Genomic DNA, 56,370 nt, shown 5'->3' with positions numbered 1-56,370 from the left:
GGTCAGGATGTGCACCGGCTTGTTCACGCCCATCAGGATCGGGCCGATCGCCACGCCATCGGTGAACACGCGCACCAGGTTGTAGGCGATGTTGGCCGCTTCCAGGTTCGGCAGCACGAACAGGTTGGCGCGGCCCTGCAGGGTCGAGCCCGGCAGCAGCTTCTGGCGCAGCGCTTCATCCCATGCGGTGTCGCCCTGCATTTCGCCGTCCACGTTCAGGCGCGGGTTGCGCTTGAGCAGCAGCTCGCGCACCTGGCGCATCTTCAGCGCGTCCTTCGAATCGTGGCTGCCGAAGTTGGAGTGCGACAGCAGCGCGACCTTCGGCTCGATGCCGAACAACTTCATGCGGTAGGCCGCCTGCAGGGTCGCTTCGCACAGCTGCTCGGCGGTCGGGTCTTCCTGCACGTGGGTATCGACGAAGAAGAACACGCCCTGCTGGTTGATCACGCCGGTCATCGCCGAGGTCGAGGTGACCTTCGGCTCCAGCGGCAGCACGCTGCGCACGTAGCCCAGCTTCTTGTGGAAGCGGCCGACGATGCCGGTCAGCATCGCATCGGCTTCGCCGCGCGCCACCATCACTGCTGCGATCAGGGTCGGGCGCGAACGCATCAGGTTCTTCGCCGCGGCCACGGTCACGCCACGACGGCCGGTCAGGCCATGGTAGTACTGCCAGTATTCGTTGAAGCGCGGGTCATCGTTGATGTTGGTGACTTCAACGTTCTCGCCGATCTTCAGGCGCAGGCCGAGGCGTTCGATGCGCGACTCGATCACTTCCGGGCGGCCGATCAGGATCGGGTGCGCCAGGCCGTCATCGACCACGTTCTGCACCGCCTGCAGCACCACTTCCTCTTCGCCTTCGGCGTACACCACGCGCTGCTTGTCGCTGCGCGCGCGGTCGTAGACCGGCTTCATCATCAGGCTGGTGCGGTAGACGAACTGGGCCAGCTTGTCGCGGTAGGCGCCCATGTCGTCGATCGGGCGCGAGGCCACGCCCGAATCCATTGCGGCCTGGGCCACGGCGGCCGACAGCTCCACCAGCAGGCGACGGTCGAACGGACGCGGGATCAGGTATTCACGGCCGAAGCTCGGGGTGTCACCGCCATAGGCCGAGCCCATGTCGGTGGCGGCGCGGCGGGCCAGTGCAGCGATGGCACGCACGCAGGCGATCTTCATTTCCTCGTTGATCGCGGTGGCGCCCACGTCCAGCGCACCACGGAACAGGTACGGGAAGCACAGCACATTGTTGACCTGGTTCGGGTAGTCCGAACGGCCGGTGCCGATGATCGCGTCCGGACGGGCGGCGCGCGCCAGTTCCGGCATGATTTCCGGGGTCGGGTTGGCCAGTGCGAAGATCACCGGATCCGGCGCCATGGTCTTGACCATGTCGGCGGTCAGGATGCCCGGCGCCGACAGGCCCAGGAAGATGTCCGCGCCGTCGACGATCTCGGCCAGGGTGCGCTTGTCGGTGTCGCGCGCATAGCGCTGCTTTTCCGGATCCAGGTCGGTACGACCCGTGTGGATCACGCCCTCGCGGTCGAAGGCCAGGATGTTTTCCGGCTTCAGGCCCAGCTGCACCAGCATGTTCACGCAGGAAATGCCGGCCGCGCCCATGCCCGTGGTCGCCAGCTTCACGTCCTCGATCTTCTTGCCGGTGATCGCCATGGCGTTGAGCACCGCTGCGCCGACGATGATCGCCGTGCCGTGCTGGTCGTCATGGAACACCGGGATCTTCATGCGCTCGCGCAGCTTGCGCTCGACCACGAAGCATTCCGGCGCCTTGATGTCTTCCAGGTTGATGCCGCCGAAGGTCGGTTCCAGCGAGGCGATGATGTCGACCAGCTTGTCCGGGTCGGTCTCGTCGACTTCGATGTCGAACACATCGATGCCGGCGAACTTCTGGAACAGCACGCCCTTGCCTTCCATCACCGGCTTGCCGGCCAGCGCGCCGATGTTGCCCAGGCCCAGCACCGCGGTGCCGTTGGAGATCACCGCCACCAGGTTGCCGCGGGCAGTCAGCTCGCTGGCCTGCTGCGGGTCGGCCTTGATCGCTTCACAGGCGTACGCCACGCCCGGCGAATACGCCAGCGACAGGTCGCGCTGGGTCAGCATGGGCTTGGTAGCGGAAACCTTGATCTTTCCCGGCGGGGACATCCGGTGGTAATCGAGGGCGGCCTGTTTGAAATCTTCGTTGGACATCGATGTGGGTTACATGAATGGGCAGAAGGGACAGGGGATGATACCCCCGTTGGAGCGTCTGGACCTGTCGCTATCCTGTCGCAAGCATGCTGCGACCGCACAATTCCGTGCCGTATGCGACGGTACCGCGATGTCAGCTTCGGCGTTGCCCATGACAGCCATGGGACGCCCTGAAACGCCGCGGGGCCGTACCACTGTCGTGACCGGCCCCGCGGTACCACACACCTGGATCAGCCCTTGGCCGGCAGTGCCTCGGGCAGCGCATCGACCGGCGGCGGCAGTTCGCTTTCGCGGCCATCCAGCGCCAGCTTCAGGCGGTTGCGGTCCAGCGCGCCTTCCCAGCGCGAGACCACCACGGTGGCCACGGCATTGCCGATGAAGTTGGTCAGCGAGCGGCATTCGCTCATGAAGCGGTCCACGCCCAGGATCAGCGCCATGCCGGCCACCGGCACTTCCGGCACGACGGCCAGGGTGGCGGCCAGGGTGATGAAGCCCGCGCCGGTGACGCCGGCCGCGCCCTTGGAGCTGAGCATGGCGACCAGCAGCAGGGCGATCTGGTGGCCCAGGGTCAGTTCGGTGTTGGTGGCCTGGGCGATGAACAGCGCCGCCAGGGTCATGTAGATGTTGGTGCCGTCCAGGTTGAACGAGTAGCCGGTCGGGACCACCAGGCCCACCACCGACTTGCTGCAGCCGGCGCGTTCCATCTTCTCCATCAGCGACGGCAGCGCCGACTCCGACGACGAGGTGCCGAGCACCAGCAGCAGTTCGGCCTTCAGGTAGCGCGCCAGCTTGAACACCGAGAAGCCGCACAGGCGGCAGACCACGCCGAGGATCACCGCCACGAACAGGAAGGCGGTGAGGTAGAACGAGCCCACCAGCCAGGCCAGGTTGATCAGCGAGCCGACGCCGTACTTGCCGATGGTGAAGGCGATCGCACCGAAGGCGCCGATCGGGGCGGCCTTCATCAGGATGTGCACCAGCTTGAACACCGGAGCGACCAGCGCCTCCAGGAAGTTCAGCACCGGCTTGCCCTTCTCGCCCACCATCGCCAGCGCGATGCCGAACAGCACGGCCACGAACAGCACCTGCAGGATGTTGCCGTCGACGAAGGCGCTGAGCAGCGTCTTCGGGATGATGTCCATCAGGAAGCCGACCAGGGTCAGGTCGTGCGACTTCTCGACGTAGCTGTGCACTGCGGTCTGGTCCAGCTCGGCCGGGTTGATGTTCATGCCGGCGCCGGGCTGCACCACGTGCGCCACGATCATGCCGACGATCAGCGCCAGCGTGGAGAAGAACAGGAAGTACGCCATCGCCTTGGCAAAGACCCGGCCCACCGTACGCAGGTGGGTCATGCTGGCGATGCCGGTGACGATGGTGAGGAAGATCACCGGCGCGATGATCATCTTCACCAGGTTGATGAAGGCATCACCGAGCGGCTTCATCTTCTCGCCGATCAACGGCTCGTAATGGCCGAGGATGGCGCCCAGGACGATCGCCACGATCACCTGGAAGTACAGCTGGCGATAGATCGGCAACGGCTTTGCAGGCACCGGTGCTGCGGTCGGGATGTGCATGGCGGACTCCGGAAGGGGCGTTTTCAGGCACGTACGGCCCCGGAGCTGCACGGGAACCGTTACCGTGGAAACTGATCGCAGGCCCTGTGCAGCACGCACAGGAGGTGCGACCAATGGACGCCTTTGTACGCGCCAGGCACGCCAGCGCAGATAACCTATTGGTACTAGCCTCCCGGTTCAGGTGGCACAGGTGCCTACACTGGCGCCGCACCGCCCGATCCTGGGGAGGCTGGTGGCCCGGGCTGAACGGCTGGGTGAGTCTTTGCGAAAGTTCCGGCCCTTCCGGCCGTTGATGTCCTGTCCACACGCAATCTGAGAGAGCCGCACCCAACATGCGCCCGAATCCCACCTTGCTGGCCCTGTCGCTGGCCGCCCTTCCCGCCTTCGCCTCGGCCGCCGATTTCGACAACTGGCCGACCAAGTACACCTTCGGTGATGGCACCGAGCTGGCGGCCACCGCCAACATCGCCTACGACTACAACGACTTCTCCTCGGCCAGTGGCCTCGAGGACGACGATGCCGTGCGCCGCAAGGAATTCGGCGCGACGCTGAAAAAGAAGGGCGTCTACGATGCGATGGTCTACTACGACTTCCAGGCCGATACCTGGCTGGACGTGTTCGTGCGCTTCGAGAGCAAGGCCTTCTTCGGCCGTGACGTCGGCCGCTTCCGCTTCGGCTACATGAAGACCCCGGTCGGCCTGGATGCGAACACCTCTTCGCGTGCCGGCAGCTTCCTGGAAACCTCGCTGCCGGTGCAGGCCTTCTACGAAGGCCGCCGCACCGGCGTGGAGTGGGTGCTGGAGCGCCCGCAGTACCTGCTGCAGGCCGGGGCCTATGGCGGCAAGGACCTGCAGGGCGACAACCCCGGCACCACCCAGGCGGTGCGTGCGGTGTGGACGCCGGTGAAGGCACCGGGCGATGTGATCCACCTGGGCCTGGCCTACTCGCAGGAAAACCCGCGTGGCTACAGCGATGGCCGCGACGTGCATCACGAGGCCAGCGCCCGCCTGCGCGCGCGCCCGGAAGCCGGCCTGACCGACATCCGCTACGTCGATTCCGGTGCGCTGGTCACCGCCGACCAGATCCGCCGCACCGGCCTGGAAGGCATCTGGATCCGGGGCCCGTTCTCGCTGCAGGCCGAAGCGCTGCGCGCTACGGTCACCCGTCGTGACGGCAAGCCCGACTACACCGGCAGTGGCCAGTACGCGATGGCCAGCTGGGTGCTGACCGGCGAATCGCGCCCGTACAACGCCGGCGCGGTGGCCAACATCAAGCCGGCGCACAATTACGGCGCGGTCGAACTGCTGGCCCGATACAGCCGTCTCGACCTGGACGATGGCAGCATCCTCGGCGGCCGCCAGCACGACCTGACGCTGGGTGCGAACTGGTACCTGACCAGCCACTTCAAGTTCCAGGCCAACTACGTGAAGGTCGACGCCAGCCGTCGTGGCGTGCACAGCACGCCGGAGATCTTCGAACTGCGCGCGCAGATGCACTTCTGACCCCTTCCACGTCAGACCCCGGCGGGCGTGCACGCCACGCCCGCCGGCCCTGCGTAGACTGCCGCCATGTACTGGCTCAGCCGCCACCGGATGCTGTTGCTGACCCTGCTGGTGATGGTCGGCGGCACCGTGCTGTGCGCGGTCGCCGCCGGTCATTACGCCTGGCGGCGCGCGCTCGGCGAGGAAAGCAGCCAGGTGCAACGCCAGCTGCAGCTGTATGGCCAGGGCCTGCAACAGCGCATCGACCGCTTCGGCACCTTGCCGCAGGTGCTGGCACTTGACCCGGATCTGCTGCATGCACTGCGCGTGCCGCCCTCGCCCAGCGAACGGCAGCGGCTGAACCTCAAGCTGCAACGCGCCAACGAAGTCACCCGTGCCTCGACCCTGACCCTGGTCGGCCACGACGGTGTGGCGGTGGCGGCCAGCAACTGGGACCAGCCGACCACCAATGTCGGCGAGAACTACAGCTACCGCCCCTACTACCGCCAGGCGCTGGCGCAGGGCCGTGGCCGCTTCTACGGCATCGGCATGACCACCGGCGTGCCCGGCTATTACCTTTCGCAGGCCATCGAAGAAGACGGCAAGCGGCTGGGCGTGGTGGTGATCAAGGTCGAGTTGTCCGCGCTGGAGCAGGAATGGCTGAGCAGCCCGGACGTGGTGCTGGCCAGCGACGACCACGACGTGGTGTTCCTGGCCAACCGGGACAGCTGGCGCTACCGGCTGCTGCGCCCGCTGGGAGCCGATGAGCGCCGCGAGATGCTGGACGCCCGCCAGTACGCCGACCGCGCATTGCAGCCCCTGCGCGCACGCACCGAAGACGTGCTGGCCGATGGCGGCCGCATGGTGCGCCTGCTGGATCCGGCGCTGCCGCAGCCGATGCTGTGGCAGAGCCTGCCGCTGCCCGCCGAAGGCTGGAACCTGCACCTGCTGCACGATGCCAGTGCCGCCACCGGCGCCGGCCGCGCCGCAGCACTCACCGGTGGCGCTGCATGGCTGGCGCTAGGCTTCCTGGTGCTGTTCGTGCAGCAGCGCCGGCGACTGGCCAAGCATCGCCTGCGAAGCCGCCGCGAGCTGGAAACCCTGCTCAAGCAGCATGCACAGGAACTGCGTACCGCGCAGGATGGCCTGCTGCAGGCCGCCACCGATGCCGACAGCGGCCTCAGCCGCAGCCTCGAACACCTGCCGCAGGGCGTGGTGGTGATCGACCGCGAACTGCGCCTGGTCGCGTGGAATTCGCGCTATCTGGAACTGTTCCGCTTCCCGCAGGACCTGGTTCGCGTCGGCCGGCCGATCGAGGAACTGTTCCGCTTCAACGCACGCCGTGGCCTGCTTGGTCCGGGCCCGGTCGATGAAGCCATCGAGCGCCGCCTGAATCACCTGCGCAGCGGCCGCCCGCACATGCGCGAAAGCGAAAAAGACGATGGCACCGTGCTGGAAATCCGCGGCAACCCGCTGCCCGACGGCGGCTTCGTCACCAGCTATGCCGACATCACCAGCTACAAGAACGCCGCGCGCGAACTGCGCTCGCTGGCCGATGCGCTGGAACACCGCATCGCCGAGCGCACCCATGACCTGGAAGAAGCACGCCGCGAAGCCGAGCAGGCCAACCGCTACAAGACGCGATTCGTCGCCTCGGCCGTGCACGACCTGCTGCAGCCGCTCAACGCGGCGCGCATGTTCGTCTCGGTGCTGCGCGGCAAGCTGGGCGACCCGGCGCAGCAGCAGACTGCGGACCACATCGATGCTGCACTGGCCGCGCAGGATGCGATCCTCAATAGTCTGCTGGATATCGCGCGCCTGGAATCCGGCAGCCTGCCGACCCGAGTGCAGGCGTTCCGGCTCGGGCCTTTGCTGCAGACGCTGGCGCGCGAATTCGGCATCGCCGCACAGTCGCGTGGCCTGGTGGTCGACTGGGTCGATACCGATGCGGTAGTGGTCAGCGATGAAGCCCTGCTGCGCCGAATCCTGCAGAACTTCCTGTCCAACGCGCTGCGCTACAGCGAACGCGGCCGCGTGCTGCTCGGCTGCCGTCGCCGTGAAGGCATGCTGTGGATCGAGGTGCACGACCAGGGCCCCGGCATTCCCGACGCGTTGCAGGGCGAGATCTTCGAGGAGTTCCGCCGCCTGCACGACGGCCAGCAGCGCGGCGCCGGCCTTGGCCTGGCCATCGTCGATCGCATCGGCCGCCTGCTTGGGCATCCGATCCGGCTGCGCTCGCAGCTGGGCCAGGGCAGCGTGTTCGCGGTGGGCGTGCCGTTCGGCGAAGCCAGCGCGATTCCCGCTACTGCTCCCGTGCCGGTGCTGGTGCAGGAACCGGCGGCGGACAACCCGCTTCGCGGTCGCCGGGTGTGGGTGATCGACGACGATCCGCACGTGTGCGCGGCCAGCCGCGCGCTGCTGGAGCGCTGGGGCTGCGAGGTGGCGCTGGCCGATGGCCCACAGGCGGCGCTGCAGCTGGCAGCAACAGGCGCAGTACCGGAGCTGGTGCTGCTGGATGTGCGCATGGGCGATCACCATGGGCCGGTGCTGTACGAGACATTGGCCGAATTGTGGCAGGCCCGCCCGCCGGTAGTGCTGGTTACTGCCGAGCGCGATGCGGGGTTGCGTGAGATGGCCGCCGAACGCGGCTGGGGGATGATGGCCAAGCCGGTGAAGCCGCCGGCGCTGCGGGCACTGATGAGTCAGTTGCTGATCCGCCATCGCGGGTAGTTTCCAGCCAACGGCGCAGCCCCTCGTGGGTGGTGTCTGGGTGGTCGCGGAAAGCAGAAGCCGCGGGTGGGCCGGTCGGGTTGGGTACGCGGGGGACGCCGTGAATCCGTCCCTGGAGGCTTGGCAGCCGCATCCATGCGGCTGACACCCCCGCGCACCCAACCCGACCGGCCTCCGACAGATTTCGGTGGCCTGCACCCACGGAGAAGAAAATAAGATCAAAAGCGGGTCGCGCGCTGCGCTTGCTCGTGTAGAGCCGAGCCCATGCTCGGCTTCACGGACTGGCCAGAAAGCAGCCGAGCGTGGGCTCGGCTCTACAAAAAGCGGCCTGTCAGGCTGCCTTTGCTTTTGATCTTCTTTTCTCTTCCGTGGGTGGATGCGCACGGAACCTGTCCGTGGCCGGGCAGGTGGGCTGCGCAGGGGCGTGAGCCGCATGGATGCGGCGACCGAGCTTACATGGATGTACTTGCAGCGGCCCCTGTGCAGTCCACCTGCCCGGCCTCACCCATGAACTGCTCTACGTGTCCACCCACGAGGGGCTGCGCCGTTTGCTGGAAACTACAGCCCGATGCCGGCGTCGCCCTCGGGCTCCAGCGCCTTCACCAGCACCGCCGCCTGTGTGCGGCTGTGGCACTCGAGCTTCTTCAGGATGGCGGTGACGTGCACCTTCACCGTGTTCTCGGCCAGCCCCAGGGTGTAGGCGATCTGCTTGTTGAGCAGGCCATCGGCCAGGCAGAGCAGCACGCGGAACTGCTGCGGGGTCAGCTGGGCCAGGCGGCTGGCCAGTAGTGCATCGGCCTCGGAACGCTCGGCGGCCATCGCCGGGAACCACAGGCCGCCATCGAGTACTGCCTGCACGGCCTCGCCGATGGTCTCGGCCGGCGCGGACTTCGGGATGAAACCGGCGGCGCCGAACTGCTGGGCACGGCGGATCACCCGCGGATGGTCGTTGGAGGAAAGGATCACCACCGGGATGTCCGGATGCGAGCCGCGCACGTGCAGCAGCGCGGAAAAACCGTGCGCGCCGGGCATGGTCAGGTCGAGCAGCACCAGGTCCACGTCCGGCTGTGCGTCGAGCGCCTCGGCCAGCGCATCGGCACTGGCCACCTCGCGCACCTGCGCCAGCGGCAGGCTCTGCCGCAAGGACTGCACCACCGCCGAACGCAGCAGCGGGTGGTCGTCGGCGATCAGGATGGTGTATTCGCTCATGCCGCCATTGTACGGGCAGGCCGGAGCCTCAGCGCCCCGCCGGCTCGACGCTGCTGCGCCAGGCATCGAGGAACTGGCGGCGCTTGAGCGCATCCAGGTACACCAGCAGGCCCGGGCCGAGCTGGATCGGACGCCGGCTGCGGCCGGGCGCATCGTCGCCACGTGCGTTGCCGGTCACGATCGGCATCAGCCGCGCCTCGCGCGACAGCACCTGCTGGCCACGGGGCGACAGCAGGTAGTCGAGGAAGCGCCGCGCTTCTTCCGGGTGTGGGCCGGTACGCGGAATCACCGCGGTGCGCAGCACCACCAGCGTGTAGTCCTCAGGCTCGACGATGGCCAGTGGCGCGCCGGCATCGACCCGTGCCTGCGCGTAGGAACCAAGCACGTTGTAGACCAGCGACAGCTCGCCGCTGGCCACCTTGTCCAGCAGCACGCCGGTGCGCTCTTCGCGCACCACGTCGTTGTCGCCGAGCGCCCCCAGCAGCGCGCCGGCGATGCTGCCGCGCTGCGCATCCTGGGTTGCCAGCAGGTAGCCGACACTGCTGCGCTCGATGTCATAGGTGCCGACCCTGCCGCGCAACGGTGCACCTTCGGCACGCAGCCGGTCCAGCAGCTGGCGGCGCGTGTGCGGCACCTTTGCCGAAGGCATTGCGCGGGTGTTGTAGACCATCACCACCGGCTCGTAGCTGATGCCGAAGGCCTCGTTGCGCCACTGCGCCCAGGCTGGCAGCGCAGCGGTCAGCGCCGAGCGATGTGGCAGCGCGTGGCCATCGTTGACCAGCTTGGTCTGCAGGTCCATGCCGCTGGAGATCAGCAGGTCCGGCGATGCCGGTCCACCGCGGTCGTGCAGGTAACGCGCGTACAGGTCCTGGGTGATGATGTCCTCGTACACCACCTCGGTGCCCGGGTGCAGCCGCTGGTAATCGGCAATCACCACCGCGAACACTTCGATGTCGGTAGTGCCGTGAATGCGCAGCTGCGCGGTGGCCGCCCCCTGTGCGGGAAAACGACGCACATCGCCGGGCGCGGCCAGCACCGGCAGGGCCAGCAGCAGGGCAACGGCCGTGGCAAACAGGCGGATCATGGACTGCTCCGTGGCAGGCGGATGGTGGCGATCAGCCCGCCCTGCGGGCGGTTGCTGAGGTCGATGCGGCCGCCGTGGCTGTCGACCACCCGCTTGACGATGGCCAGGCCCAGCCCGGCACCGCCGGATGGCGCGCCTTCGCCACGCGCGAAGCGCTCGAATACGCGTTCGGCATCGGCAGCCGCGATGCCGGCGCCATGGTCGGCGATGGTCAGCACGGCCTGCCCGCTTTCCACGGTCAGCGCGATCTGCAACGGGCCGTCGCCGCCGTACTTCAACGCGTTGTCGACCAGGTTCTTGATTGCCTCGCGCAGCAGCAGCGCGTCGCCATGCACCTGCACCGGCTCGGCAGTCATCGCCAGTTGCACGCGCGGTGCCGGGCTTGCCTGCGGCAGTGCTTCATGCAACGCCTGGTGCACGGTCTCGGCCAGATCCACCGCCGCAAAGCGCTGCAGGTGCGAACGATGGATCACGCTGGCATCGCTGAGCAGCTGGTTGAGCAGCCGGCTCATATGCGTGGCGTTGCGCTCGATCGCCTGCAGGCTGCGTCGCATGTCCTCCGGATCGTCATCATCCAGCGCCAACTGCGCCTGAGCTCGCAATGCCGCCAGTGGCGTGCGCATCTGGTGTGCGGCCTCGGCCATGAACGCGCGCAGTGTCTCGTTGCTGCTGGACAGGCGCTCCATGAAGCGGTTCAACGCGGCCACCATCTGGTCCATCTCGCGTGGCACGCGGGCATCGAGCGGCTTCAGGTCGGACGGCTCGCGGCGCGACAGCTCGCGCTCCACCCGCACCAGCGGCCGGAACGCACGATGCACGCCGAACGCCACCAGCGCCAGCAGCAGCCCGGACAACACACCGATCGCCAGCAATGCACGATTGACCATGTCCTGCGCAACGGCTTCGCGCGCGCGCCGGGTCTGGCCCACCTGCACCTGCACCTCGCCCTGCGCGGAGGCCGCGGCGAAACTGCGGCCGACCACCACGAAGCGCACGGTTTCGCCGCTGTAGGGGGCGTCGAACAGCTGCGGCTGGGTACCGGGCCTGCGCGGCGGTGTCGGCAGATCACCGTAGCCGGTGATCAGCGTGCCGCGGCTGTCGGCCACCCGGTAGAACACGCGGTCCTCCGGCGCCATCGCCAGCAGGTCCAGCGCCGCATAGGGCAGATCGACCTGCCACTGGCCGTCGACCAGGGCCACCGAATCGGCGATGGACAGCGCCGAGGACACCAGCAGGTGATCGTAGGATCGGTTGGCGGCGCGCTGGCCGTAATCGCGTGCGGCGAACAGCAGGGCCACCGCGAACACCGCCAGCAGCACGCCGAGGTAGAGCAGCAGCGTGCGCCGCAGCGAACCCGGCGCCGCAGTCGCAGCACGCGTGTCAGCCATCGGCGTCGGCATGGGTATCGCTGGCTTCCAGCAGGTAACCGACGCCACGCACCGTGGTGATGCGCAGCGGCGCGCCCGCCAGCTTCTTTCTCAGGCGACCAACGTACAACTCGATGGCATTCGGGCCCGCTTCGTCATCGAAACCAAACAGGCCGTTGCCGATCTCGTCCTTGCCGACCACCTGGCCAAGACGGCCGACCAGGATCTCCAGCAGGCGGTACTCGCGATTGGGCAGTTCGATCGGCTCCCCGTCGAGGCTGACCCGGTGCGCCGCGTTGTCGAACTGGAAGCCGCCAATCTGCACCACTTCGCTGGCCTGGCCGCGCGCACGCCGCAGCAGCACGCGGCAGCGCGCTTCGAACTCGCGGAAATCAAACGGCTTGCCCAGGTAGTCGTCGGCCCCCACATCCAGCGCCTGCACGCGATCTTCGATGCCGTCACGCGCGGTCAGCATCAGCACCGGCGTGCTGTCACCGCGCTCGCGCATGCCGGCCAGCACGCGCAGGCCATCGAGCTTGGGCAGGCCGATGTCCAGCACCACCAGGTCGAAGCTCTGGTAGCGCAGCACGCTGGCAGCGGCCAGGCCATCGGCCTGCCAGTCCACGGCGTGCCCGCTGCGGCGCATCCGGCGGATGATCGCATCGGCCAGATCCGGATTGTCTTCGACCAGCAGCAGGCGCATGGGCACACGGGTGGGAGGGGAACCGAATGCTACCGCATGCCGCCGCTGGGCTCGCCGGGCGCGGCACGGCGAGCCCAGCGGCCTGTGCTTTTCGCTGCACCGCACAATCCGTTGACAGGACGATGACAGCTTGCCCGACCCAGACTGCGGCCGCGCACCGTCCGGTGCCCACGATTGCCGCGCGCCTGGCGCGCACCTGGGAGGGTTTGTGGAATTCACGTTTGCCTGGCGGCGTCCTGCCGCCATGATGGCGCTGGCTGTCCTGTCGGTGCCGGCCTTCGCCGCCGAAGACGACCGTCCGGTCACCGCCACCCTGGGGGGCCGCCTGCACCTGGACTTCGCCACCTTCGACAACGACAACCGCGGTACGCCGAACAAGGATGACACCGAGATCCGCCGCGCCTGGGTCGATGTGTCCGGCAAGTTCTTCGTGGTCGACTACAAGCTGGAAGCCGACTTCTCCGGCGACCGCGTCGAGGCCAAGGATGTCTACCTGGCCCGCAGCTTCGGCAAGGCGGGCAAGCTGACCGTGGGCCAGTTCAAGCAGTATTTCTCGCTGGATGACCGTACCAGCTCCAACTACGGCAGCTTCCTGGAGCGCGGCAACGCCGGCACCACGCTGGCGCCGCTGTACCGCCTGGGTGCGTCCTGGCAGGCCAACCCGGGCGACTTCACCTGGGCGGCCAGCCTCTACAGCCTGGAGAGCATCGACGCCTGGCAGGTGAAGGGCCGCGCGGCGGGTGGTCGCGTCACCTGGGCGCCCTCGCCCAGCGACGGCGACGTGCTGCACCTGGGCCTGTCGCTGGCCCGCGAGGCGTATGACAACCCCGGCGCCAATGGCGTGCCCGGCCTGCGCATCCGTCCGCGCCCGGCCGGCCACCTGTCCGACGAGAGCCGCCTGACCCTGGTCGACTTCTCCGCCGGCCGCGATACCGACGTCAACAAGTGGTCGCTGGAATACGCGCAGGTGCGCGGCCCGCTGTCGTGGCAGGGCGAGTTCAGTGGCGCCACCTTCGATGACGGCGCCCAGCGCGGCGACGTGATGGCCGCCTACGGCATGCTCAGCTGGTTCGTCACCGGCGAAAGCCGCGCCTATGACCGCAAGACCGGGCGCTTCGCGCGGGTGAAGGACATCCGCCACAAGGCCGGTGCATTCGAAGTGGCGCTGCGCTACGACCAGATGTGGGGCGCACAGCACCTCGACGGCGCGCCGGACCTGCGCCGTGGCAGCACTGAGGCGTGGACGCTGGGTGGCAACTGGTACCTGCGCGACAACCTGCGCTTCATGCTCAACGTGATCGAAAGCCGCAACCGCGACCGCCTGGCCGGGGTCACGGTGGACCGCACCCGCGCGGTCACCGGCCGCCTGCAGTACGACTTCTAGGCCTGACATTCCGGGCGCGCGGCGCCCGGCCCCTTCCACTCCCCACGTCCTGTTTTCGCAAGGAGTCCGCAGATGATGCTGAGCATCCTCGGCTTTGGCATGGTCATTACGTTCATGTACTTGATCATGAGCAAGCGCCTGTCGCCGCTCGTCGCCCTGATCACCATCCCCATCCTGTTCGCGCTGATCGGTGGCTTCGGTGCCGGCATCGACGAGATGATGCTGGAGGGCATCAAGAAGATCGCGCCGACCGGCGTGATGCTGATGTTCGCCATCCTCTACTTCGGGGTGATGATCGACGCAGGCCTGTTCGATCCGCTGGTGCGGGTGATTCTGCGCTTCGTCAAGGGCGATCCGATGAAGATCGTGCTTGGCACCGCCGTGCTGGCGATGCTGATCTCGCTCGATGGCGACGGTTCGACCACCTACATGATCACCGTCTCGGCGATGCTGCCGCTGTACCAGCGGCTGGGCATGAACGCGCTGAACATGACCTGCGTGACCATCCTCGCCGGCGGCGTGATGAACCTGACCCCGTGGGGCGGCCCGACCGCACGCGCGGCCACTGCGCTGCACGTGGACCCGGCCGATGTGTTCGTGCCGCTGATCCCGTCGATGGTGATCGCCTGTGCCGGCGTGCTGCTGCTGGCCTGGTACCTGGGCTTGAAGGAACGCCGTCGCCTCGGCGTGGTGACCCTGCCCAAGGGCGGCAGCTGGATGGACAACAGCGTATCGGACGACAGCAATCCGCTGCCGACCGTGGAAGACGCCGAGGACATCAAGCGGCCGAAGCTGCTGTGGGTGAACCTGGCCCTGACCGTGGCGCTGATGACCGCGCTGATCATCGGCGTGCTGCCGATGCCGGTGCTGTTCATGGTCGGCTTCGCCATCGCCCTGGTGATCAACTACCCGAACCTGGCCGAGCAGCGCCGCCGCGTGGTCAACCACGCCGGCAACGTGCTGTCGGTGGTGTCGCTGATCTTCGCCGCAGGCATCTTCACCGGCATCCTCAACAACACCGGCATGGTCGAAGCGATGTCGCACAGCTTCCTGGCGGTGATTCCGGAGTCGTGGGGCCCGTACCTGGCGGTGATCACCGCGGTGGCGTCGATGCCGTTCACCTTCTTCATGTCCAACGACGCGTTCTACTTCGGCGTGCTGCCGATCCTGTCCGAGGCCGCCGGCAACTACGGCATCACTCCGGTGGAAATGGCGCGCGCCTCGCTGGCTGGCCAGCCGGTGCACCTGCTCAGCCCGCTGGTGCCGTCCACCTACCTGCTGGTGGGCCTGGCCAAGGTCGAATTCGCCGACCACCAGAAGTTCACCCTGAAGTGGGCCATCGCCATCTCGATGCTGCTGATGATCGGTAGCCTGCTGTTCGGCCTGTATCCCCTCGCCGCCTGACCCTTTGCCAAGGAGCCTTCTGCAATGACGCTTCGAATCGCTTACGTCACCAGTGGAATGGGCAGTGTCGGCACTGCCATCTGCCAGAGCCTGGCCCGCAGCGGCCACACCGTGGTTGCCGGCTGCGCGCCGAACTCGCCGCGCAAGGCCAACTGGCTGCGCGAGCAGCGCGAACAGGGCTTCGACTTCATCGCCTCCGAAGGCAACGCGACCGACTGGGCCTCGACCAGCGCCGCGTTCGCCAAGGTCCGCGCCGAAGTGGGTGAGGTCGATGTACTGGTCAACAACTCCGGCGGCAGCCGCGACCTGCTGTTCCGGCAGATGACGGTGGAGGACTGGAACGCGGTGATCGCCTCCAACCTCAATGCGCTGTTCAACCTGACCAAGCAGGTGGTCGACGGCATGGCCACGCGGGGCTGGGGCCGCATCATCAACATCGGCTCGGTCAGCGCCCACAAGGGCCAGATCGGCCAGGTGAACTACGCCACCGCCAAGGCCGCGATGCATGGCTTCAGCCGTGCGCTGGCCGCCGAAGTGGCTTCGCGCGGCGTCACCGTCAACACGCTTTCGCCGGGCTACATCGCCAGCCAGGCGATCAGCAGCTTCCCGCCGGATGTACTGGACCGGCTGGCGGCCTCGGTGCCGGTGCGCCGCCTGGGTCGCCCCGAGGAAGTGGCCGGCCTGTGCGCCTGGCTGGCCTCGGATGAAGCCTCGTACGTGACCGGCGCCGACTATCCGGTCAACGGTGGCCTGTACATGGGGTAAGCCAGTCTCCACGCTGCGCGTGGACCGCCTCCCCCACGGAGTGCGCGGGGCCGGTGAACCTTTGCTTGCGAAGGGAATCCGGCCCCTTTTTCATCCGGCTGCGGGACCTGCGCGGGTGCCCTGCACCATTCGTTGGTTTTCCGTAAAGAAGGTTTCATGTTCCGTTCGCATAGTGGCCCTGCACCGCGCACGCGTGCCGGTGATCACCCCCCATGCAACGGACCACCATGCAGACCCGACACCTGACGATCGCCGTAGCGATCGTGCTCTCCGCCGCTGCCAGCGCCCATGCCGCCGCCACCACCGCCGATACCGGCGCCAGCACCGATGCCGCGCTGAGCGCGCAGACGCTGGATACCGTCTCTGTGATCGGTCAGGGCGAGACCCGCCAGGTGCAGCGCATCACTGCCGTGGACAAGCAGGTGCTGCCGCCGGGCACCAGTGGCCAGAAGATCCTCGATCGCCTTCCGGGCGTGTCGGTGCAGTCCAACGATGCCTTTGGCGCCAACGAGGAATCGCAGACCATCAGCCTGCGTGGCTTCGACAAGAGCCGCCTGGGCTACACGCTGGACGGCATCCCGCTGGGCGACAACAGCTACGGCAATTACAACGGCCTGAGCATCGCCCGCGCGATCATCGCCGAGAACCTGGCCGGCGCCGAACTGTCGCAGGGCATTGGTTCGCTGGGCGTGGCCTCGACCAGCAACCTGGGCGGCACCATCCAGTATTTCTCGATGGATCCGTCCACCGAATTCGGTGGCCGCGCCAGCGTCACCGTCGGCGACAACCACCAGCGCCGCGGCTACCTGCGCGTGGACACCGGCGACCTCAACGGCTTCTCGGCCTATGTGTCCGGCGTGCACCAGGACCAGGACATGTGGGCCGCGCCGTACCAGAACCAGACCACCCGCCAGTTCAATGCCAAGGCAGTGTGGAACGTTGGCGACCACCGTTTCGGTGCGTTCGTAGCGACCTCGCGCGCCAGCCAGGCCAACTATGCCTACCTGTCCAAGGACATGCTGGCACGCGGACTGGGGTATGACTGGAACATCTACGCGCCGGACTGGGATCGCGCCGTCGCCGCCGCGTACTGCGCGCCTGGCACCTACAACAAGGCGCGCTGCAAGTTCAGCGGCGGCGTCAACAGCATCGACGATGCGTACTATCAGAGCCGTGCGCTGCGCGACGACAACCTGTACTCGGTCGATGCCGACCTGCGCCTGGGCGAGCAGGGCCGCCTGAAGCTGCTGGCCTACCACCACGACAACCGTGGCCAGGGCCACTGGTGGGCACCGGGCCAGCCGTCCTACCCGGGTACCGACAGGATGCTGCCGATCTCGATCCGCAGCACCAACTACACGATCAACCGCGATGGCCTGACCGCCGCGCTGTCGTGGACGGTGGGCATCCACGAGCTGGAAGCCGGCCTGTGGTACGAGCAGAACGACCATAACGTGTCGCGCAACTTCTACTACATCAGCGGCCCGTTCCTGGACGACCTGTACCTGAAGAACCCCGACCGCTTGCTGTTCAACCAGGACTTCGACATCCGCACGCGCCAGTTCTACGTGCAGGACCGCATGCGCTTCCTGGACCAGCGCCTGACCGTGGACGTGGGCATCAAGAGCCCCAACACCCGCATGCGCGCCACCGCGCAGCCCGGCGTTGAAACCCGCATTGCGTCGGGCACACTGACCGCCAAGGAATCGGTGCTGCCGCAGGTAGGCCTGGGCTTCAAGCTCAACGCCAACAACGAGCTGTTCGCCTCCTACGCCGAGAACATCGCCGCCTTCGTCGGCGGTGGCAGCGGCGGCCCGCTGCAGGTGTCGCCGGAATCGTTCGCGGCCAGCGCCGGGCTGGAGCCGGAGAAGTCCAAGAGCCTGGAAGCCGGCTTCCGCACTTTCGGTGAGAAGTACCAGGCCTCGATCGCTGCATACAACGTCAAGTTCGACAACCGCCTGCTGTCGCTGAACCCGTGTTCGAGCATCGAAGTCGGCACGCGCCCGGAGTGCGTGACGCGCTTCATCAACGTCGGTTCGGTGAAGAGCCATGGCGCGGAACTGACCTTCATCCTCAAGCCGATTGATGGCCTGCAGTGGTACAACGCGCTGTCCTGGAACAAGACCACCTACGAGGATGACTACACCTCGGGCGGTGCGATCGTTCCGGTGGCCGGCAAGATCACGGTGGATACGCCGCAGCGCATGGCCTCCAGCGAGATCAGCTGGAACCGCGACGGCTTCTTCGCCAGCCTGCGTGCGAAGTACACCGGCAAGCGCTACTACACCTACACCAACGACCAGTCGGTGCCGGGCGTGACCACCTTCGACGCCGGTGCGGGCTACGATTTCGGCCCGGGCCTGGGCCTGCGCAACGTGCGGGTGTCGTTGAATGCGACCAACCTGACCAACAAGCGCTACGCCGGCCAGCTGAGTTCGTTCGCACCGACTGATCCGAAGGGCACGCGCTATGCGATCCATGCGAGTGCGCCGCGGCAGCTGTTCATGACGGTGGCGGCGGAGTTCTAGGTCAGAAGCGGGCGCTGCGGCGCATTGACTGTTCCTGCATGGCGCAGGTAGGCAGGCCCATGCAGGACACGCCGTAAACCCGTCCTTGGGGGCTCGATGGCGCCATCCATGGCGCCAACGGTCCTGCATGGGCCTGCCTACCCGCGCTCGACAATTCCCAGCGCCGGCGCGGAGGCAATGGAAAGCAAGAGCAAAAGCAAAGAGCCGGGCATTGCCCGGCGCTTTGCTTTTCAAACTTCTCAAACGCAATCCCTCTGGTGGACCTGCTGCCGCGCCCGCAGGAAATTGTCTGGAGGAGGCGGGGCACCCTGGTCAGGACCGTTGGCGCCATGGATGGCGCCATCGAGCACCATGGAGGGGCTTTTGCGTGTCCTGACCAGGGTGCCCCGCCTCCTCCCAGCCGATAGCAGGCAGGCGCAGGAGGATCCGCCAACGCATTTCATTCCGGCGCCAGCTGGTCCATCCGTATCCGGTTGGCGAACAGCGAGAACGCCAGCATGCCGGCCAGGCCGTTCGCCCGGCTCACCCAATGCGGCAGCCAGCGCGGCGGCTTCAGCACCCCCGCCTCGAACAGCGGCGCGAACGCGATCGCATCGGCCAGGCTCATCTTGCCGGCGAACAACCAGCGGCAGACCTGCAGGCGGTCCTCGGCCAGCATGTGCCGGAAGAAGGTATGCACCGATACCAGGCCGCGCAGGTACACCGTGTCCTTGGTGAACGCCAGGCCGCCACTCGGCGGCACGCCACGGAACACGCGCTGGGCCGAGGCGAAACTCTCTTCCGCGTTCTGCCCGGCATCGCAGAAATAGCGGAACACTTCGATGAAATCAGCGCCTTCGCGTGCCATCGCAATCGCTTCGGTACGCAGGCTGATGCGTTTCAGGCGCTCGATGTCGATGCTGCCGGTGATCTGCTCGGCGAAGGTCGCCAACCCTTCCTGGGTCGCCGTTACCCGTGGCGAGGACAACGCCAGGCTCGGCAGTACCGGCTGGCCGCGGCCATTCAATGCGGTCAGCGAATGCACCAGCGCTTCGTGGTGGAACAACTGCGCGCGGTCGTAGGCGCTGAAGCGCGCGCTGGTGCGCAGGCGGATGCGGGTCGGGCCGGCGGCGGCCTTGGACACCAGCTCCGGATCCAGCTGCACCTGGATGATGCGCGATTCGAAGAACGCATCCAGATCATTCTGCAGCTGCAGCTGCAGGGCGATGGCCGAGACCGGCACCTGCTCTTCCGGCGCCAGCAGTTCGTGGTCCAGTTCGGCGGCAATCTGTATGAAGTGGCGCGCCGCGTCGCGCGTGCTCGGGCCATTGCCCGGCAGCGGCTGCTCGGGGGCGCCGAACAGCTGCACCGAACAGGTATCAACGGCGGCGGTGCCCAGTCCTTCCAGCAGCTGCGCGGCCAGGTCCCAGCTCTGCGCTGACTGCCGCACGTAGTGGCCCAGCGGATGAGTGTCGTCGCAGTCGGCGGCGATCGCGGCCAGCGCGCGACGTTCTTCGCTGAAGTCCAGCCGTGGGTAATCCACCTTCGGCAGCACCGGCTGGCCGCGCGCCACGCTGTCCAGGAACGGTGCCTGCAGCGTGGCCGGCCAGCTGGTCAGGCCCAGCAGGCGGATGCCTCCCACGGCCTCGACCAGGCGCGCATCGAGCGCTGCATGGTGGGCCACATCACGGTCCAGCGTCGCAGTCGGTTCCATGCGCGGACTATAACGCCCTGCCGTGCCCGGCGCGGTGCGCCGCCGCCCGAGCATTGGCTCGGGCGCTACATGAAATGACTCCACCGCGGACCAGCTGTAGAGCCGAGCCCATGCTCGGCTGCCTTGTTACCGCCTACGCGGCTTGCCTGCCGGGCGGAACTGCTGGCCCTTGCCTTTCCTGCCGCCGCGCTCCTGCGCGGTCTCGGCCTGGCGTATCGCCAGCTTGGCGGCAGCGGCAGCCACTTCTTCCTTCAGCTTGAAGTAGTTCAGCAACCGGCTCTCTTCGATCTCGCCCGCCTCGATCGCCGCCCGCACCGCACAGCCTGGTTCCTGCTGGTGCTTGCAGTCGTTGAAACGGCACTGTGCGGCCAGCGCCTCGATGTCGGCGAAGCCACCTTCGGACAGCGTCTCTTCGCCGGTCGGCTTCAGCTCGCGCATGCCCGGGGTGTCGATCAGGCAGGCGCCCGTCGGCAACGGCATCAGCGCGCGGTGGGTGGTGGTATGGCGGCCACGCGAATCGTTGGCGCGCACCGCGTTGGTCTTCATCCGCTGCTCGCCAAGCAGGGTGTTGGTCAACGTGGATTTGCCGGCACCGGAGGAACCGACCAGCACCACCGTGCGGCCCGGGCCCAGCCACGGTTGCAGCACCGCCACACTGTCGGCATCCAGGCCGTTGATCGCATGCAGCGCGATGCCCTGCATCTCCAGCTCTTCCAGCACCGCCAGCGCATCCTCGCTGTACTCGGTCTGGTCGGCCTTGGTCAGCACCACCACCGGTTCTGCACCACCACCGCCGACCAGCAGCAGGTAGCGCTCGATGCGGCGCGGATTGAAGTCGGCATCCAGGCCGCAGACGATGAACACCGTGTCGATGTTGGCCGCGATCACCTGCTGGTGGTAGTGCTCGCCGGCGGCGCCACGCTTGATCGCGGTGCGGCGTGGCAGCAGCGCGACAATGCGGATGCCGTCCAGCAGCACCCAGTCGCCCACTGCAGGCCGCTCGTGGCTGGGGAAGCGCGGGCGCTGCCATTCCGGCAGCGATTCGGCCTTGATCGACGCATCCGGGCCATCGGCCACCACGTAGTGGGTGCGGTGCTGTTCGATCACCCGCGCCGGGCGGGCCTGCGGATGTGCGGCCATCGCGGCCTGCCAGTCGGCCTGCTGCGCCGGGCCCGGCCAGGGCCAGCCAATGGTCTGCAGGGCGATGAAATCGGGGGTCTGGGTCATCGCCGCCATTCTACCTGCGCCGGCGCCCTGCCAGCCCAGCAATGACAAGCCCGGCACCCTTGCCATGCACTGCAGCAATTCCGGTAGGATGGAATCCCCATGCCTTTTGACGGCCCAGCCCCCATGTCCACCAACTCGCCCAAGCCCCTGGCCATCCGCGAGCGCCTTTCCGAAGTGCGCTACGAAATCCGCGGAGAACTGGCGCGGCGAGCCCGGGAGCTGGAGGCGCAGGGCCGCAAGCTGATCAAGCTCAACATCGGCAACCCGGGCAACTTCGGTTTCCGCGCGCCCGAGCACCTGCAGCGCGCGATCGCCGATGACATGGGCCGCACCGATCCATACACCCACCAGCAGGGCCTGCCGGTCGCACGCGAAGCCATCGCGGCGTACTACGCCCGCCGTGGCGCACCGGATGCGCACCCCGACCGTGTGTTCGTCGGCAACGGCGTCAGCGAACTGATCGACCTGTCGCTGCGCGCATTGCTCAACCCGGGCGACGAAGTGCTGGTGCCCTCACCCGACTACCCGCTGTGGTCGGCCTCGACCATCCTCAACGATGGCCGCCCGGTGTACTACCGCTGCGCCGCCGAGAACGGCTTCCAGCCGGACCCGAGCGAGATCGAGACGCTGGTGTCCTCGCGCACCCGCGCCATCGTGCTGATCAACCCGAACAACCCCAGCGGCGCCAGCTACCCGCGTGAACTGCTCGAGCGCGTGGTCGAGATCGCGCGCCGCCACAACCTGCTGCTGCTGGTCGATGAGATCTACGACCAGATCCTGTACGACGATGCGGTATTCGAGCCGGTCGCGCCGCTGGCCGGCGACCACCCGTGCCTGACCTTCAGTGGCCTGAGCAAGGTGCACCGTGCCTGCGGCTGGCGCGTGGGCTGGGCCCACCTCAGCGGCGACGACGCGCGCCTGGGCGACTTCCGCGCTGCGCTGGACCTGCTCGGCGCGCTGCGCCTGTGCGCCAACGTGCCGGGCCAGTACGCCATCGAGGCCGCAGTGAACGGCCCGGACACCATCTCCGAACTGTGCACCCCGGGCGGCCGCCTGTATGAAACCCGCCGCGCGGTGATCGAAGCCTGCGAAGCCAGTGAGCACCTGTCGCTGGTCGCGCCGGCCGGTGCGCTGTACGCGTTCCCGGCCGTGGTCGGTGCCGCCGCCAAGGGCTTCGACGACCACAACTTCGCGCTGGATCTGATGAACAATGAAGGCGTGCTGGTGGTACCGGGTTCCAGCTTCAACGTGCCCTACCGCCATCATTTCCGCGTGACCCTGCTGCCGGAAGCCTCGGTGATGCGCGATGTGTTCGCCCGCATCGACCGCGTGCTGGCCCGCCGTGCCGAGGACGCGACCAAGGTCGTACCGCTGAAGCCACGCCGTTCGGTGGCCTGAGCCGTGGCGCTGTCCTACCTGGCGCTGGGCGATTCGTACACCATCGGTGAAGCGGTTGCGGTCGAAGGCCGCTGGCCGTACCAGCTCGCCGCCGCCCTGCGTGCGCAGGATGTGGCGCTGGCCGACCCGCAGACCATCGCCACCACCGGCTGGACCACCGACGAGCTGGACGCCGGCATCGATGCGGCCGCGCCGCAGGGCCCGTTCGATTTCGTCAGCCTGCTGATCGGCGTCAACAACCAGTACCGCGGCCGGCCGCTGGACGAGTACCGCGTACAGTTCCACGCCCTGCTGCAGCGGGCGATCGGCTTTGCCGGTGGCCGCCCCGGGCGTGTGCTGGTGCTGTCCTTCCCCGACTGGGGTGCAACCCCGTTCGGTATCGGCAGCGGCCGTGACCTGGCCGCGATCGAGATCGAGACCGACGAATTCAACGCGGCCGCTGAAGTGATCTGCACCCAGCAGGGCGTGGCCTTCGTCGACATCACCGACATCAGCCGTGACCACGGTGGCGACCCGGCGATGATCGCCGACGACGGCCTGCACCCTTCAGCACGGATGTACGCGCTGTGGAGCGCGCGCGCGCTGCCGGTCGCCGCCCACCTGCTCGGCGGAACGGACTGACCCGATGGATGGCACGCCACGGAACGGCCAGCCCCTGCCCTGCACACCCTTGAGCGCCGCGCAGGCCCGCGCGATCGCCGAGGCATTCCGCCCCGCACACGCCTGGGCCAGCCGCCGCGACTACTACTACACCCGCAGCAAGCTGGGCAGCGACCCGCTGTATGACGGCGTGCTGCAGCACCTGCCTGGCGACGGGCAACCCGTGCTGGACCTGGGCTGCGGGCTGGGCCTGTTCGCCCACGTGCTGCGCCAGCGCGGTGGCTGCCAGCCCTACCTGGGCGTGGACGTGGATGCCGGCAAGATCGCCCGCGCCCAGCGTGCCGCCACCGGCCTGCCCGCTGTGCGCTTCGACTGTCTGGACGTGCAGGCGCCGCTGCCGGCGCAGGCCGGGCATGTGCTGCTGCTGGATGTGCTGCAGTACCTGGACGCGGGCCCACAGCAGGCACTGCTGCGTGAGGCCAGTATGCGGGTCGCTCCCGGCGGCCGCCTGCTGCTGCGCACGCCACTGGCCACCGGCGATGGCCGCGACCGCACCACGCGGGTGGCGGACCGGCTGGCCTGGCTGGTCGGCTGGATGGGCACGCGGCCGCGCCACTACCCCGACCCGCAGGTGCTGCAGGCGACACTGGCCGAGGCCGGATTGAAAGTGACGGCCCCGCGCCCCCTGCACGGGCGCACGCCGTTCAACAGCTGGTTGCTGGTGGCCGAACGCCCCGCGTTGTAGCGCCGAGTGCAGCATGTGCCGGCGCTACGCTACAGGATGATCGCCAACCCTTGTAGCGCCGAGCCCATGCTCGGCTGCTCCACACCACCAGGGCCCGGCGTTACGGAACCGGCAGCCGCGCCTTCAGCCCCCGCTCGTCCAGCGCCTGCAGCACGCGTTCGATGATCGCCAGGTTGTGGCCGTGGGCGGCCCCCTCATGCAGCAGCACGATGGCGCCCGGGCGCAGGTCCGGCAGCAGCCGCGACAGCACGCCCTCCGGCGTGCAGCCGACACCGTCGTAGCCACGGGCGCTCCAGCCCACGCGCACCAGTCCCAGCGCCTTCAGCACCGGCGCCACGAACGGATTGGTCATGCCCACCACCGAACGGTACCAGCGCACCGGGCGGCCGCTTACCGCCTGCAGCGCATGCTGGCAGCCCTCGATCTCGGCACGCATCGCTGCCGGGCCCAGCCGCCAGAAGCGCGCCTGCGGATGGCTGTGGCTGTGGTTGCCCAGGTCGTGGCCGCGGCGCAGGATCTCCTGCACCAGCTCCGGCTGTGCCAGCGCACGCTCGCCCACCAAGAAGAAGGTGGCGCGGGCCTGGTAGCGGTCCAGCAGGTCGAGCACCGCACGGGTCTCCGGGCCGGGACCGTCATCGATGGTCAACCAGACGCTGTTTCCGGCCTCTCCGATCCGGCTCAGCACCGGCGCGTAGAAGCGGCTGTTGGGCAGGAATACCGGCACCAGGAACAGTGCGTGGCTGGCCACCATCACGGGCAGCCCCCAGTGCCAGCCGGCCAGGGCCCAGACCAGGATCACGGCCAGCTGCGACGCCACCAGCCAGGGCAGCCAGCGCCAGGGCCGGGTCGGGATGCGATGCAATGTTCCTGCGTTGCTCATCCCCCATGATGCCATGAGGGGTAGAATTGATGATTCGAATTCCCGGAACCCCGACGTCCATGTCCCTCGATCCCGCCCTGCGTTCGCGCATCGAATCCATCCTCAACGCCAACCGCGTCGTGCTGTTCATGAAGGGCCAGCCGTCGATGCCGCAGTGCGGTTTCTCGGCCAAGGCCGTGGGCGCCCTGCAGGACCTCGGCGTCGAGTTCGCCCACGTCAACGTGCTGGCCGACCAGGAAATCCGTGAAGGCATCAAGGCCTATGGCGACTGGCCGACCATTCCGCAGCTGTACATCGACGGCGAACTGATCGGCGGCAGCGACATCGTGCTGCAGATGGCTGCCAGCGGCGAGCTGAGCAGCGTGCTGGGCCTGGCCGCGCCGGACCGTACCCCGCCGAGCATCACCGTCACCCCGGCGGCCGTGGAAATGCTCAAGGGCGCGCTGGCCGATGCCCCGGGCGCTGCTCTGCAGCTGTCCATCGACGCCGGTTTCCAGCCGAACTTCCAGCTGGCCCCGCACGACGAAGGCGCCATCGCCGCCGAGTCCAACGGCCTGCGCGTGCAGTTCGACCTGGCCAGCGCCCGTCGCGCCAACGGCATCACCATCGACTGGGTGGACGACATCCGCGGCAAGGGCCTGGCCATCGACAACCCGAATGCGCCCAAGCCGGTGCAGGAAATCAGCGTGCGCGATGCCGACGACCTGGTGCGTGCCGGCAACATCACCCTGGTGGACGTGCGCCCGGCCGACGAGCGTGAAATCGCCGCCGTGGGCGTGCCGTTCAAGACCTTCGACGGCAACGGCCGCGCCGCGCTGGAAGCCCTGCCCAAGGACACCGCGCTGGCCTTCATGTGCCACCACGGTGGCCGCAGCGCGCAGGCCGCCGAGCAGTTCCGCGCCCTGGGCTTCACCAAGGTGTTCAACGTCACCGGCGGCATCAACGCCTGGTCGGAAGACGTCGACAACGGCGTGCCGAAGTACTGATTGAAGGCCCGGGGTCAGAGCCCTTTCCTGCGGAAAGGCGATCTGACCCCTAAAAAGGGGACGGAGGGAATTAAGTCGTTTGTGGCAAAAACGACTTAATTCCCTCCGTCCCCTTTTTCTTAGCCGGCGAAACCGCCTTCGGCCAGGTAGTCCAGTTCTTCCGGTGAGGGAATGCGACCCAGCACGGCGTTGCGGTGGGGGAAGCGACCGAAGCGGCGGATGATGTCGCGGTGCAGCTCGGCGTACTGCAGGTATTCCTTGTCGCCCAGCACGTCGAACATCGCCACCGAGCGGTCCTGGTCCAGCGGATCCTCGGAGTGCTCGAACGGCAGGTAGATGAAGGCGCGCAGCTTGGGCACCAGCTGCAGGTCCAGGCCTTCCTCGATGGCGCGCATGGCGTAGTGCCGGGCCAGGCCATCGGTGGCGTAGGAATGGGCGCTACCGCGGAAGCAGTTGCGCGGGAACTGGTCCAGCAGCAACATCAGCGCCAGTGCGCCCTCGGCACTGCCCAGCCAGTGTTCGCGCGCGCGCGAGGCGGCTGCGAAATGCTCATCCAGGAACAACTGGCGGAACTGCGCGTCGAACGCATCATCGCGGGCGAACCACTTCGCAGGGCCCGCCTCTTTCCAGAATTCCACCACGTGCGCGGCAACGTCCATCACCTACTCCCCAGGGCCGGCGCGCCGCGCCAGGCCATCATCATCATTCGTCGAAGCGCAGGTGGCGGACCGACTTGCCGTTGCGCCGGATAAGCTTAAGCGCCTCGATACCGATCTGGATATGGTTTTCCACGAACTGGGAGCTGACCTTGGCATCGGAGGCCTCGGTCTTGACCCCATCGGGGATCATCGGCTGGTCCGACACCAACAGCAGTGCGCCGCTGGGAATGTGGTTGGCGAAGCCAGCGGCGAACACGGTGGCGGTTTCCATGTCGATGGCCATGCAGCGCATCGCCCGCAGCCGCTCCTTGAACGCCTCGTCGTGCTCCCAGACCCGGCGGTTGGTGGTGTAGACGGTACCGGTCCAGTAGTCGTGGCCGAGATCACGGATCATGGTCGAGACCGCACGCTGCAGCGCGAACGCCGGCAAGGCCGGCACTTCCGGCGGCAGGTAGTCGCCCGAAGTGCCCTCACCGCGGATCGCTGCGATCGGCAGCACCAGGTCACCCAGCTGGTTCTTGCGCTTCAGGCCACCGCACTTGCCCAGGAACAGCACCGCCTTGGGCATCACCGCCGACAGCAGGTCCATGATGATCGCGGCATTGGGGCTGCCCATGCCGAAGTTGATCATGGTGATGCCATCGATGGTGGCGCTGGCCATCGGCCGGTCCAGGCCGATGACCGGGGCGCCGGTCAGCGCGGAGAAGGTGTGCAGGTAGCCGCCGAAATTGGTCAGCAGGATATGCTGGCCGAACTGGTCCAGCGGAACGCCGGTATAACGCGGCAGCCAGTTGTCGACGATTTCCTGTTTGCTCTTCATGCCCGGTCCGGTTCTGCAGGGGCGCCATTGTAGGCAACGCTGCGCCTGCCCTGCCACACAAAGAGAAGGGGCGGCCCAACGGCCGCCCCTCCTGGTTTCCCTGCGGAAGCCGGTGGCTTAGAAACGCACCGACCAGCGCAGGTTGGCACCGTGGTCGCGGCTTTCGTCGCCGAACTGGCCGCTGTAGCCCAGTTCCAGCTGCTGCTTGGCGGTCAGCCAGGCCGAGAGGCCCAGTTCGGCCACCACCGCGCTGTCGGCGATGGGTGCACCGTTGACCACGAAGCTGTCACCGCCGGTGGCAAAGCCCAGGCGGGCCGACGGGTTGCGGTCGCCGCTGGCGTGGCGGTACGCCACCGCGCCGCGCACGTGCAACCAGCTGTCCTGCTGGAACGAGGCCTTCAGGCCCTTGTCGAAGCGCACGCCGGCCGTGGCCAGGGTGGTGCGCACGTCGTCCACCGAACCCTGCAGGGCCGCAGCACCGCCACGCTCGTTCACGTGCTTGGTGTCCACTTCCACGCGGGCCACCTGCACGTACGGCTCCAGGCCAGCCTCGCGGCCACCGAAGCGGTAGGCCGCTTCGATGAAGGCCTGGCGGGTACGCGCGTCGTAGCGGGCGCTCAGGGTGTCGCTGTAACCGGCGAACGCCAGCTCACGGGTACTGTCCACATCGTGTTCGCTCCATGCCAGGCCGCCACGCAGGCCGAAACCGCCCCAATTGTGGCTGGCGTAGGCGCCGAAGTGGGTGTTGTCCACCTTCGACCTCGCACGGCGCCCTTCGCCCTGCTTCACGTCGGTGCGGCCGGTACCGGCCAGCACGCCCACCTGCCAGCCGCCGAACTCGCGGTCGGCACCGACCAGCAGGCCGTTGCTGTTGGCTTCGGTGCGGGCGGTGTTGGTGTTGCCATCCAGCGTGGTGCTGCCGGCCAGGGCCTGCACCCACACACCGGTGGCGTCGCCGCCTTCGGCACCCGGTGCAGCGGCACCGGCACGGCGGGCCAGCGCGGCATCACGCACGTAGCGGCTGCCTTCCAGCAGGGCAGCGCTGGTGGCGGCATGCAGTTCGCCGCTGAGGCTGTCCAGTGCGCTGCCCACCTGTTCCGGGAACAGCATGGTCAGCGGACGCGGCAGGCCCTGGTTGACCGCCAGACCGTCGACCACGGTGGCCACGGCCAACTGGTTGGCGGTGGTGGCCGCGGTAGCCAGCGCGTTGCCGCGGGTCACTTCAATGCGCGCGCCGGCGGCGGAGTAGGCCAGGCCGAACTGCAGGAAGGGCGAGAAGGCGCTGAAATCGGTGCTGGCGAACCGACCGTTCACGCCGCCGTCGGCCTGGATGAAGTTGAACTGCTCGCCCAGGTAGTAGGTGCCCGGTTCCGGCAGCGCCACCAGGGTGCCGCCCAGGGTGGCGGTGCCGGTCACGTGCAGCTGGTCGCTGCGGCTGCCCGGGGCCACCTCGGCCTGGTACACGCCAGTGGCGGTCTGCACATAGTCACCGTTGATGGTGAGCGTGCCGATGGAGTTGCCCGGAGCGATGATGCCGGCCACGGTGGTGTTTCCCAGCTGGCCCACGCCCTTCAGCGTGCCCTTTTCACCCACGAAGGTGCTGCCGCCGGTCTGCACGCCGTTGAAGGACACCACGCCACCGGTGACGGTCAGGTCCGAGCCGTCCAGCACACCGGTGGCGGTGATGCGGCTGCTGCCGCCCAGGCTGTTCAGCGCTGTGTTCTGCAGGGTGCCGTTCAGCAGGAAGGTTCCGCCGGTCACGTCCACGGCGCTGGTCAGCGTGTTCACGCCGTCCAGTTCCAGCACGCCTTCGCGCACCACCGCGCCGTTGAAGCTGTTGTCGCCGCTCAGGCGCAGCCAGCCGATGCCGCTCTTGGTCAGTTTGCCCGGGCCGCCGATGTCATTGGTCCAGTCGTCCCATGCATCACCTTCCCACACCTTCAGGCCGCCGGCCTTCTGGTTCATCACCACTTCGGTGTCCACGCGCAGCGAGCCGTAGCCTTCGACGGCCGCAGCCAGGTTCATCAGGCCCCAGCCGTAGACATCGTCCACGCCTGCAGCACCCAGGTCGGTGGCGGTGGTCAGCAGCACGTCGCGCACCTGCGCGCTGTCCAGGTACGGGAAGCGCTCGAACAGCAGGCCCAGCGCGCCGGTGACGTGCGGGGCGGCCATGGACGTGCCGCTCAGTTCCTCGTAATCGGACGACGGGGTCTGGCTGATGATGTCCACCACCAGGTTGCCATTGTCATCGTAGAAATCACCTTCGATCACCGAATCGGGACCGTACACGGTCGAGTTGATGTTCGAGCCGGGCGCGGCGAGGCACCAGTTCGCCGCCAGGCCACAGCGCATCGAGCGGTTGCTCAGCTCCAGGTCCTGATTGACGTTGACCACGGCCAGCCAGTACGGCTCGACGTCGGCGACGGCGCGCGGCAGCGAGGCATACATGCCGGCAATCGGCGCTTCTTCCGGCGAAGTGTTGGGCGAATCGGTGTTGCCAGCGGCCCATACCTGGATCAGTCCGCTGCTGCGCGAACCTTCGGCCATCGCAGCCAGACTGGCGGCGAACACCGGGTGCGACTGGTACATGTCCAGGTCTTCCGCTGTGGTCGGCTCGTTGGCCAGGCCCCAGCTGTGGTTGATGGCGCGCACACCCTGCTCGTTCATCTGCGCATACAGCTGCGGGTAGATCGAATCGTCGGCCTGGATGGCGGCGATGGTCTGTTCGTCCAGATACAGGGAACCGCCGATATTCACCACCGACAGGTAGGTGGCGCTGTTGGAGAACAGGCGGGCCACGCTCAGGTCGGCGCCGAAGGCAACACCGTGGGTGCCGTTGCCATCACGGTTGGCGGCGATGGTGCCCGACACGTGGGTACCGTGCACGTTGTAGCTCAGGCCTTCGTAGAAGCCATTGCGCTCCAGCAGATCGGCATAGTCCGGGTCGAGCAGCTGGTAGGACACGGCCACCTGGTCACCGTCGCTGGCGAAGCAGGCGTCCGGGCCACTCAGCACTTCGCGCGCGCACAGGCTGCCATCGGCCAGCACGTCGGCCAGATGGATGCTGCGGTGGTCCTTGCCGGCGAACTCGTCGTGGTCCAGGCCGGTGCCGCTGTCGAACACGCCCAGGCGGATGCCGGTGCCGGTCAGGCCGCGTGCGTAGGCCACATCGGCGTTGATCGCCTGCAGGCCCCAGTCGCTGTTGAATTCGGTGGTGCGCCAGCTGGCGGCATCACCCGGCTTGCCCATGATGGGTTCCGGATCGACTTCCACATCGGCGGCGGCGACGGCCAGCGACGGCGAAGCGGTGAGGACCGGTGCGGCAGACGCGGCCTGCAGGCTGCGCTGGAACTGGTAACGCGACAAGGCGTCTGCGTTGCTGTCCTGGGCCAGCGCCGGCAGAGCGGCGGCCATCAGCAGCGAGCCAACAATGGCCGAGGCCAGGGGTGAGGGGAGGATCGAGCGGCGGGAAGCCGTGGAGCGATACGACGGGAAGACAATCATCTGCAGTTACGTCCTTGATTCCTTGAAATATTTCAGGTGCAGCTCCGTCATGGAGCAATGGAAAGCACACCTCACGGCGGGTCAGCGCTCGCTGTCCCACCCGTTGGTAGCGGCAGGTGTCACAAAAAATTAATGCTTCGTTCAGAATTTTTGTATAGGAAAATCCCCACCCCTGCCCCTGCCCAAGGTCACTTGGCAAGTGGTATCGACGACGGATAGCGTCGGCGGATTCACGCGTGGGTTGGGGATCTCTGCATGGCATCGATGGTGTTGCGCGCCGCTCTTGGGCTGGCGCTGGTTTCGTTGAGCACGGCACCGGCAGTGGGCGCCTCGCGCTTCGTCGCCGATCCCTACCCCAGCACCTACCGGGCGCATCCCGATGCGCCGGTGCTGATCCAGAACGCCACCGTGCTCACCGGCACCGGCCAGCGCCTGGACAACGCCGACGTGCTGCTGCGCGAGGGCCGCATCGTCGCCGTGGGCCGCCAGCTGCAGGCCGATGCCGGGGTAACCCGCATCGATGCGCGGGGCAAGTGGGTCACCCCGGGCCTGATCGACGTGCACTCGCACCTGGGCGTGTACCCCAGCCCGGGCGTCGGCGCGCACAGCGACGGCAACGAGATGACCGCACCGGTCACCGCCAATGTCTGGGCCGAGCACTCGGTGTGGCCGCAGGACCCGGGCTTCGCTACAGCCCTGGCCGGAGGCGTGACCAGCATGCAGGTGCTGCCTGGCTCGGCCAACCTGGTCGGTGGCCGTGGCGTGACCCTGAAGAACGTGCCGGCCATCACCTACCAGGCCATGAAATTCCCGGGTGCTCCGTGGGGGCTGAAAATGGCCTGCGGCGAGAACCCGAAACGGGTTTACGGCGAAGGCAAGGGCGTCGCCCCAGCCACGCGGATGGGCAACGTTGCCGGCTACCGCGCCGCCTTCATCGATGCTGCCGACTACATCGCCAAGAACAAACCCAAGCCGGCCAAGCGCAAGGGCTGGTTCGGCAGCGACAAGGGCGACAGCGCCGGTGATGCCGGCGGCAAGCGCGATCTCAAGCTGGACACGCTGGCCGGCGCGATCGAAGGCGACATCCGCGTGCACATCCACTGCTACCGCGCCGACGAGATGGCCACCATGCTCGACCTGGCCAAGGAATTCGGCTTCAAGGTGGCGGCCTTCCACCACGGCGTAGAGGCCTACAAGCTGGCCGACCGGCTGGCCGCCGACGGCGTCTGCGGTGCGCTGTGGGCCGACTGGTGGGGCTTCAAGATGGAAGCCTTCGATGGCATTCCGGAGAACATCGCACTGGTCGACCGGCCGAAGAACAGCTGCGCCATCGTCCATTCCGATTCGCCCGAAGGCATCCAGCGCCTGAACCAGGAAGCGGCCAAGGTGATCGCCGCCGCGCGCCGCGCGCACATGCCGGAGATCACGCCCGAACATGCCATCACCTGGATGACGGCCAATGCCGCCAGAGCGCTGGGCATTGAAGGCCAGACCGGCACCCTGGAGGCCGGCAAGATGGCCGACGTAGTGGTCTGGAACGGCAACCCCTTCGGTTCCTACGCGCTGGCCGAACAGGTCTTCATCGACGGCCGCCGCCTGTACGACCGCAGTGCGCCGGCAGCGACGCCGCGTTCCGATTTCCAGCTCGGCCAGGAGGTGCACTGATGGGCGCGTTGAACAAGCGTCGCCGGGCATGGCTCGGCGCTACGGTCATGGTGCTGGCCTGCCTCTCCGCAGCCGCGCAGGCGCAGGACCTGCTGGTCCGCAACGCCACCGTACATACGGCCAGCGCGCGCGGCAGCCTGCAGCACGCCGATGTACTGGTGCAGGGCGGCATCATCCGCGCAGTCGGCAACGGGCTGTCCGCACCGGCCGGGGCCAACGTCGTCGAGGCCGATGGCCGCCCGCTGACACCCGCGCTGTTCGGGGGCATCACCGAGATCGGCATCGAAGAAGTCTCCGGTGAAGCGAGCACGGTCGACAGCACGCTGAAGATCGGCGAACAACCGTTGCGCCCCGAATTCGATGTCACCCTGGCCTACAACCCGGCCTCGGTGCTGATCCCGGTGGCGCGCCTGGACGGCATCGGCTTCACCGCCCTGGGGGCCGCCACCGGTGGCGGCTTCGTCGCTGGCCAGGGCGGTGTGATGCGGCTGGACGGCAGCGCCGATCCCCTCGGGCCGCGCGCGCTGTTCCTGCGCCTGGGGTCGGCCGCAGTGGAACTGACCGGGCATTCGCGTGCGGCGCAATGGATGCTGCTGCAGCAGATGGTGGACGAGGCGCGTGGCCAGGTCGCCGCGGACTCACCGCATGCGCTGCTGACCCCGGCCGGGCGCCGCACGCTGGGCCGCTACCTGGCCGGCCAGGGCCGCATCGTGGTGGAGGTGGACCGTGCGGCGGACATCCGCCAGCTGCTGCGCTGGGCCGCCCGCGAGAAGGTGAAGATCGCCATTGCCGGTGGCAGCGAAGCCTGGCAGCTGGCACCGGAGCTGGCCGCCGCGCAGGTGCCGGTGTTCGTCGACGTGCTGTCCAACCTGCCGGCCAGCTTCGACCAGATCGGTGCAACCCTGGAAAATGCGGCACGCCTGCAACGGGCCGGCGTGGCGGTCTCGTTCGTGCAGCGTGGCGACGCCTCGCACAACGCCCGCAAGATGCGCCAGCTGGCCGGCAATGCCGTGGCCAACGGACTGCCCTGGGCCGACGGCCTGGCCGGCCTGACCCGGGTGCCGGCGCAGGCGTTCGGTGTGGCCGACCAGATCGGCAGCATCGAGCCGGGCAAGCGTGCCGACCTGGTGCTGTGGGAGGGCGACCCGCTGGACGTGGCGCACTATGCCGAACAGGTCTGGCTGGGCGGCCGGGCGATGCCGATGCGCTCGCGCCAGACCGAGCTGCGCGATCGCTACCTGCTGCGCAACGCGCAGCCCTGACCGCATTGAAGGACACCACCATGGCCACCCTGCGCTGGTATTTCGACTTCGTTTCGCCGTACTCCTACCTGCATTGGCAGAAGCTGAAGCAGCTGCCCGAGTTCCCGCGGATCCAGCCGGTGCCGATCGCCTTTGGTGCCGTGCTGCATCACCTGGGCAACCTCGGGCCGGCCGAGATTCCGGCCAAGCGCCGCTTCATCTACCGCCAGCTGCTGTGGACCGCGCAGGCCGAAGGCACACCGCTGCGGTTCCCGCCGGGCCACCCGTTCAATCCGCTGTCTGCCCTGCGCCTGTGCCTGGCCGCGGGTGGCAGCGCACAGGCGGTGGACGTGCTGTTCGACTGGATCTGGCGCGACGGCAATGCCGCCGACAGCGCCGAGGCCCTGCGCGAACCAGCCGCGCGGCTGGGGATCGAGGATGTCGCCAGCGCCATCGCGACTCCCGCGGTCAAGGAGCAGCTGCGGAAGAACACCGAGGCCGCCATTGCAACCGGCGTGTTCGGCGTGCCGACCCTGGCCATCGATGGCGAACTGTTCTGGGGCAACGACGCCCACCCGCTGATGGCGGCGGTGCTGGCCGACCCGGATCTGCTGCGGCAGCCCGAATGGCAGCGCCTGGCCGAGCTTCCGGTGGCCGTGCAGCGCAGTCGCTGAACAGGGCGTGCCGCGTTTCCCTCGCGCGCCACGCCAGAATTTGAGATAGATTTCACATTTCCGAACCTACAACCGCCCTGGAGGGGGAGCCGCGGATGCGCATCGGAATCGTCGTCGACTCGGCCTGCGACCTGCCGCAGGACTTCATTGCCGAGCACAACATCGTGCTGCTGCCGATCACCGTACGGATCGGCGAAGCCGTGCTGGCCGATCATCGCGATGAGCAGGCCACCCTGAGCTTCCTGCACGCGCATGTGGCCGAACATGGCGCTGAAGCGGAAACCATCCCCTTCAGCGTCAACCAGATCCGCGACCTGTTCCTGCAGCAGCTGGTGATCGATTACGACCACGTGTTCTGCATGACCATCACCAAGACCCGCAGCCCGATCCACGACAACGCGCTGCAGGCCAGCTTCGCCATCCTCAACGATTACAAGCCGGTGCGGCAGGCAGCGGGCTACAACTCGCCGTTCGCGCTGCGCGTACTTGATACCCAGAACCTGTTCGCCGCGCAGGCCGTGACCGCGGTGGAGGCTGTCCGCCTGCGTGACAGTGGCGCCAGCGTGCAGCAGATCCGCGAACGGCTGGAAGAACTGGCCGGCAACGTGCACGGCTACATGATCACCCGCGACCTGTACTACATGCGCGCACGCGCGCGGCACAAGGGCGACCGCAGTGTCGGCCTGCTCAGCGCGGCACTGGGCAGTGCACTGGACATCAAGCCGGTGCTGCACGGCTACCGTGGCGAGACCGGGCCAGTGGCCAAGATCAAGGGCTTCGACAGCGCCGTGCAGAAGCTGTTCGCGGTGGTCGGCCAGCGCGTGCGTGCCGGGCTGATGACGCCGACGGTGTGCGTCAGCTACGGCGGCGAACTGGACGAGCTGCGCAGCCTGCCCGGCTATGCACAGATGAAAGAGGTCTGCGCCGGCCATGGCGTGACCGTGTACGAATCGGTGATGAGCCTGACCGGCATGGTCAACGTCGGCAAGGGCGCGGTCACCGTGGGATTTGCCGATGGGCCGCATCGGTTCGAATGAGCGCTGGCCACGGCCGGAATCTGCACATCGATTCCACCCCGACTGTGCCAGCCTTGCCGCACTTCAAGGAGAACTCCATGCCTGCGCAGTACCACATCAGCCTGCCCGATCCGTCCAAGGCCCGCGGCAACGACCCTGACCTGTCCTTCCATTCCCAGGGCGCCGCCGGTTTCGCCGAAGAGCTGCAGGATGCCCTGCGCAGCGGCACGCTGTTCGAACGCTGGAAGGCCAAGCAGCCCGACCCGGATGCGGTGGAACCGCAGTGGGGCGTGACCGACCCGGAGGCCACCGTGACCGGCGAGCAGAAGGACCTGCGCATCAACCTGGTCGCCACCACCCGCATCGACAGTGACGTGTTCAAGCAGCGCCTGCGCCTGCTGGCCGGCAGCCACTGGGAACTGCGCGACGTGCGTTGAGGCACCCGCCCGCCGGGCATGGCCCGGCGCTACCGTGCCCGTGTCGTGATCGACCCGGTGCCGATGACCATGCTCTGGTAGACGCCACCCTTGGTTGGCGCTCCAAAAAAGCTGCCAACCAAGGTTGGCAACTACCGACGAACCGCCGGGCATGGCCCGGCGTTTCCCTATCGCTACCAGCCACCGCCCAGCGCGCGGTACAGCTCCACCCGCGCGATCGCGGCGGCGGCCTGGCTGTTGGCCAGCGCGGCCTGGTTGTCCTGCGCGATGCGCTGGGTGGTCAGCACGTCCAGCATGTCGACCACGCCGGCCTGGTACTGCCGGCGCGCCCCCCCCAGTGCCGTCTCGCTCTCATCCACCGCCACGTGCAGCTGCACCGTGCGCTGCTGCGCGGCACTGTAGCCATCCATGGCGTCGTCCACCTCATGCCAGGCCTGCAACACGGTACGGCGGAACTGCAGGGCCGACTGTTGCTGCTGCAGCCTGCTCAGCGCGAGGTTCGCCTTCAGCCGCCCGCCCTGGAAGATCGGCAGGCTGATCGACGGCCCGATGCTGAAACGGTGCGCGTTCCAGCCATCCAGGTCATCCAGCTGCTTGGCCTGGAAGCCTGCGTCACCATTCAAGGTGATGCGCGGCAGGAAACTGGCCTTGGCCACGCCGATGCCGGCCGTTGCCGCATGCAGTGCCGCCTCGGCACGACGGATGTCCGGGCGACGCTCGGCCAGTTCACTCGGCAGACCCACCGCCACCGCTGGCAACGCCGGCCAGTCACGGCGTGCATCCTGCAGCTGCGCGTCCAGTGCCTGCGGCGGCTGTGCCAGCAGGAACGCCAGCGCATTGCGCAGCTGCGATTCGCGATGCCGCAGCGGCGCGATGCGCGCCTGCAGCGAAGCCACCTGCGCGGCCGCGCTGGACACCTGCAGCGTGCTGGCCACGCCCTGCTTCTGGCGCGCCTCGGTCAGCCGTTTGATGTCATGCGCGATGCTGAGGTTGTCCTCGGTGATCGCCAGCAGCTGCCGCGTCGCACGCAGCTGCAGGTAATCACGCGCGGTTTCCGCCAGCAGCGCGATGCGCACGGCGTGTGCATCCTCCTCGGCCATCTGCACGCGCGCGTCGGCCGCTTCCACCTGGCGCCGCACGCGGCCCCACAGGTCCAGTTCCCAGCCCAGGCCGATACCGGCCTGGAACAGCCCGTAGTCATCACGGCCGCCGTTGCCGGACGGATCATTCAGGCCCACTTCGCTGTTGCGTGCACGCACGCCACTGGCGCTCGCGCTGACGCTGGGCAGGTGATCGGCGGCGCTGATGCCGCGCGCGGTGCGGCTCTGCTGCACGCGGTTGGCGGCCAGCTGCAGGTCCAGGTTGGCCGCCAGCACCTGGTGGGCCAGCTGCCCCAGCAGCGGATCGTCGAAGCCGGCCCACCAGGCGGCGTCCTGATCGATGGCGTTGCCGGCGACAGCCCCACCCTGCCAGTGGCCGGGCAGTTCCGCCTGCGGGCGTACGAAGTCCGGGCCCATCGCGCAGGCAGCCAGGGCCGTGCACAGGGTGGCCGCAACGAAGGTGCGGAACACGGTGATGGCGCTCATGCGCCCTCCCCGCGCTTGTGGCCCGGTCCGTGCTGCACGCTCTGCGCACGCGCGCGGCTGCCCAGGTCAACGCTGGCTTCCACCGACATGCCGGCACGCAGCTGGTCCAGCAGCGGCTGGCCCGGCTCCAGCACGATCTTCACCGGAATGCGCTGCACCACCTTGGTGAAGTTGCCGGTGGCGTTCTCTGGTGCGACTGCAGCAAAGGTGACGCCGGTGGCTGGTGCAATGCTGTCGATGTGCCCGCGCAGCGGCGTGCCCGGGAATACGTCCACCTTCAGTTCGACCTGCTGGCCGGCCTGCATGCGGGTCATCTGCGTTTCCTGGAAGTTGGCGACCACGAAGGCGCGCTTCAGCGGGACCACCGCAGCCACCGGCGTACCCGGGGTCAGGTAGGCACCGACGCGCACTGCGCGGCGACCGACCATGCCATCGATCGGCGCGCGCAGCACGGTGTGCGACAGATCCAGTTCGGCGCGTGCCTGTGCCGCTTCTGCACGCTGCACCGCCGCCTGTGCAGCCTGCACGCCCGCGCTGAGGATGTCGGTGCGCTGGCGTGCGGTCGACAGTGCGGCCTGGCCCTGCTGCAGATGCGCACTGGCCACGGCCTGCTTCGACTGCGCCTGCTGCGCGTTCTGCACGGTACCGGCGCCATCACGGGCCAGTTCGCGGTAACGCTGCTGGTCGGCACTGGCCAGGGTCAGTTCGGAACGGCTGACATCGACGCTGGCCCTGGCCTGCGCGATCAGCGAGTCCTGCTGGGCCAGTGCGGCCTGCGCATTGGCCAGCTGCGCACGGGCATTGGCAAGGTCGGCACGCGCAGCCTGCAGTGCCACCTGGTAGTCGCGGTCGTCGATGCGGGCAAGCACGTCACCGGCCTTCACCGACTGGTTGTCCTCTACGTCCACGGCACTGACGAAGCCGGCAATCTTCGGCGCTACCAGGGTGTAGTCGGCCACCACGTACGCATTGTTGGTGGTCTGGTGACCGCCATCGCGCAGCAGCAGCCACGCGCCGATGGCCAGGGCCAGCACACCCAGGCCCAGGCCGGTGTTGAGAGGGGTTCGATTGATCGTCATGAGGGGTTCCTGCGAAAGGTTCAGGCCACGGCGCGTGGCGGATGGATGCGGGTGGGCATCCAGGCAATGAGGGGAATGAAGGCCAGCGCCACCAGTGCGACCACCCAGTACAGGTCGGCCGAAGTCAGCGCCTGTACCTGTGCATGCAGGCGCGCGCCCAGCTGCGGGCCATCGGCCAGCCACGGTTGCTCGCCAAGGCGGTTGACCAGCACGGTGGAATGGAAATGACGGCGGCCCTGGGCGATGGCATCCAGTACGCCACCGGCGAACACCGCAGCGAAGCCCTTGACCGTGTTGAACCAGGCCGAGGCAAACGGGCCATCCTGTGGCGCCAGGCCGCCGGTGGCCAGCATCAGCAGCGGCAGCACCGCCATCGGCTGGGCAAACACCTGCAGCAGCTGCACCCACAGGAAGTTGTCGCGGATCCAGGCCACGTCCAGGTGCGAGCCCAGCCAGCAGGCCAGTGCCAGCATCGCCAGGCCGGTGGCCTGCACCCAGCGGCAGTCCACCGCGCGGATGTTCAACAGGGCCGCCACCAGCGGCAGCGCGATCACCTGTGGCAGTGCCACCCACAGCAGCATCGGTGCGGTCTGCAGCGGCCGGTAGCCCTGCACGCTGGCCAGGAAGCCGGACGGGATCGAGATCACCGCCAGCAGCACGAACAGCACGCCACCCAGCGTGACCAGCGAGTAGCTGAGATTGCGATTGGCCAACAACTGCAGCTTGAAGAACGGCAGCGGGTGGAACCATTCGTTGATCATGAACAGCACCATCAGGCCGGCACCGCCACCGATCATCAGCGTGATCATCGGCGAATCTAACCAGTTCAGCCGCGGGCCCTGCACCAGGCCCAGCACCAGCAGCACCAGCGCCGGCAGGCCGAGCAGCAGCCCAACGCCATCGAACTGGGCGAAGCGTTCCAGCCGCAGCGGGTCCTGTGGCAGGCCCCAGCCGACCATCGCCATGGCGGCCAGGCAGTACGGCACGATCTGCCAGAACGCCCAGTGCCAGCCCACCTGCTCGACCCAGAACGCGGCCAGCGGCGTGCCCATGCTCGGGCCGAACGTCGCCGTCAACGCGTAGCCGGCCAGGCCGTACAGCTTGATGCCAGGCGGCAGGAAGCGCAGCGCCACGCTCATCAGCAACGGCGGCAGTGCACCGCCGCACAGGCCCTGCAATGCACGCAGCAGCAGGAACACCTGCAGGTTCGGGGCGAGCGGGCACAGCACGCCCAGCACCATGAAGCCACCGATCATCGCCAATGCGAAGCGGCGCAGCGAGAAGGTGGCGGCACACCACGGCGCGAAGGCCATCGCGCTGACCGACATCGCGCTGTAGAGGGCGACGATCCAGCTGCCGTCGTCGACGCTGAAACCCATCGCGCCACGGATGTCGGCCAGGGCGACCTTGGTGATGTTCTCGTTGAAGCCGGACACCAGCACCGCCAGCAGCACGCCACACAGGCCGACCAGAATGCGGCGATCGAGCCCGGGGGCGGCGGCAGGACGGGGCGCTGCGGCGGCCGGGACAGCGGCGGCCGGCGCACTCATCGCCAGGCGCCGATCCGTGCAGTGCACGGCATGTTGAGGGTCATTGGAATGCGCTCAGTGAAACTCCGGGGAGCGCAGTCTAGGGAGCCGGTACCCTGTGAAAAATGGCGTCGCCGGCATCCCAGGCGTGCGTCCAGCGCACGCCTGCGGGTCTCAGCGGTGGGCGTCCTCGACGCGCTCGCACATGGTCTTGATGGAACGGCGAAGCCACTGGTGCGCGGCATCGTTGTCCAGCCGCGGATGCCAGGCCTGCACGATGGCCGCGGTACGCACCGGGATCGGCAGCGGGAACAGGCGCAGCGGCAGGCGCATGCTGACGATCCGCTCCAGCATCACGCTTGGCATCTGCGGCAGGATCAGGTCTGATTCGGCCGCCGCGAAGATCGCACCGTGGAAGGTCGGGCTGATCAGCGCCACGCGGCGCTGCAGGCCGAGCGTGGCCAGGTCATCATCGATCGGCCCACGCGGCAGGCCACGGCGCGACACCGCGATGTGGTCGCACGCGGCAAAGCGCTCTGCACTGATCTCCTCGTCGAACAGTGGGTGGTCCTCGCGCGCGGCGCCCATGAACGAGGTACTGAACAGGTTCTGCACCTTGGTATCGGGCGCATGCTTGCCGGCGGTGCTAATGTACAGGTCGATCCGGCCCTGCGCCATCGCATCATCGTCGGTATCGCCCTCGGGCACGAAGCGCAGCACCGCGCGCGGTGCCTGCTGGCGGAAGATCTCGCGCAGGCGACCGCCAAATCCACCGATGAAGACATCATTGGCGCGCACGCTGAAGGTTCGCTCGAGCACGCGCATGTCCACTTCACGACCGGCGTTGAAGACGCGGTGGGCCTGCTCGATCACATCGCGGACCTGCTCGCGCAGCTGCAGCGCGCGGGGCGTGGGCGCCAGACCGCGGCCGGCACGCACCAGCACCGGGTCACCCAGCGCAGTGCGGATCCGGCCCAGGGTGCGGCTCATCGCCGGCGCGCTCAGGTTCATCCGGCGCGCGGCGGCGGCCACGCTGCATTCGTCAATCAGCACGTCCAGTGCCAGCAACAGGTTCAGGTCCGGCAGGGGCATGACAGTCTCCAGTAAATCAGATGACTCTACGGCACTTGCGACCACCGTGGATTGCGTTCGACGCATTCATTGACTGCCGCGCACGGCATGGGTGCGCGCGGTGACATCGGCGACCATCCCCGTCCCGCCAAGGAGACATCCATGTTCACTACCCTGCTGGTCGCCCTGGATGGTGGCCCCCAGCACGCACGCGTGCTGGACCTGGCCGCCGCCATCGCCGGCCCCCACAGCCGCCTGCACCTGCTGTGCGTGCTCGACCCCGAATTCGCGCTGGCGGCCGATGCCAGCGAAGCCGATCGCACCGAGTATCCGGAAGCCGCCCGCCAGCGCTCCCGCGCCGAGGCAGTATTGGCCGAAGCCCTGGCCGAACTGCGCGAGCGCGGTGTCGATGCCATCGCGCAGATTCCCTCCGGCGACCCGGGCGAAGTGATCAGCGAGCAGGCCCGGCGCCTGAAGTGCGACCTGATCGTGATCGGCCATCGCCACCTGTCCCGGCTGGAACGCCTGTTCGAACCCTCGATCGGGCAATGGACCATCGACCACGCGCCCTGTCCGGTGCTGGTGGAAACCCGCGACCCACAGCCCTAGCCACCATGGCCTCCCGTTCCCCGTTGTTTCCCACCCGGGTCAACTACCGCACCTTCGGTCGACAGTTCGGCCGGGGCGAACAGGCGCTGCTGGGCGCGATACGGCAGTTGCGCGACCCCGATCTGCAGGCCGATGGCCTTGCCCAGCTGAGCGGACTCGGGCTTGGCCAGGAGGGCTGCGACGCCTTCATCGGCCTGCTGCCGCTGCTGGCCACCCCCGCCGCTCCGATCGATCTGCTGCCGGCCGGCTCTCCCTTCATTGCCGCCAGTGAACTGGACCTGCTGGTCTGCCTGCTGCGCATCGCACAATGGCGGCATGCACGGCCCCGCGAGGACGACTCGCTGGCACCGTTGCGCCAGCAGCTGGCGCGCTGTGCAATGGCCGTGCAGGCGGCAAACCTGCCGTTGCGGCAGCGCTCGTTGTCACCGGTCGGGCTGAGGCTGCTCGATCCGACCGGCTGGTTGCGGCAGCGATAGGCCGTCGCGCCCCCCGTGTGATCGCATGCAGAGAGCTGCTCAGCAGTCCATCGTTCCGTGCGTGCTGCCCTCGTCATCCAGCACGTGCGCATGCAGGATCACCTGGTTGCGGCCAGCCCGCTTGGCGGCATACAGGCCGGCATCGGCGTCTGCCAGCAACTGATCGGCACTGGCCAGAGCCGGCGGATGCAGGTAACCCACGCCGATGCTGATACTGACCGATCCTTCCGGCAACGGCAGCGCTTCCACCGCCTGGCGCAGGCGCTCGGCCAGCGCCAGAACGCCCGACAGCGCGCTTCCGGGCACGATCACCGCAAATTCCTCGCCGCCATAACGTGCGACGCTGTCACCGGCGCGACCGGCGCTCGCCTTCAGTACCGCTGCCACGGCCTGCAGGCAGCGGTCGCCGGCGGGATGGCCGTGGCGGTCGTTGAAGGCCTTGAAATGATCGATATCCAACAGCAGCAGGCCCAGCTCGGTGCCACTGCGCCGTGCGCGATTCCACTCGGCCAGCAGCAGCGCGTCGAACTCGCGCCGGTTGGCCACGCCTGTCAGGCCATCCTGGCGCGCCAGCTGGTCCAGCGAGGCCTGCCGTTCCATCAGGTCCACCTGCAGCAGGATGCTGCGCAGGCCGAACCCCAGCGTCGCCACCACGAAACCGCTCACGGCCAGGGGCCGGGCATGGTCGACCACCAGGGTGCCCACCACCAGCAGCAGCAGCGGCAGGATCATCGGGCCCGCCGCCTGCACCGTGCGCGCCATCCGCGGATGCGGCGTCAGGACCCGCGCCGGTGCCTGGCTGAGTGCGAGCAGCGCCAGCAGCAGGAACGGCAGATCGATCAGCAGATCGGCATAGGCACCGAACGCATCACCGGAGGTGTAGTGGTTGATGTAATACGCCACCAACAGGTAGGTCGCCGCATACATCGCCAGCGCGCGGAAAAAGGTACGCCGCTCGGGAACGTCGCCGGCCAGCCAGCGCACCACCGCGAACACGGCGATGCACAGGTTCTGGATATCGAACATGCGTTGCATGTTGGACAACGCGTGGTCGTCGATGTCAACGCGGGCGGCGAACGACTGCGCGTGCACGAAGAACAGCACGCCCAGCAGCGCCGCCATGGCCGCATCGATCAGGCTGATGCTGACCCGTTCCCGGCGCGCCCTGGCCAGGATGAACACCAGGGGCACACCGTAGAGCACGTAAAGGAACAGGCTTGCGCGCGGGGTGAAATCGGCACGCCCGGCGCCCAGGGCGTCGATCATGTTGAACGCCATGCCGCCGGCCCACAGCAGCAGCGCCAATGCCGTGGCGCGCCACCCCAGTGCCGCGTGGTCGCGGCGGGCCCGCCACAGGCAGGCGGCCGCCGCCAGCAACGGGGCACCGGTCAGGAAAACGAAGGAGCCTACCCCGGCCGGACCAGGCCACAAGGCCAGCACCAGGCCATGGCACAGCACATACAGCAGCGCCAGCACTACCGGCATGCATCCCCCGATCCGCAAGGCCGTCTACGCGCACGATAGCGCGGGGCGGCGCCACGAGGGTGTGATCCATCGCTGAAAAAGGGGACGGAGGGGATTAAGTCGTTTGCGGCACAGCGGCAAATGCGACTTAATCCCCTCCGTCCCCTTTTTCCCGGGGGCTCAGCCGTGCAGGGCGCGGGCGTGGTGGGCGACGTGCTCGCCGATGAAGCTGCCAATGAAGTAGTAGCTGTGGTCGTAGCCGTGCTGCAGGCGCAGGGTCAGCGGATGGCCGGCAGCGGCGCAGGCCTCCTGCAGGCGCTGCGGCTGCAGCTGGGTCTGCAGGAACTCGTCCGCCTCGCCCTGGTCGACCAGCAACGGCAGGCGCTCGCTGGCCGCGGCAATCAATGCGCAGGCGTCCCATTGCGCCCAGTCGGCCGGGTTGTCGCCAAGGTAGGCGTGGAAGGCCTTCTGCCCCCACGGAACATGGCTGGGCGCGACGATCGGCGAGAACGCCGACACGCTGCGGTAGCGCCCCGGATTGCGCAGCGCGATCACCAGCGCACCGTGGCCGCCCATCGAGTGCCCGCTGATGGCGCGTGCGCCGGTCGCCGGGAACTCCGCTTCGATCAGCGCCGGCAACTCGTGCACTACATAGTCATGCATGCGGAAGTGCTTCGCCCACGGTGCACGGGTGGCGTTGAGGTAGAACCCTGCGCCCTTGCCCAGGTCGTAGCCTTCGGCATCGGCCACGTCATCACCGCGCGGGCTGGTATCAGGCGCGACAATGATCACGCCGTGTTCGGCCGCATAGCGCTGCGCGCCCGCCTTGGTGATGAAATTCTGCTCGGTGCAGGTCAGTCCGCTCAGCCAGTACAGCACCGGCAGCGTCTGCGTTTCCGCCTGCGGCGGCAGGTACACGGCGAACTGCATGTCGCAGCCCAGCGTGGTCGAATGATGGCGGTAGACGTCCTGCCAGCCGCCGAAACAGGCGCGGTGTTCAATGCGTTCCATGGTGCTCTCCTGCGCGGCGCGTCAGCGCACGCGTGCTTCTGGTAGATGCCGACCTTGGTCGGCTTATCCACGCCCGGCGTGGACGCCTTGGTTGATCAGTTCATCCAGCTGTGCCAGCAGGCGCAGCAACGATTCGACGCCAGGCTGGCCGTCCAGGTTGCGATACGCCGCGACCGCCACGTCGCTGCGCGGTGGCCACAGGCCGTCGGCGCGGGCTTCGTGCAGGCGCGGCAGGAATACCTGTGCCAGCCAGTGCTCGAACGGCATTTCATCAATGCCGAAGGGCGAGTCCACCACGCGCGGTGGACCCACGTCGCCCTCGACCCAGCCCAGCGCGCGCAGCGCCTGCTCGATCGGGTCGACCAGGGCCGCGCGTGGATCCTCCGCACGCGGCCTGCGCAGGGCGTCGAACCAGCCCACGCCGCGGCTCAGTAGTGGACCACCGAACGGATCGACTTGCCTTCATGCATCAGGTCGAAGGCGTCGTTGATCTTGTCCAGGTCCATGGTGTGGGTGACGAACGGGGCCAGTTCGATATCGCCCTTCATCGCATCCTCGACCATGCCCGGCAGCTGGCTGCGGCCCTTCACGCCACCGAAGGCGGTGCCCATCCACTTGCGGCCGGTCACCAGCTGGAACGGACGGGTGGAGATCTCCTGGCCCGAACCGGCCACGCCGATCACCACGCTCTGGCCCCAGCCACGGTGCGCGCATTCCAGCGCCGCGCGCATCACGTTGACGTTGCCGATGCACTCGAAGCTGTGGTCCACGCCCCAGGTCGTCATCTCGACGATGACCTGCTGGATCGGCTTATCGAAATCCTTCGGGTTGATGCAGTCGGTGGCGCCGAATTCGCGCGCCAGTTCGAACTTGGACGGATTGGTGTCCACCGCGATGATGCGGCCGGCCTTGGCCTGGCGCGCGCCCTGGATCACCGCCAGGCCGATGCCGCCGAGGCCGAACACCGCCACACTGTCGCCTTCCTGCACCTTGGCGGTGTTGTGCACCGCGCCGATGCCGGTGGTGACGCCGCAGCCGAGCAGGCAGACGTGTTCCGGGTTTGCTTTCGGATTGATCTTCGCCAGCGACACTTCGGCCACCACGGTGTACTCGCTGAAGGTCGAGCAACCCATGTAGTGGTACAGCGGCTCACCGTTGTAGCTGAAGCGGCTGGTGCCATCGGGCATCACGCCCTTGCCCTGGGTCGCGCGCACGGCCACGCACAGGTTGGTCTTGCCGCTCTTGCAGAACAGGCACTCGCCGCACTCGGCGGTGTACAGCGGAATCACGTGGTCGCCCGGCTTGACGCTGGTCACGCCCTCGCCCACTTCAACCACGATGCCGGCGCCTTCATGGCCCAGCACCACCGGGAACAGGCCTTCCGGATCATCGCCGGACAGCGTGAACGCATCGGTGTGGCAGACACCGGTGTGGGTGATCTTCACCAGCACTTCGCCCTTCTTCGGCGGGGCGACGTCGATCTCGACGATCTGCAGCGGCTGGCCGGGACCAAAGGCGACGGCGGCACGGGACTTCATGGTGGACTCTCCAGAGACAGGCAATGACAGGATGGGCGGCGCCATGTTGCGCCGTCGTTTATTTCAGGTACGAACGGATCAACGCGCTCATGTCGCGCACGCGTTCGGCGCGTTGTTCGTCGGAGGCGGCGGGTTGCCCGAACTCCTCGCGCAGATGGGCCTCCATCACCTCGGACATCAGGCCGTTGACCGCGCCACGGATGGCGGCGATCTGCTGCAGCACCGGCCCGCAGTCGGCGCCAGCTTCCAGCGCGCGGTCCAGCGCATCGCACTGGCCACGGATGCGGCGCACGCGGGCCAGGACCTTCTTCTTCTCTTCGGGGGAGTGCGGCATGACCAGGCCACCTCGAAACTATACTGGGGGATAGTATACACAGGCAACCATCCCGCTCAATCGTGCCGGTTCAATCGAACAAGCCCTCACCCGCCAGCCGCGCCAGTTCATCCACCACATAGCGCACCTTCGGCCGCAGGTGCCGGGTCGGTGGCCACAGCGCATGGATGTCGATATGCCGTTGCATGTGCGCATCCAGCACCGAGTGCAGCGCGCCGGATTCCAGATGTCGGCGTACCAGTGAAATGGGCATCTGGCAGATGCCCAGTCCTGCGATGGCCGCATCGATCACCGCGTCACCATCGTTGAGCTGGTAGGCCGCGTTCGGGATGAATGTTCCCTCGGCATCATCACTGCCAATCCGCCACGCCACCGGTTGCCCATGGCGGAAGCCAACGATGCTGCGATGCTGCGCCAGTTCCTCCACGGTCGCAGGCACGCCATGCGCCTGCAGGTACTCCGGCGATGCGCAGGTGACCAGGCGCTGGCGACCCAGCCGGCGCGCGACCAGGTGCTCGGCCTGGTGCAACCCGCCGAAGCGGATCAGCAGGTCGATGCCCTCTTCGACCGGATCGACGAAGTGATCGGTGAAGGTCATCGTCAGCTGCAGGCCCGGGTACTGCCGGCACAGGCGCAGCAGCACGGGCAGCACCACCAGCCGCCCGAACGAGGACGGCATGTCGATGCGCAGCCGTCCGCTGGGCAGGCCGGCCGACCCCAGGCAGGCTTCGGCGGCGGAGATTTCTTCCAGCGCCGCCGCACACGATGCGTAGTACGCCTCGCCATCGGTGGTCAGCGCGATGCGCCGCGTGGTGCGGTGGAACAGGCGCACGCCCAGCCGCGCTTCCAGCCGGGCGATGGCCTTGCCCACTGCCGAGCGCGAGATGCCCAGCGCGTCGGCAGCCTCGGTGAAGCTGCCTGAGCGGGCCGTGGTAACGAAGGTCACCAGGCCATTCAACGATTCCAGCGGCAGCATCTATCACGCTCCATTGGGGACAAATAGTCCCGCGCCCAGGGAGATCGAAGCGCTTTATGCGTCCGCATGTCAACTCCATCCTGTGTGCATCGCGCCGCTGGCGCCTTCCCCCACACCGAGATGACCGACATGATCGCCGCCCTGTTCCGCCCCTTCGATCTGGCAGGCACCGCCCTGCGCAACCGCATCGCGATGGCCCCGATGACCCGCGCCCGCAACCCCGGTGCGGTCGCCAACGAACTCACCGCGCAGTACTACCGGCAGCGCGCCAGCGCCGGCCTGATCATCAGTGAAGGCACCCCGGTCTCGCCGCAGGGCCAGGGCTACATCGACGTCCCGGGTATCTGGTCGGCCGAGCAGGTGGCCGGGTGGAAGCTCGTCACCGAGGCGGTGCATGCCGCACAGGGCACGATCTTCGCCCAGCTCTGGCACGTCGGCCGCATGTCGCATTCCTCGCTGCAGCCCGACGGTGGGCAACCGGTCAGCGCCGGTACCCGCCCGGTGGCCAGCGCACCGAAGAACACCTCGTTCGTGTACCTGGACGATGGCAGCCGCGGCCACGCCGATCCCACCCCGGCACGTGCACTGGAGACCGCAGAGATCCCCGGCATCGTCGACGACTTCGTGCGCGGCGCAGAGAACGCCATCGCCGCCGGATTCGACGGCATCGAACTGCATGCCGCCAACGGCTACCTGTTCGAACAGTTCCTCAACCCGGTCATCAACCAGCGCGAAGATCACTACGGCGGCTCGCTGCCCAACCGCGCGCGCTTGATCCTGGGCACCGTCGATGCGATGGCCCAGCGCATCGGTGCGCAGCGCATCGGCGTGCGCCTGGCACCGAACAATCTCACCTTCGACATGCCGTTCTACCCCGACAACGAGGCCACCTATCTGTACCTGGCCAAGGAACTGGGCAAGCGCGGCCTGGCCTATGTGCATCTCAACGACAACCAGCAGGCGGGCCAGTCGGTGCTGGGCGAGGCCTTCCTGCAGCAGTTCAAGCAGGCCTACGGTGGCACCGTGATCCTGGCCGGCGGCATGACCCGCGAACGCGCCCTGCAGCTGGTCGAGGCCGGCACCATCGACCTTGCCGCGTTCGGCCAGCCGTTCATCGCCAACCCGGATCTGGTCGAACGCCTGCAGCGCAACATCGCGTTGGCCACGCCCGACCGCAGCACCTATTACGGGGGCGGCGAGGCGGGCTATCTCGATTACCCGGCCGCAGGCTGATCCCGCACGGGGCCCGCACGGGGTCGGATCCCCTTCCAACGGAAAGGGCTCTGACCCCTGTTCGGCGAACAAGGAGTCAGAGCCACGCTGCGCCCGGATCCGACCCCAGCCCTCAGGCGTCCTCGCGCACGTAGGCGAACGACTCGTCCAACCGCTCGAAGCCGATCACTTCAGCGACGATGGCCTGTGCCTCGTCTTCGCTGAAGTTCCCTTCTTCAATATCGTCAACGCGGGCGAACAGCCGCTGCAATGCCGCGTACTGGTCGCCGCGCAGGAAGGAATGGTGAGTCTGCAGCCAGCGCTGCAGATTCCCGGCCAGCTCGCCGTGCGACAGCAGCGTGTACGGCCGCTGGTAGTCGGCAACCGCTTCGACCATCTTGCGGAACACGAAATCCTGGTAGCTGGCGGCCAGCACGTCGGCACGGTCGTCGTCATGCCACACCATCACCACCGGCGGTTCGCTGAAACCGGGCGCGTTGCTCCAGAAACAGTAACTGTCACCCGCGCCGGTCCGCGCAAAGGGCAGCAACTGCAGGTCAGTGCGCAGGGGATTGTAATGATCCTCCGCGGTCAGCTCCTGCCACGCCTCGAGCAGTTCATCGTGTTCCAACGGCTCATAGTCCTGGGCGTACAGCAGCACCGGCGGTTCTGCCTGCAGCGCCGGGAATACCACCTCGGACCATTCCGGATGGGGAGCACCCCAGCTCAACCGACCCGCTGCATGCAACTGCTTGAACAGGGGCGGGAAGGTCTGGCCGGTGGCCTGTTCGATGCTGGATAGCGCGCTCATGGATGTCCTTGTCGATCGAGACCGCCCAGCTTGCCCGAATCCGCGCAGGAGATGAACCGGCAGCACCACGCGGCAGGACTAGACTGCGACCACCGGATGCCGCCCATCGCTACCATGAACGCCACTGCCCACAGCTTCATCGTCAACATGGACGTGCCCGACCTGGCCGCCGCCGAAGACTTCTACCTCCGGGCCTTCGGCCTGCGCATCGGCCGCCGTCTCGGCCCGGGCGCCGTGGAGCTGCTCGGTGGGCCAACGCCGCTCTACCTGCTGCACAACGACGCCGGCAGCGCCGCCACGGAAGACGGCGACGTGCGCGACTACGAGCGTCATTGGACGCCGCTGCACCTGGACTGGGTGGTGGATGACATTGAAGCCGCGCTGGCACGTGCAGTTGCGGCCGGGGCGACACTCGAGCAGTCCGTGCGCGAGCGTCGCTGGGGACGCATCGCCGTACTGGCCGATCCGTTCGGGCATGGCTTCTGCCTGATCCAGTTCAGTGGCGAAGGCTACGATGCGCTGGTTGAATGACCGGCGCGCCGTTCACCACGGCAACGGCACTGCTTCGCCGTTGGCGCGCTCGCCGTAGTACAGCGAAGGCAGCAGCCGCGACAGGAAACTGAACTCCGTATAGCAGTGCCTGAGCAGGCCCAGGCCGACCGCGTCGCCGGCATCGCGACGCGGATCGGCGCTGTCCAGGCCGAGCACGAAGCGGCTGCGCAGCACGCAGCCAAACGGCGTATCGCGCGCCACGTGCAGCATCTGCCCATCGCAGGGATCGCCCTGTACATCCAGACGCACGTGATCACCGAAGCCGATGCGCGCGGCGATCACCGCCGATACATGGCCTGCATCCTGTGCCGCCTGCAGGCGTTCGGGCACCAGCAAGGTGCGCGGGTCATGGAACTTCAGGCGCGCCGCCACCGGCGGAATGTCAGCGAGCGATTCCACCGCATGGATGCTGGCGCCGTGGTAGCTGCGCCCGCGCTGCCAGGCCGCGTCCCAGCCGCGATGCTCGACGTGATCGACCGGATGCCACCAGCGGATGTGCTGGGTGGTCTCGAAGAAGGTGAACCACCAGTCCAGCATGCGGCCCTTGCAGCCGTGCAGATCGGTGCGCACCGCCACCAGCAGCGTGCCGTCTTCGCGGCGCTGGATGCCGGTTTCCAGATGCATCGGCGCCGGGTCCAGCAGATCGTGGTGGTCCAGCCAGGGGCGAGCGTTCACAGCGGTATCCATGGGGGTCTCCTACGGGTTGGGAGACCCGAAAATACGGAAACGCTTTCCGTTTCGCAATTAACCGGATGCGGTAAGATGGGCGCAATGAACAGCACCACCCTGCCCGCGCCCACATCACCGACCCGCCGCCGTGGCCGCCCTGCGCGACCGGAAGCCGAAGTCCGCCACGCGGTGCTGCAGGCGACGCTGGAGCTGCTGCTGGCACAGGGTTACGAGGCCACCACCATTGAAGCGGTGGCGGCGCACGCCGGGGTGGCGAAGAAGACCGTGTACCGCCATGCCAGCAACCGCGAGGAGCTGGTCGGGTTGGCGGTGCGTGAGTGGACCGACGGCTTCGCGCCACAGCTGCAGCGTGATGCGCGCAATGCCCAAGAGGTCGTGCCGTTGCTGCAGGACATCCTGCACGCGGTGTGCACGCAGGCGCTATCGGCGCAGGCGGTGCAGGTGTTCCGCCTGCTGGCCACCGATTTCCCCGGCAAGGACGCGCTGCTGCAGGCCTACCTCGACAACGGCATCGAACGCGGCCGTGCGCTGCTGGCCGACTGGCTGGCACGTCAGCAGCAGCGTGGACTGCTGCGCGAGGGAGATTCCGCATGCATGGCGCGGCTGATCCTGGCGATGGCCGTGGCCGAGCCGCTGCGCGAACGCGTGATCGGCGTGGTGGCCGAGGATGCGCCGGTGGAGATGCATCTGCGTGAGTGCGTGGCGTTGTTGGCGCCGGTGTTGCAAGGGCCGTAGCGTGGTGCCATCCACGCATGGCGTGGATCTACCGGCCGATGTCGATTCGTTGATCGGCAACGCCCTGCCCCGGCAGGTGCCGACCGTTGGTTGGCAATGGCCTGCCCCGGTGGGTGCCGACCGTTGGTCGGCACCACGTCATCCATCGCAACTCACTCGCGCAACATATCCACGAACGCACGCAACGCGCCCGGCATCTGCCGCTGCTTCGGGTAGTACAGCGCGAAGCCGGCAAACGGCTCGCTCCAGTCTTCCAGCACCGCCACCATCTGCCCCGATTCGATGTACGGCCTTGCCGTGTCTTCCAGCACGTACGCCAGGCCGATGCCATCCAGAACGGCGCGCACGATCGTGCCCTGCTCGCACAGGGTCAACCGCCCGGGCACGTCGATCTCCAGCGCCTGCCCATCGCGCTCGAACTGCCACTTGTACAGGTGCCCACTGGCGAAGCGGAAGCGGATGCATTCGTGCGCGGCCAGGTCGCGCGGATGCTGCGGTGCCGGCCGACGCCGCAGGTAGTCCGGCGAGCCGACGATCAGCCCGCGCAGTGGCGGCCCCATCGGCACCGCCACCATGTCCTCCGGCACGAACTCATGCAGGCGCACGCCGGCGTCGTAGCCCTCGGCGACGATGTCGACCAGGCCGTCATTTTCGGTCAGCTCCACCCGCACGTCGGGATGGGCGTGCAGGAAGCGCGCCAGCCTCGGCCCCAACTGGGTCGGTACCGCCGCGCGGGTGGCGTTGATGCGCAGCAGGCCGGCCGGGGCTGCGCGGAAGTGGTTCATTTCTTCCAGTGCGTCGTGCACCTGCCCCAACGCCGGCTGCAGGCGCTCCAGCAGGCGCTGCCCGGCCTCGGTCAGGGCCACGCTGCGGGTGGTGCGATGGAACAGGCCCACCCCCAACCGTTCCTCCAGCGCGCGGATCGCGTAGCTCACCGCCGAGGTCGACAGCGCCAGCTCGGCGCCGGCACGGCGGAAGCTGCGGTGGCGGGCGACCGCGGCGAACGCGGCCAGGTGGGAGAGGTTGTCAGTGGCCACGATTGTGCAGTTTCACTTGATGAATCATGCCGATATCCGCGCTTCTTGCTGCTGGTTGCGGGGCGTATTGTAAAACGCCTTTCGATAAACCCTGCCAAGGATTCCCCATGTCCCTCGCCCGTGGTTACGCCGCCCATTCCCATACCGACCCGCTGGTCCCGTACGAGTTCGAACGCCGCGCGGTCGGCCCGGACGACGTGCGCATCGAGATCCTCTACAGCGGCATCTGCCATTCCGACCTGCACCAGGCCCGCGATGACTGGGGTGGCTCGATCTACCCGATGGTGCCGGGCCACGAGATCATCGGCCGGGTGACCGAAGTCGGCAGCAACGTCACCCGCTTCAAGGTCGGCGACCACGCCGGCGTCGGCTGCATGGTCGACTCGTGCCGCCACTGCGACGCCTGTGAGCACGATCTGGAGCAATATTGCGCCGAAGGCGCGACCTGGACCTACAACGGCCGTGAACGCGAAACCGGCGCGCCGACCTACGGCGGCTATTCCGACCACGTGGTGGTCGAGCAGCGCTTCGTGGTGAAGGTGTCCGACACCCTCGACCTGAAGGCGGCCGCCCCGCTGCTGTGCGCCGGCATCACCACCTGGTCGCCGCTACGCCACTGGAAGGTCGGCCCGGGGCAGAAGGTGGGCGTGATCGGTCTCGGTGGCCTTGGCCACATGGGCGTGAAGTTCGCCAAGGCACTGGGCGCGCACGTCGTGATGATCACCACCACGCCGGAAAAGGGTGCCGATGCCAAGCGCCTGGGCGCCGATGAGGTACTGGTCTCGCGCGATGCCGCGCAGATGAAGGCGCACGCCGGCAGCTTCGACTTCCTGCTCAACACCATCCCGGTCGGCCATGACACCAACCCGTACATGGGCCTGCTCAAGCGCGAGGCCACCATGTGCCTGGTCGGCGTGCTGACCGAACTGGACCCGCCGCTGACCGGCGGCAGCGTGATCTTCGGCCGCAAGCACCTGACCGGCTCGGCAATCGGCGGCATGGCCGAAACCCAGGAAATGATGGACTTCTGTGCCGAGCACGGCATCGTCAGCGACGTCGAGATCATCGACATCAAGAACGTCAACGAAGCCTGGGAACGCATGGCGAAGAACGATGTGCGCTACCGCTTCGTGATCGACATGGCGACGATGCAGAACGCCGCCTGATCCAGGGCAGATGCGAAAAAGAAAAACCCCGGCAATGCCGGGGTTTTTCTTCTGGTAGTGCCGGCCGCTGGCCGGCAACCCCATACATCTGCCGGCCAGCGGCCGGCACTACCGCAATCCACTCAGTACGCGAACTCGCGGAACACCGGATCGACGTCGCCGTGCCAGCGGCCATGGAACAGCGCCAGCTTGCGCTCGGCCGGGGTCAGGCCGGATTCGACGATCTCCTGCAGCACGTCCAGGAACTTGCTCTCGTCCTGGCCGTCGGCATTGCGCGCCGCACGGCGCCTGAGGCCTTCGACGGAAATCTTCACCGCTTCGCGGGCCAGGTCGCGCACCGTGCCATTGCGGAACGGCAGGTTCATCGCATGCTTCGGCACGCCGTCGCGCAGTGCATGGCGCTCGGCCAAGGTGAAATCGCGTACCAGGTCCCAGGCGGCATCCAGTGCGGTGTCGTCATACAACAGGCCCACCCAGAATGCCGGCAGCGCACACAGGCGGCTCCACGGGCCACCATCGGCACCGCGCATTTCCAGGTACTTCTTCAGGCGCACTTCCGGGAACGCGGTGGTCATGTGGTCCGACCAGTCGCGCAGCGTCGGCAGCACACCCGGCAGCACCGGCAGCCTGGCCTGCATGAAATCGCGGAAGCTCTGCCCGCTGGCGTCGTGGTAGATGCCATCGCGGTAGGAGAAATACATCGGCACGTCGAGCAGGTAGTCGACATAGCGCTCGTAACCAAAACCATCCTCGAACACGAAGTCGAGCATGCCGGTGCGGTCGGCGTCGGTGTCGGTCCAGATGTGCGAGCGGTAGCTCAGGTAACCGTTCGGCTTGCCTTCGGTGAACGGCGAATCGGCGAACAGCGCGGTGGCGATCGGCTGCAGCGCCAGCGACACGCGGAACTTCTTCACCATGTCCGCTTCGGTGGCGTAGTCCAGGTTCACCTGCACCGTGCAGGTGCGGGTCATCATGTCCAGGCCCAGCGAACCGACCTTGGGCATGTACGAGCGCATGATCTTGTAGCGCCCCTTCGGCATCCAGGGCATTTCATCGCGCTTCCACTTCGGCTGGAAGCCCATGCCGAGGAAACCCAGCTGCAGTTCGCCGGCCACCTGTGCCACTTCGTTGAGGTGGGTGCCGGTCTCCACGCAGGTCTGGTGGATGGTCTCCAGCGCCGCGCCGGACAGTTCCAGCTGTCCAGCCGGTTCCAGCGTCACCGAGGCACCGTCGCGCAGCAGCGCGATCGTGTTGCCGTTTTCCTGCACCGGCTCCCAGCCGAAGCGGACCAGGCCGTTGAGCAACGCTTCGATGCCGCGCTCGCCCTCGAAGGTCGGCGGGCGCAGGTCATCCAGGCGGAACCCGAACTTCTCGTGCTCGGTGCCGATGCGCCACTGCGCGCGGGGCTTCTCGCCGGAGGCGATCACCTCCACCAGCTGCGAGCGGTCGGTAATGGGGGTATCGGCGACGTGGCTGGGGCTCGACAAGGGGAAGGCTCGCTGGACGGTGGCGGGGGATGTGGGGCTCGCGGCCTTCCATCGCAAGGGCGCACTATAGCGTGGCACCCCGTTGCGTCATGCGACGGTGACGGGTTTCAGCATCCTACCGACGCCCTCTTGACCCTCGTACACTCGGCGTCATGAACCGTCATTCGCGACACCCCGAACTGCACCGCTCCGAGCGCGTCGGCTGGTTGCGTGCCGCCGTGCTGGGGGCCAACGATGGCATCGTCTCGGTGGCCGGCCTGGTGGTCGGCGTGGCGGCCAGCGGCGCCTCCGCCACCACTATCCTTGCCACCGGCGTGGCCGGCACCGTGGCCGGCGCGATGTCGATGGCCGCCGGCGAGTATGTGTCGGTGCAGACCCAGGCCGACACCGAAGCGGCCGACCTGGCAATGGAAAAGCGCGAGCTGCGCGAAGACCCGCACAGCGAACTGGAGGAGCTGGCCGCGATCTACCGCCACCGCGGCCTGGAGCCTGCATTGGCCCGGCAGGTGGCCGAACAGCTTACCGCCCACGATGCACTGGGTGCCCACGCCCGCGATGAGCTGGGCATCACTGACACCCTGCGCGCGCGCCCGCTGCAGGCGGCGCTGGCCTCGGCCGGTGCGTTCACCTGCGGTGCGGCGCTGCCGGTGCTGACCGCCCTGCTCGCGCCGACCGACAAGGTTGCGTTGATGACCACGGCCAGCACCCTGCTCGGCCTGTGCCTGACCGGCGCAGTGGCGGCCCAGGCCGGGGGCGCACCGCCTGTACGCGGCGCGGTCCGGGTGATGTTCTGGGGCGCGCTGGCGATGGCTGCGGCGGCCGGCGTCGGTCGCCTGTTCGGTGCCCAGGTGTCATGACCGGCATGCTGCCAGCGGCCACTGCGTTGCTGGCCGAGATGGCCAGCCTGGCCGGCTGCGGGCGCGCCGAGGGCTATGCCTGCATCACCGCACGCCGCGAGCATGGCGCCAGCTCGGTGGAGGTTCCGCAACCGCAGTTCGCGATCCTGCTGGAAGGCCGCAAGCAGGTACGTACCGCAC

At 67.7% G+C, this 56,370-nt stretch carries 49 protein-coding genes (2 of these 49 cut by a window edge); 23 read left to right on the top strand and 26 right to left on the bottom strand.

Translation table 11 applies throughout. The annotated features are described in order from the left end of the window. Together AC5P8F_RS05440 and AC5P8F_RS05435 are read right to left on the bottom strand one after the other, a co-directional pair. Positions 1–2,196: the 5' portion of an NADP-dependent malic enzyme gene (locus AC5P8F_RS05440; protein ID WP_014648356.1), read on the bottom strand. It extends 96 nt beyond the left edge of the window; 2,196 of the gene's 2,292 nt are visible here — the first part of the coding sequence; it begins with the start codon at positions 2,194–2,196; its stop codon lies off the left edge, out of view. Between the two features lie 230 nt (positions 2,197–2,426). Beyond that, entirely contained in the window at positions 2,427–3,770 is a 1,344-nt protein-coding gene (locus AC5P8F_RS05435) for a dicarboxylate/amino acid:cation symporter (protein WP_014648357.1), read from the bottom strand. A gap of 332 nt (positions 3,771–4,102) precedes the next feature. Here AC5P8F_RS05435 and AC5P8F_RS05430 point away from each other — a divergent pair, with 332 nt between their 5' ends. Beyond that, positions 4,103–5,272: an OprO/OprP family phosphate-selective porin gene (locus tag AC5P8F_RS05430; protein ID WP_046432442.1), complete on the top strand. Its 1,170-nt coding sequence runs from the start codon at positions 4,103–4,105 to the stop codon at positions 5,270–5,272. Positions 5,273–5,338: 66 nt separating this feature from the next. Next, positions 5,339–7,981, top strand: a complete 2,643-nt coding sequence (locus AC5P8F_RS05425) for a hybrid sensor histidine kinase/response regulator (RefSeq protein WP_014648359.1) — start codon at positions 5,339–5,341, stop codon at positions 7,979–7,981. A gap of 558 nt (positions 7,982–8,539) precedes the next feature. Here the strand turns inward: AC5P8F_RS05425 and AC5P8F_RS05420 are convergent. The 4 genes from AC5P8F_RS05420 to AC5P8F_RS05405 are packed head-to-tail and all read right to left on the bottom strand — an operon-like array spanning position 8,540 to position 12,344. Next, a complete protein-coding gene (locus tag AC5P8F_RS05420) occupies positions 8,540–9,190 on the bottom strand; it encodes a response regulator (protein WP_014648360.1) in 651 nt (216 codons plus the stop codon). A 28-nt stretch (positions 9,191–9,218) separates the two neighbouring features. Then, positions 9,219–10,274: an ABC transporter substrate-binding protein gene (locus AC5P8F_RS05415; protein ID WP_014648361.1), complete on the bottom strand. Its 1,056-nt coding sequence runs from the start codon at positions 10,272–10,274 to the stop codon at positions 9,219–9,221. Then, positions 10,271–11,662, bottom strand: coding sequence for a sensor histidine kinase (locus AC5P8F_RS05410; protein ID WP_014648362.1), 1,392 nt, complete (start codon positions 11,660–11,662; stop codon positions 10,271–10,273). Before AC5P8F_RS05410 ends, AC5P8F_RS05415 begins: the two co-directional genes overlap by 4 nt. Next, positions 11,655–12,344, bottom strand: coding sequence for a response regulator transcription factor (locus AC5P8F_RS05405; protein WP_005419188.1), 690 nt, complete (start codon positions 12,342–12,344; stop codon positions 11,655–11,657). The genes AC5P8F_RS05410 and AC5P8F_RS05405 overlap by 8 nt, the downstream gene beginning before the upstream one ends. Positions 12,345–12,588: 244 nt before the next feature. Between AC5P8F_RS05405 and AC5P8F_RS05400 the strand changes: the two genes are divergently transcribed. The 4 genes from AC5P8F_RS05400 (at position 12,589) to AC5P8F_RS05385 (ending at position 18,425) form a co-directional block, all read left to right on the top strand. Then, on the top strand, positions 12,589–13,728 hold the full coding sequence (locus AC5P8F_RS05400) for an OprO/OprP family phosphate-selective porin (RefSeq protein ID WP_032956563.1): 1,140 nt from the start codon (positions 12,589–12,591) through the stop codon (positions 13,726–13,728). A 75-nt stretch (positions 13,729–13,803) separates the two neighbouring features. Beyond that, on the top strand, positions 13,804–15,132 hold the full coding sequence (locus AC5P8F_RS05395) for a CitMHS family transporter (protein WP_005419191.1): 1,329 nt from the start codon (positions 13,804–13,806) through the stop codon (positions 15,130–15,132). Between the two features lie 24 nt (positions 15,133–15,156). Continuing rightward, positions 15,157–15,897, top strand: coding sequence for an acetoacetyl-CoA reductase (gene phbB / locus AC5P8F_RS05390; protein WP_005419193.1), 741 nt, complete (start codon positions 15,157–15,159; stop codon positions 15,895–15,897). A gap of 227 nt (positions 15,898–16,124) precedes the next feature. Beyond that, the gene (locus tag AC5P8F_RS05385) at positions 16,125–18,425 is read left to right on the top strand and encodes a TonB-dependent receptor (RefSeq protein WP_049440641.1); all 2,301 of its coding nucleotides are present in this window, start codon (positions 16,125–16,127) and stop codon (positions 18,423–18,425) included. Positions 18,426–18,864: 439 nt separating this feature from the next. Here AC5P8F_RS05385 and AC5P8F_RS05380 read toward each other — a convergent pair whose 3' ends face one another. Together AC5P8F_RS05380 and rsgA are read right to left on the bottom strand one after the other, a co-directional pair. Beyond that, the gene (locus AC5P8F_RS05380; protein ID WP_075076345.1) at positions 18,865–20,118 is read right to left on the bottom strand and encodes a flavohemoglobin expression-modulating QEGLA motif protein; all 1,254 of its coding nucleotides are present in this window, start codon (positions 20,116–20,118) and stop codon (positions 18,865–18,867) included. Between the two features lie 126 nt (positions 20,119–20,244). Further along, positions 20,245–21,354, bottom strand: a complete 1,110-nt coding sequence (rsgA, locus tag AC5P8F_RS05375) for a ribosome small subunit-dependent GTPase A (RefSeq protein WP_346601682.1) — start codon at positions 21,352–21,354, stop codon at positions 20,245–20,247. 114 nt (positions 21,355–21,468) lie between these two features. Here rsgA and AC5P8F_RS05370 point away from each other — a divergent pair, with 114 nt between their 5' ends. The 3 genes from AC5P8F_RS05370 to AC5P8F_RS05360 are packed head-to-tail and all read left to right on the top strand — an operon-like array spanning position 21,469 to position 24,088. Further along, positions 21,469–22,743, top strand: coding sequence for a pyridoxal phosphate-dependent aminotransferase (locus AC5P8F_RS05370; RefSeq protein WP_227864568.1), 1,275 nt, complete (start codon positions 21,469–21,471; stop codon positions 22,741–22,743). 3 nt (positions 22,744–22,746) lie between these two features. Next, the gene (locus tag AC5P8F_RS05365; RefSeq protein WP_053495757.1) at positions 22,747–23,364 is read left to right on the top strand and encodes an SGNH/GDSL hydrolase family protein; all 618 of its coding nucleotides are present in this window, start codon (positions 22,747–22,749) and stop codon (positions 23,362–23,364) included. Positions 23,365–23,368: 4 nt separating this feature from the next. Continuing rightward, on the top strand, positions 23,369–24,088 hold the full coding sequence (locus AC5P8F_RS05360; protein ID WP_014648369.1) for a class I SAM-dependent methyltransferase: 720 nt from the start codon (positions 23,369–23,371) through the stop codon (positions 24,086–24,088). Between the two features lie 100 nt (positions 24,089–24,188). Here AC5P8F_RS05360 and AC5P8F_RS05355 read toward each other — a convergent pair whose 3' ends face one another. Further along, the gene (locus tag AC5P8F_RS05355; RefSeq protein ID WP_197574920.1) at positions 24,189–24,968 is read right to left on the bottom strand and encodes a polysaccharide deacetylase family protein; all 780 of its coding nucleotides are present in this window, start codon (positions 24,966–24,968) and stop codon (positions 24,189–24,191) included. A gap of 59 nt (positions 24,969–25,027) precedes the next feature. Here AC5P8F_RS05355 and grxD point away from each other — a divergent pair, with 59 nt between their 5' ends. Then, positions 25,028–25,954 carry a Grx4 family monothiol glutaredoxin gene (gene grxD / locus AC5P8F_RS05350; protein ID WP_049440649.1) on the top strand — a complete coding sequence of 309 codons (927 nt, stop codon included), beginning with the start codon at positions 25,028–25,030 and terminating at the stop codon, positions 25,952–25,954. A gap of 119 nt (positions 25,955–26,073) precedes the next feature. On the opposite strand, the gene AC5P8F_RS05345 is transcribed toward grxD, so the two are convergent. From AC5P8F_RS05345 to AC5P8F_RS05335, 3 genes are all read right to left on the bottom strand, one after another. Next, entirely contained in the window at positions 26,074–26,613 is a 540-nt protein-coding gene (locus tag AC5P8F_RS05345; RefSeq protein ID WP_014648372.1) for a DUF924 family protein, read from the bottom strand. Between the two features lie 43 nt (positions 26,614–26,656). Further along, the gene (locus AC5P8F_RS05340; protein WP_005419211.1) at positions 26,657–27,433 is read right to left on the bottom strand and encodes an AMP nucleosidase; all 777 of its coding nucleotides are present in this window, start codon (positions 27,431–27,433) and stop codon (positions 26,657–26,659) included. A 117-nt stretch (positions 27,434–27,550) separates the two neighbouring features. Next, on the bottom strand, positions 27,551–30,937 hold the full coding sequence (locus AC5P8F_RS05335) for an autotransporter domain-containing protein (RefSeq protein ID WP_134809278.1): 3,387 nt from the start codon (positions 30,935–30,937) through the stop codon (positions 27,551–27,553). Positions 30,938–31,192: 255 nt separating this feature from the next. Between AC5P8F_RS05335 and AC5P8F_RS05330 the strand changes: the two genes are divergently transcribed. The 5 genes from AC5P8F_RS05330 to AC5P8F_RS05310 all read left to right on the top strand — a co-directional run bounded on the left by AC5P8F_RS05330 (position 31,193) and on the right by AC5P8F_RS05310 (position 35,970). Further along, on the top strand, positions 31,193–32,602 hold the full coding sequence (locus AC5P8F_RS05330) for an amidohydrolase (protein WP_111205465.1): 1,410 nt from the start codon (positions 31,193–31,195) through the stop codon (positions 32,600–32,602). After that, positions 32,602–33,864 carry an amidohydrolase family protein gene (locus tag AC5P8F_RS05325; RefSeq protein ID WP_014648375.1) on the top strand — a complete coding sequence of 421 codons (1,263 nt, stop codon included), beginning with the start codon at positions 32,602–32,604 and terminating at the stop codon, positions 33,862–33,864. Before AC5P8F_RS05330 ends, AC5P8F_RS05325 begins: the two co-directional genes overlap by 1 nt. Positions 33,865–33,884: 20 nt before the next feature. After that, positions 33,885–34,517 (top strand): 2-hydroxychromene-2-carboxylate isomerase, encoded by a 633-nt coding sequence (locus AC5P8F_RS05320; RefSeq protein WP_126411353.1) that lies wholly within the window; start codon positions 33,885–33,887, stop codon positions 34,515–34,517. Positions 34,518–34,612: 95 nt separating this feature from the next. Then, positions 34,613–35,554, top strand: coding sequence for a DegV family protein (locus tag AC5P8F_RS05315; protein WP_032956590.1), 942 nt, complete (start codon positions 34,613–34,615; stop codon positions 35,552–35,554). Between the two features lie 77 nt (positions 35,555–35,631). After that, positions 35,632–35,970 (top strand): hypothetical protein, encoded by a 339-nt coding sequence (locus AC5P8F_RS05310; RefSeq protein WP_005410998.1) that lies wholly within the window; start codon positions 35,632–35,634, stop codon positions 35,968–35,970. A 173-nt stretch (positions 35,971–36,143) separates the two neighbouring features. Here AC5P8F_RS05310 and AC5P8F_RS05305 read toward each other — a convergent pair whose 3' ends face one another. The 4 genes from AC5P8F_RS05305 to AC5P8F_RS05290 all read right to left on the bottom strand — a co-directional run bounded on the left by AC5P8F_RS05305 (position 36,144) and on the right by AC5P8F_RS05290 (position 41,256). After that, the gene (locus tag AC5P8F_RS05305; RefSeq protein ID WP_346601677.1) at positions 36,144–37,556 is read right to left on the bottom strand and encodes an efflux transporter outer membrane subunit; all 1,413 of its coding nucleotides are present in this window, start codon (positions 37,554–37,556) and stop codon (positions 36,144–36,146) included. Further along, positions 37,553–38,635: an HlyD family secretion protein gene (locus tag AC5P8F_RS05300; RefSeq protein ID WP_197605631.1), complete on the bottom strand. Its 1,083-nt coding sequence runs from the start codon at positions 38,633–38,635 to the stop codon at positions 37,553–37,555. The genes AC5P8F_RS05305 and AC5P8F_RS05300 overlap by 4 nt, the downstream gene beginning before the upstream one ends. Before the next feature lie 20 nt (positions 38,636–38,655). After that, complete coding sequence (locus AC5P8F_RS05295; RefSeq protein WP_227864565.1) at positions 38,656–40,185, bottom strand: MFS transporter; 1,530 nt, start codon at positions 40,183–40,185, stop codon at positions 38,656–38,658. A 153-nt stretch (positions 40,186–40,338) separates the two neighbouring features. Then, the gene (locus AC5P8F_RS05290) at positions 40,339–41,256 is read right to left on the bottom strand and encodes a LysR family transcriptional regulator (RefSeq protein ID WP_014648381.1); all 918 of its coding nucleotides are present in this window, start codon (positions 41,254–41,256) and stop codon (positions 40,339–40,341) included. A 141-nt stretch (positions 41,257–41,397) separates the two neighbouring features. Here AC5P8F_RS05290 and AC5P8F_RS05285 point away from each other — a divergent pair, with 141 nt between their 5' ends. Then, on the top strand, positions 41,398–41,844 hold the full coding sequence (locus AC5P8F_RS05285) for a universal stress protein (protein ID WP_049408788.1): 447 nt from the start codon (positions 41,398–41,400) through the stop codon (positions 41,842–41,844). Between the two features lie 5 nt (positions 41,845–41,849). Continuing rightward, positions 41,850–42,320 carry a hypothetical protein gene (locus tag AC5P8F_RS05280; RefSeq protein ID WP_164077730.1) on the top strand — a complete coding sequence of 157 codons (471 nt, stop codon included), beginning with the start codon at positions 41,850–41,852 and terminating at the stop codon, positions 42,318–42,320. A gap of 39 nt (positions 42,321–42,359) precedes the next feature. Here AC5P8F_RS05280 and AC5P8F_RS05275 read toward each other — a convergent pair whose 3' ends face one another. The 6 genes from AC5P8F_RS05275 to AC5P8F_RS05250 all read right to left on the bottom strand — a co-directional run bounded on the left by AC5P8F_RS05275 (position 42,360) and on the right by AC5P8F_RS05250 (position 47,643). Continuing rightward, positions 42,360–43,805, bottom strand: a complete 1,446-nt coding sequence (locus tag AC5P8F_RS05275; RefSeq protein ID WP_169412049.1) for a GGDEF domain-containing protein — start codon at positions 43,803–43,805, stop codon at positions 42,360–42,362. Between the two features lie 159 nt (positions 43,806–43,964). Further along, the gene (gene fghA, locus AC5P8F_RS05270; protein ID WP_329768576.1) at positions 43,965–44,795 is read right to left on the bottom strand and encodes an S-formylglutathione hydrolase; all 831 of its coding nucleotides are present in this window, start codon (positions 44,793–44,795) and stop codon (positions 43,965–43,967) included. Positions 44,796–44,858: 63 nt separating this feature from the next. Continuing rightward, positions 44,859–45,215 carry a YqcC family protein gene (locus AC5P8F_RS05265; protein WP_053496250.1) on the bottom strand — a complete coding sequence of 119 codons (357 nt, stop codon included), beginning with the start codon at positions 45,213–45,215 and terminating at the stop codon, positions 44,859–44,861. A gap of 8 nt (positions 45,216–45,223) precedes the next feature. Continuing rightward, positions 45,224–46,333: an S-(hydroxymethyl)glutathione dehydrogenase/class III alcohol dehydrogenase gene (locus tag AC5P8F_RS05260; RefSeq protein WP_329768577.1), complete on the bottom strand. Its 1,110-nt coding sequence runs from the start codon at positions 46,331–46,333 to the stop codon at positions 45,224–45,226. A gap of 58 nt (positions 46,334–46,391) precedes the next feature. Then, entirely contained in the window at positions 46,392–46,667 is a 276-nt protein-coding gene (frmR, locus tag AC5P8F_RS05255; protein ID WP_005411009.1) for a formaldehyde-responsive transcriptional repressor FrmR, read from the bottom strand. Positions 46,668–46,737: 70 nt separating this feature from the next. Further along, on the bottom strand, positions 46,738–47,643 hold the full coding sequence (locus AC5P8F_RS05250; RefSeq protein ID WP_069117886.1) for a LysR family transcriptional regulator: 906 nt from the start codon (positions 47,641–47,643) through the stop codon (positions 46,738–46,740). Between the two features lie 129 nt (positions 47,644–47,772). On the opposite strand from AC5P8F_RS05250, the gene AC5P8F_RS05245 reads away from it, so the two are divergent. Continuing rightward, positions 47,773–48,876, top strand: coding sequence for an alkene reductase (locus AC5P8F_RS05245; protein ID WP_478406102.1), 1,104 nt, complete (start codon positions 47,773–47,775; stop codon positions 48,874–48,876). 112 nt (positions 48,877–48,988) lie between these two features. Here AC5P8F_RS05245 and AC5P8F_RS05240 read toward each other — a convergent pair whose 3' ends face one another. Next, on the bottom strand, positions 48,989–49,666 hold the full coding sequence (locus AC5P8F_RS05240; protein ID WP_049440660.1) for an SMI1/KNR4 family protein: 678 nt from the start codon (positions 49,664–49,666) through the stop codon (positions 48,989–48,991). A 114-nt stretch (positions 49,667–49,780) separates the two neighbouring features. Between AC5P8F_RS05240 and AC5P8F_RS05235 the strand changes: the two genes are divergently transcribed. Next, positions 49,781–50,197 carry a VOC family protein gene (locus AC5P8F_RS05235; RefSeq protein WP_111205473.1) on the top strand — a complete coding sequence of 139 codons (417 nt, stop codon included), beginning with the start codon at positions 49,781–49,783 and terminating at the stop codon, positions 50,195–50,197. A 12-nt stretch (positions 50,198–50,209) separates the two neighbouring features. Here AC5P8F_RS05235 and AC5P8F_RS05230 read toward each other — a convergent pair whose 3' ends face one another. Then, the gene (locus AC5P8F_RS05230; RefSeq protein ID WP_049440661.1) at positions 50,210–50,905 is read right to left on the bottom strand and encodes a DAPG hydrolase family protein; all 696 of its coding nucleotides are present in this window, start codon (positions 50,903–50,905) and stop codon (positions 50,210–50,212) included. 75 nt (positions 50,906–50,980) lie between these two features. On the opposite strand from AC5P8F_RS05230, the gene AC5P8F_RS05225 reads away from it, so the two are divergent. Then, entirely contained in the window at positions 50,981–51,643 is a 663-nt protein-coding gene (locus AC5P8F_RS05225) for a TetR/AcrR family transcriptional regulator (RefSeq protein ID WP_049440662.1), read from the top strand. Between the two features lie 152 nt (positions 51,644–51,795). Here the strand turns inward: AC5P8F_RS05225 and AC5P8F_RS05220 are convergent, their stop codons facing one another. After that, positions 51,796–52,680, bottom strand: coding sequence for a LysR family transcriptional regulator (locus AC5P8F_RS05220; RefSeq protein WP_014648394.1), 885 nt, complete (start codon positions 52,678–52,680; stop codon positions 51,796–51,798). A 107-nt stretch (positions 52,681–52,787) separates the two neighbouring features. Here AC5P8F_RS05220 and AC5P8F_RS05215 point away from each other — a divergent pair, with 107 nt between their 5' ends. Next, the gene (locus AC5P8F_RS05215) at positions 52,788–53,846 is read left to right on the top strand and encodes an NAD(P)-dependent alcohol dehydrogenase (RefSeq protein WP_014648395.1); all 1,059 of its coding nucleotides are present in this window, start codon (positions 52,788–52,790) and stop codon (positions 53,844–53,846) included. A gap of 122 nt (positions 53,847–53,968) precedes the next feature. On the opposite strand, the gene AC5P8F_RS05210 is transcribed toward AC5P8F_RS05215, so the two are convergent. Continuing rightward, a complete protein-coding gene (locus AC5P8F_RS05210) occupies positions 53,969–55,333 on the bottom strand; it encodes a glutamate--cysteine ligase (RefSeq protein ID WP_111205457.1) in 1,365 nt (454 codons plus the stop codon). 152 nt (positions 55,334–55,485) lie between these two features. Between AC5P8F_RS05210 and AC5P8F_RS05205 the strand changes: the two genes are divergently transcribed. Both AC5P8F_RS05205 and AC5P8F_RS05200 read left to right on the top strand, forming a co-directional pair. Next, positions 55,486–56,190: a VIT1/CCC1 transporter family protein gene (locus AC5P8F_RS05205; RefSeq protein ID WP_014648397.1), complete on the top strand. Its 705-nt coding sequence runs from the start codon at positions 55,486–55,488 to the stop codon at positions 56,188–56,190. Next, positions 56,187–56,370, top strand: the beginning of a protein-coding gene (locus tag AC5P8F_RS05200; protein ID WP_032960690.1) for a helix-turn-helix transcriptional regulator. The gene runs 641 nt beyond the window's last position; only the first 184 of its 825 coding nucleotides appear in the window; it begins with the start codon at positions 56,187–56,189; the stop codon falls past the right edge of the window. The genes AC5P8F_RS05205 and AC5P8F_RS05200 overlap by 4 nt, the downstream gene beginning before the upstream one ends.

The sequence above is a fragment of the Stenotrophomonas sp. YJH_SMC_69 genome, assembly GCF_059370495.1.
The sequence above is the reverse complement of the archived record's forward strand: the minus strand, read 5'-3'. Positions and strand labels throughout refer to the sequence as shown.

What these genes read in the sequence shown, in the direction of transcription:
- rsgA (WP_346601682.1), bottom strand. Translation starts at nt 21,354, where the DNA reads ATGGCGGCGATGACCCAGACCCCCGATTTCATCGCCCTGCAGACCATT.
- AC5P8F_RS05420 (WP_014648360.1), bottom strand. Translation starts at nt 9,190, where the DNA reads ATGAGCGAATACACCATCCTGATCGCCGACGACCACCCGCTGCTGCGT.
- AC5P8F_RS05330 (WP_111205465.1), top strand. Translation starts at nt 31,193, where the DNA reads ATGGCATCGATGGTGTTGCGCGCCGCTCTTGGGCTGGCGCTGGTTTCG.
- AC5P8F_RS05430 (WP_046432442.1), top strand. Translation starts at nt 4,103, where the DNA reads ATGCGCCCGAATCCCACCTTGCTGGCCCTGTCGCTGGCCGCCCTTCCC.
- fghA (WP_329768576.1), bottom strand. Translation starts at nt 44,795, where the DNA reads ATGGAACGCATTGAACACCGCGCCTGTTTCGGCGGCTGGCAGGACGTC.
- grxD (WP_049440649.1), top strand. Translation starts at nt 25,028, where the DNA reads ATGTCCCTCGATCCCGCCCTGCGTTCGCGCATCGAATCCATCCTCAAC.
- AC5P8F_RS05215 (WP_014648395.1), top strand. Translation starts at nt 52,788, where the DNA reads ATGTCCCTCGCCCGTGGTTACGCCGCCCATTCCCATACCGACCCGCTG.
- AC5P8F_RS05425 (WP_014648359.1), top strand. Translation starts at nt 5,339, where the DNA reads ATGTACTGGCTCAGCCGCCACCGGATGCTGTTGCTGACCCTGCTGGTG.
- AC5P8F_RS05410 (WP_014648362.1), bottom strand. Translation starts at nt 11,662, where the DNA reads ATGGCTGACACGCGTGCTGCGACTGCGGCGCCGGGTTCGCTGCGGCGC.
- AC5P8F_RS05355 (WP_197574920.1), bottom strand. Translation starts at nt 24,968, where the DNA reads ATGAGCAACGCAGGAACATTGCATCGCATCCCGACCCGGCCCTGGCGC.
- AC5P8F_RS05315 (WP_032956590.1), top strand. Translation starts at nt 34,613, where the DNA reads ATGCGCATCGGAATCGTCGTCGACTCGGCCTGCGACCTGCCGCAGGAC.
- AC5P8F_RS05280 (WP_164077730.1), top strand. Translation starts at nt 41,850, where the DNA reads ATGGCCTCCCGTTCCCCGTTGTTTCCCACCCGGGTCAACTACCGCACC.
- AC5P8F_RS05400 (WP_032956563.1), top strand. Translation starts at nt 12,589, where the DNA reads ATGATGGCGCTGGCTGTCCTGTCGGTGCCGGCCTTCGCCGCCGAAGAC.
- AC5P8F_RS05205 (WP_014648397.1), top strand. Translation starts at nt 55,486, where the DNA reads ATGAACCGTCATTCGCGACACCCCGAACTGCACCGCTCCGAGCGCGTC.
- AC5P8F_RS05295 (WP_227864565.1), bottom strand. Translation starts at nt 40,185, where the DNA reads ATGAGTGCGCCGGCCGCCGCTGTCCCGGCCGCCGCAGCGCCCCGTCCT.
- AC5P8F_RS05340 (WP_005419211.1), bottom strand. Translation starts at nt 27,433, where the DNA reads ATGAAGAGCAAACAGGAAATCGTCGACAACTGGCTGCCGCGTTATACC.
- AC5P8F_RS05380 (WP_075076345.1), bottom strand. Translation starts at nt 20,118, where the DNA reads ATGGAACCGACTGCGACGCTGGACCGTGATGTGGCCCACCATGCAGCG.
- AC5P8F_RS05385 (WP_049440641.1), top strand. Translation starts at nt 16,125, where the DNA reads ATGCAGACCCGACACCTGACGATCGCCGTAGCGATCGTGCTCTCCGCC.
- AC5P8F_RS05395 (WP_005419191.1), top strand. Translation starts at nt 13,804, where the DNA reads ATGCTGAGCATCCTCGGCTTTGGCATGGTCATTACGTTCATGTACTTG.
- AC5P8F_RS05290 (WP_014648381.1), bottom strand. Translation starts at nt 41,256, where the DNA reads ATGCCCCTGCCGGACCTGAACCTGTTGCTGGCACTGGACGTGCTGATT.
- phbB (WP_005419193.1), top strand. Translation starts at nt 15,157, where the DNA reads ATGACGCTTCGAATCGCTTACGTCACCAGTGGAATGGGCAGTGTCGGC.
- AC5P8F_RS05310 (WP_005410998.1), top strand. Translation starts at nt 35,632, where the DNA reads ATGCCTGCGCAGTACCACATCAGCCTGCCCGATCCGTCCAAGGCCCGC.
- AC5P8F_RS05335 (WP_134809278.1), bottom strand. Translation starts at nt 30,937, where the DNA reads ATGATTGTCTTCCCGTCGTATCGCTCCACGGCTTCCCGCCGCTCGATC.
- frmR (WP_005411009.1), bottom strand. Translation starts at nt 46,667, where the DNA reads ATGCCGCACTCCCCCGAAGAGAAGAAGAAGGTCCTGGCCCGCGTGCGC.
- AC5P8F_RS05275 (WP_169412049.1), bottom strand. Translation starts at nt 43,805, where the DNA reads ATGCCGGTAGTGCTGGCGCTGCTGTATGTGCTGTGCCATGGCCTGGTG.
- AC5P8F_RS05325 (WP_014648375.1), top strand. Translation starts at nt 32,602, where the DNA reads ATGGGCGCGTTGAACAAGCGTCGCCGGGCATGGCTCGGCGCTACGGTC.
- AC5P8F_RS05225 (WP_049440662.1), top strand. Translation starts at nt 50,981, where the DNA reads ATGGGCGCAATGAACAGCACCACCCTGCCCGCGCCCACATCACCGACC.
- AC5P8F_RS05240 (WP_049440660.1), bottom strand. Translation starts at nt 49,666, where the DNA reads ATGAGCGCGCTATCCAGCATCGAACAGGCCACCGGCCAGACCTTCCCG.
- AC5P8F_RS05230 (WP_049440661.1), bottom strand. Translation starts at nt 50,905, where the DNA reads ATGGATACCGCTGTGAACGCTCGCCCCTGGCTGGACCACCACGATCTG.
- AC5P8F_RS05320 (WP_126411353.1), top strand. Translation starts at nt 33,885, where the DNA reads ATGGCCACCCTGCGCTGGTATTTCGACTTCGTTTCGCCGTACTCCTAC.
- AC5P8F_RS05305 (WP_346601677.1), bottom strand. Translation starts at nt 37,556, where the DNA reads ATGAGCGCCATCACCGTGTTCCGCACCTTCGTTGCGGCCACCCTGTGC.
- AC5P8F_RS05260 (WP_329768577.1), bottom strand. Translation starts at nt 46,333, where the DNA reads ATGAAGTCCCGTGCCGCCGTCGCCTTTGGTCCCGGCCAGCCGCTGCAG.
- AC5P8F_RS05360 (WP_014648369.1), top strand. Translation starts at nt 23,369, where the DNA reads ATGGATGGCACGCCACGGAACGGCCAGCCCCTGCCCTGCACACCCTTG.
- AC5P8F_RS05435 (WP_014648357.1), bottom strand. Translation starts at nt 3,770, where the DNA reads ATGCACATCCCGACCGCAGCACCGGTGCCTGCAAAGCCGTTGCCGATC.
- AC5P8F_RS05250 (WP_069117886.1), bottom strand. Translation starts at nt 47,643, where the DNA reads ATGCTGCCGCTGGAATCGTTGAATGGCCTGGTGACCTTCGTTACCACG.
- AC5P8F_RS05345 (WP_014648372.1), bottom strand. Translation starts at nt 26,613, where the DNA reads ATGGACGTTGCCGCGCACGTGGTGGAATTCTGGAAAGAGGCGGGCCCT.
- AC5P8F_RS05245 (WP_478406102.1), top strand. Translation starts at nt 47,773, where the DNA reads ATGATCGCCGCCCTGTTCCGCCCCTTCGATCTGGCAGGCACCGCCCTG.
- AC5P8F_RS05235 (WP_111205473.1), top strand. Translation starts at nt 49,781, where the DNA reads ATGAACGCCACTGCCCACAGCTTCATCGTCAACATGGACGTGCCCGAC.
- AC5P8F_RS05370 (WP_227864568.1), top strand. Translation starts at nt 21,469, where the DNA reads ATGTCCACCAACTCGCCCAAGCCCCTGGCCATCCGCGAGCGCCTTTCC.
- AC5P8F_RS05415 (WP_014648361.1), bottom strand. Translation starts at nt 10,274, where the DNA reads ATGATCCGCCTGTTTGCCACGGCCGTTGCCCTGCTGCTGGCCCTGCCG.
- AC5P8F_RS05285 (WP_049408788.1), top strand. Translation starts at nt 41,398, where the DNA reads ATGTTCACTACCCTGCTGGTCGCCCTGGATGGTGGCCCCCAGCACGCA.
- AC5P8F_RS05405 (WP_005419188.1), bottom strand. Translation starts at nt 12,344, where the DNA reads ATGCGCCTGCTGCTGGTCGAAGACAATCCGGATCTGGCCGATGCGATC.
- AC5P8F_RS05300 (WP_197605631.1), bottom strand. Translation starts at nt 38,635, where the DNA reads ATGACGATCAATCGAACCCCTCTCAACACCGGCCTGGGCCTGGGTGTG.